Here is a 57,671-nt window from a genome sequence, read left to right on the forward strand (position 1 = left end):
GAGCTGGTTGCGCAAAAAGGCTATGGTCCGGTGTTTGTTGCCGGCGACAGCGATGGTGATTACGATATGCTGCGTGACTTTCCTGACACCGAGATTGGTCTGGTCGTCAATCGTCTGAAAAAAGGCAAAATTGGTGAATTATCGAAGGCCGCAGCCGACGCACTGAAAGACGCGCATCCGCGCTTCCTGCTGCAAGGCCGCCAGGAGTCGACAGGTAACTGGCTTCCAGTGGAAACCACGCTGAAATTCGGTAAAACTGCCGGCGCATTGTTAGGCTGAATCACCTGATCATATTCGCTGAGTGAGCAAAATCCCGGGCACCGGCTGGTCCCCGGGATTTTTATTGAGACATACAGCCAGTCATTATCTTTGGTACGTGGAAAACATCCGAAGGCGTGTAAGTCATCCGGCCTGGCGACCAGCTTTGGTCACTGAAAGTTTTTAGCAAAAATGGTGATATTTTTCCATTGACCAATTTTGTATGACGATGAAATTTTCATTCATTTTCTTAAAAATTGGCATCGCAACGAAATAAACTTTGGTGAATAGCCACAAAATAAGCCCATAGCCGTACAAACTTCAAGGCTGTTGCCGCGTGGTGCATCGCAATAAGTTAGAATAGGCCTTTGAGAAACCTCAGACGGATGTAAGGCATTGAGCTGGCGGTGGTTTGCCGGCAGTTTGATTGCGTTGTCTGTCATCGCCAAACCACGCCATACATGAACGCTCCAGTCCAGATACCTCACCTGCATGCCGAGTCGCCGCAGGGCGCTTTGCCTACCCGTGTCCGGGAAATTCCCTATAACTACACCTCATTTTCTGATCGTGAAATCGTCATCCGTCTGCTCGGTGAGGATGCCTGGCAGTTGCTGGATAAATTGCGCGGGAAGCGGCAGACCGGGCGATCTGCCCGCATGTTGTATGAAGTGTTGGGCGATATCTGGGTGGTACGGCGTAATCCGTATCTGCAAGACGATATGCTGGATAATCCCAAGCGCCGTCAGGATTTAATCGATGCACTGAACCATCGTCTGGGTGAAGTGGAAAAACGCCGTTTGAATACCGCGAACGATGACGATGCGGAGCGCAGCAACAGTGTCGAAACACTGGTGTTGGCGGCGCGCAAAGCCGTCGCCGATTTTTCGCAGGAATTCCGCGATACGTACGATTTACGTAAAAAGGCGAATAAGCTGTTATCGCGCTACACTGCCAAAGACAATATCAAGTTTGATGGTCTGAGCCGTGTATCGCATGTCACCGATGCCACCGACTGGCGCGTCGAATATCCGTTCGTTGTGCTGACGCCGGATACAGAAGAGGAGATGGCTGGTCTGGTGAAAAGCTGTATTGAGCTTGGGCTGACAATTATTCCGCGTGGCGGCGGCACTGGTTATACGGGTGGTGCCATTCCGCTGACGCCTTTATCTGCGGTCATTAACACGGAAAAACTCGAGCACCTTGGTGCGGTTGAAATGACGCGCTTGCCGGGTGTGGATCGTGACTACGCAACGATTTATTCCGGCGCTGGTGTTGTTACCAAGCGTGTGTCGGATGCGGCTGAAAAAGCCGGGTTTGTATTTGCCGTTGACCCCACGTCTGCTGAGGCTTCGTGCGTCGGCGGTAACGTCGCAATGAATGCGGGCGGCAAGAAAGCGGTGTTGTGGGGAACAGCATTAGACAACCTTGCGTCATGGAAAATGGTTGATCCGAATGGCGACTGGCTGGAAGTAACCCGTCTCGAACATAATCTCGGCAAAATTCATGATGTCGAAGTCGCGAAGTTCAGGCTCGAATGGCGACATCCCGGTGAAAAGCAGCCATTCAAAACCGAGCAACTGGAGATCAAAGGCCGCGTCTTCCGCAAAGAAGGACTTGGTAAAGATGTTACCGATAAATTCCTGGCCGGTTTGCCGGGTGTGCAGAAAGAGGGCTGCGATGGTCTGATCACGTCGGCACGCTGGATATTACACAAGATGCCGAAATTTGCGCGCACTGTCTGCCTGGAATTTTTCGGCCAGGCACGTGACGCTATCCCCAGCATCGTTGAGATCAAAGATTATCTCGATGGCGAAACCAGAAAAGGCGGCGCTATCCTGGCCGGGCTTGAACATCTGGACGAACGTTATCTGCGTGCGGTGGGTTACACCACGAAATCGAAACGTGGCGTACTGCCTAAGATGGCCTTGTTTGGCGACATCGTCGGTGATGACGAAAATGCGGTAGCACAGGCGGCATCTGAAGTCGTGCGCATGGCGAATACACGGGTTGGTGAAGGCTTTGTTGCGGTCAGCCCCGAAGCACGTAAAAAATTCTGGCTGGATCGTGCTAAAACAGCAGCGATTTCCAAGCATACGAACGCGTTCAAAATCAATGAAGACGTGGTCATTCCGCTCAATCGTATGGGCGAATATACGGATGGCATTGAGCGTATCAATATCGAGTTGTCGATACAAAACAAACTCGCCTTAGTCGCCGCCCTGCAGGATTTTTTTGCAAAAGGCAATCTGCCTTTAGGTAAAAGTGAAGACGTTGATGGCGACGATATTCCTGCGACTGAATTGCTGGAAGACCGGGTTCATCAGACCGAAGCCTTGTTGGATGCAACGCATGCCCGCTGGACCTATGTGCTGAATAATCTCGACAAACCGCTGATCGATGCAAAAGCCGAATTGATCGCACTGGGTCTCGATAAACTGGCTTTTGTGTTTGATGAGCGTTTGCAGCGTCAGCCTGACGCCACCGTGTTTTCTGTCGTGCAGGACAGAACTGTCCGTATTTCGTGGAAAACGGAAATACGCGCGCAATTGCGCCAGATTTTCAGTGGTGCCGCATTCAAACTCATCCTCGATGAGTGCGTTGCTTTGCATAAAAAAGTATTGCGTAGCCGCGTGTTCGTCGCCTTGCACATGCATGCCGGTGATGGCAATGTGCATACCAATTTACCAGTCAACTCTGATGACTATGAAATGTTGCAGGTCGCGCATCATGCGGTGGCCCGCATCATGGTGCTGGCGCGCTCTCTCAATGGTGTGATTTCTGGTGAACACGGTATAGGTATTACCAAACTGGAATTCCTGACCGAAGATGAGATCAAGGATTTCCGCGCCTACAAATTACGGATTGATCCGGAAGGCCGCTTCAACAAAGGCAAATTGCTGAATCTGCCGGATTTTGCGGCTGACCTGCGAAACGCCTACACACCGTCGTTTGGCCTGATGGGGCATGAATCGCTGATCATGCAGCAAAGCGATATCGGGGCAATTGCGAATAGCGTGAAAGATTGTCTGCGTTGCGGTAAGTGCAAACCGGTTTGTGCCACGCATGTACCACGCGCGAATCTGCTGTATTCACCACGTAACAAAATTCTGGCGACATCCTTGCTGGTCGAGGCTTTTCTATACGAAGAGCAAACTCGTCGCGGCGTCTCGATTAAGCACTGGGAAGAATTTGAAGACGTCGCAGATCATTGCACCGTCTGCCATAAATGCGTGAACCCTTGTCCGGTCGATATCGACTTCGGCGATGTGTCGATGAACATGCGCAATCTGTTGCGGAAGATGGGGAAAAAATCCTTTAATCCAGGTTCTGCCGCAACGATGTTTTTCCTGAACGCCACCGATCCGGCGACGATCAATGCGACGCGTCAGGTCATGATAGGCTGGGGTTATAAAGCACAGCGCTTTGGTCATGATTTGCTGAAAAAGTTCGCTAAAAAACAGACCCGTATGCCGCCAGCGACCGTTGGTAAAGCGCCCATTAAAGAGCAGGTGATTCACTTCATCAATAAAAAGATGCCGGGCAATTTGCCAAAGAAAACCGCACGTGCCCTGCTTGATATTGAAGATGATAAAGTCATCCCGATTATCCGTAATCCCCAGACTACAACCTCGGACACTGAGGCCGTATTTTATTTCCCCGGTTGCGGTTCCGAACGCTTGTTCTCGCAGGTAGGACTGGCGACGCAGGCGATGTTGTGGAATGTTGGCGTGCAGACAGTATTGCCACCGGGTTATCTGTGTTGTGGCTATCCGCAGCGCGGCAGCGGTCAGTTTGATAAAGCGGAAAAGATGATGACGGATAACCGCGTGTTATTCCATCGCATGGCGAATACGCTGAATTATCTGGATATCAAAACCGTCGTTGTGTCTTGTGGCACCTGTTACGACCAGCTGGAAACCTATGAGTTTGAAAAAATCTTCCCGGGTTGCCGCATCATTGATATTCATGAATATCTGATGGAAAAAGGCGTCAGACTTGAGGGTGTCACGGGTACGCGTTATATGTATCACGAACCTTGCCATAATCCGATGAAGTTGCAGGAATCGGTGAAAACAGTAAATTCGCTGATTACGACAGAGGGTAATGTCAAGATTGAAAAGAGTGAACGCTGCTGTGGTGAGTCCGGCTCACTGGCGATCACCCGCCCGGATATTTCAACACAAGTACGTTTCCGCAAAGAAGAGGAAATGCGTAAAGGGGCCGATAAATTACGTGCAGACGATTTTAATGGTGATGTGAAAATTCTCACTTCTTGTCCATCGTGCCTCCAGGGTTTATCCCGCTATAACGAAGATGCCGGCACGACTGCCGATTACATCGTCGTTGAAATGGCGCGCCATTTGTTGGGTGAAAACTGGCTGCCGGAATACGTCGCGAGAGCGAATAATGGCGGCATTGAGAGAGTATTGGTATAAGCGATGAATGTATTAATCGATAGTGATGTTCCTCCATGTGAATTGTGTAAGGTCGATGGCGGTGAGCTCATCGTCAAGACCGACAAGTTACGGGTTGTCTTGGTGGATGATGCGAATTATCCCGGGTTTTGTCGCGTGATCTGGAACTCTCATGCGAAAGAAATGACCGATTTAGCAGTCGAGGATCGTTCCGCTCTCATGCAGGCGGTTTGCAAAACCGAGCAGGCGATTCGCGACGTCATGGCACCACAGAAGATTAATCTGGCAAGTCTGGGGAATATGGTGCCGCATTTGCATTGGCATGTCATTCCGCGTTACACCGACGATCTACATTTTCCCGATTCCGTTTGGGCTTCACAAAAAAAGCCTGCCACTGATGCCGTGGTGCTGAGTGAGCGTCGAGCACTGCTGCCAGCGTTACGTGCAGCGCTTGTTTCCTATTTTTATTAGGCAGAAATGATGAGTAATAGTAAGCCACAACCAACATCGCTGAACGCACGTACGCAATCGAAGGTGCTGGAAATTTCTTTTGACGATGGCAAAGAATATTCTTTGCCGTTCGAGTTATTACGGGTCTATTCACCGTCCGCTGAGGTGCGTGGACATGGCCCCGGACAGGAAACGCTGCAAACCGGCAAGCGCGAGGTGAGTCTGGTGGCGCTGGAACCCATCGGTAATTACGCCGTTAAACCAATATTTTCTGACGAACACAGCTCAGGTATCTTTTCCTGGGATTACTTATACTGGCTGGGCGAGAATCAGGATCAGCTATGGCAGGACTATCTGACGCGCTTGCAGGAAGCCGGTTATCCGGGGGAGAGCGGCAGGGATGCGCCAATGGCGGTCAAGTCCGGCAGTGCCTGCGGCCATCATCATTAAAAAATGCGTCTTCGAGACGCATTTTTTACTTTTACTTACGATAAAAATTTGGCGATTACAGAGACTGGCAGTAAGGTGATTCATCAACTCTGATTCCGTGGAGCGGAATCTCTTTTGCTGCATAACTATCAATACTCCAGGAGCGATAAGCATGAAAAAACGCATACTGAGCATGGTCACTGTCTGCGCGCTGGTCGCTTGCTCAACAAACGAAACAGGCAATAGCACGGGTAAAGCTGTCAACGGAGCACAATCTGGCAAAACCGGCAAAGGCAGTGAATCGGTGTCAGCCGTGTCAGCTTCACGTACGGTCGATGCATACAAGGTGGAAGTCGCGCATCGCATCAGTCATCTGCATCGCCAGCAGGTTTATTCTGAAAATCCGCAGCCTTTACTGCGTTCTGTCGTTGTTGTTCGTTATTCCATCAATGCCGACGGTAATCTGATCAACGCTCAGATTCAGCGCAGCAATAAAGACCGTGATGCTGAGAGAACTGCTCTGGCGAGTCTGAAAAACAGTGCTCCGTTCCCTAAACCACATCCACAATTATTACGCGGCGGACGTCTCGACATGTCTGAAACATGGTTGTTCAACGACGATGGACGTTTTCAGATCCGCAGTATTGCGTTACCGCAGCGTACCGGATGACAATACCCGTAGGAAGCGCAGATATTCTTGTATCACTGCGGCTTTTCTCTCCCAACTTTTCCCCTCATTTTTGATTGCATCGCCAGCCTTTTGCTAAAGCGCAGGCTGGTGAGCCTTTTTCCGCCAATCTGCTGCCCAGCCTGTCGCAGTTCCCCTATAATGCGACTTCGTAAAGGAGTCTTGAGATCATGAGTAATACTACCCATTTCGGTTATACCACTGTTGAAGAAGACCAGAAGGTGCATAAAGTTGCCGAAGTATTTCATTCGGTGGCTGCGAAATACGACATCATGAATGACGTGATGTCTGGCGGTCTGCACCGTATCTGGAAAATGTTCACTATTGCTCAGGCTGGTGTACGTCCGGGTTTCAAAGTGCTGGATATTGCCGGGGGCACTGGTGATCTGACGAAAGAATTTGTTAAGCAAGCCGGGAAGACCGGTGAGGTCTGGCACACGGATATTAACGAATCCATGTTGAGGGTTGGCCGGGATCGCCTCTTGAATAAAGGCCTGATTACCCCCACCTTGCTGTGTGACGCAGAAAAACTGCCATTTCCGGATAATTATTTTGATCGCGTCACGGTGGCTTTCGGTTTGCGTAATATGACACATAAAGATCAGGCTCTGGCTGAGATGCAGCGTGTGTTAAAGCCGGGCGGGAAATTGCTGGTACTGGAATTTTCTAAAGTGCCGGAAATTCTGCAAAAACCATACGATTTGTATTCATTTAATTTTTTGCCGTGGATGGGTAAAAAAATTGCGGGTGATGCGGACAGTTACAGATATCTGGCAGAATCGATACGCATGCACCCTGATCAGGAAACGCTGAAAGGCATGATGGAAACGGCGGGTCTTGAAAAAGTGCAATACTTTAATTTGACGGCAGGTGTGGCCGCATTACACACTGGTATTAAACTTTAAATCGCTGACGAAGCAAAAGGAGTGACATCAATGAAGAAATTTTTACTCGCCATGGTGATGGTTGCCAGCACATTCGCAATGACGATGCATGATGCCGACGCCAAACGTCTTGGCAGTGGTGGTTCTATTGGTCGCCAGTCAAGCAATGTCTCGCGTCAGGCCACGCCGCCATCGAATACCAATAACGCTAATCAGGCCCGTCCAGCGCAGGCACCGGCCGCAGCTCCTGCACCAGCGATCCCACCTAAACCAGCGAGCCCATGGAAAGGCATTGTGGGCGGTCTGATCGGCGGTGCGTTATTAGGCGCAGCTTTGTCGCATTTCGGACTGGGTGGCGCGATGGCCAGCATGTTAGGGTCTTTGCTGACATTTGCGCTGATCGCGTTTGCGATTTTCTTCGTTATCCGTTTGTTCCGCGGTAACAAAGCGAATACGAATACACCGTCGGCATTTGCTCCGCCAGCTTATGCGGGCGTACCTTCCGCTGCGACGCCAGAAATCGGTTCGCGTCTGGAGCCACAGGCTTATCAGGCGAGCGGTACCTCTTCTACCGCCGCACCAGCAGCTAACTGGGGCATTCCTGCCGATTTTGATGTGCCGGCTTTCCTGCGTAACGCGAAAACGTATTTCATACGTTTGCAAGCGGCCTGGGATAAGGCCGATATCAATGATTTGCGCGAGTTCACGACACCGGAAATGTATGCAGAGCTGAAACTGGAAATTCAGGAACGCGGCGCAACTGCAAATGTGACTGATGTTGTATCGATCGATGCTGAATTGCTGGGGATAGAAAACGTCGGCAGCGATCATCTGGCAAGCGTAAAATTCACCGGTATGATCAAAGAAGCTGCGAATGCGCCGGCAGAAGCGTTTAGTGAGGTCTGGAACTTATCCAAACCGATGAATGGTCAGGGTGGTTGGGTACTCGCAGGTATTCAGCAATTATGATGTCAGCAGGATTTCATCTGATTTAATAAGTCCTGATACAGATCGAACGTAACAGACCAAATATGCTGTTAAACTAAAGACCGCCCGCCATTTCGCCGGGCGGTTTTTTTATTAAGAATGACGCGGATTTATCTTTCAGATCGTGTTTTCGTAAGCACCTGATTAATCTACAAAGCTGCGCCAGTCTTTGCTCAACGATATGATTTCAACTGCTCCCTTCATTAATCATTTACTGGCCCGGGAAACATGGGCCAGAAATAAACTTTTGCCACATGCTGGCAAAATTGCCTGTATTGATTTGCATACATTCCAGTTACGTTTGCGAGTCGGAGTTGACGGATACCTTGAATCTGCCGATACCCAGACGTCACCTGATGTGACAATTCGCGTGAAACTGAGTGATTTGCCATTGATGGCGCAAAATCGTGAACGCGCATTTTCTTACGTCAAGATTGAAGGCGATGCCGAATTTGCAAATACGATCTCTCACTTAAGTCAGGAATTAAAATGGGATGCTGAAGCTGATTTAAGTAAAATTTTTGGTGATATTGCTGCTGTCCGTATGGTTGATGGTGCTAAATCTGCGTTGAAGACTGTACAGCAGACGCATAACAAATTGCAGGAAAATCTGGCGGAGTATTTTCTCGAAGAAAACCCAATGCTGGTTCGGCCCGCTGCCGTACAGGGATTGGCTGCAGAAGTGAATAAAACCCGTGATGATGTCGAGCGTCTCATCAAGCGCATCGAGAAACTCGAAAGGACGCGCAGATGATATTGAAGTTTTTACGCCTAATTAAAATTATTCGTGTAACGCTGCGTTACGGAATTGATGAAATCGCTATTTCCGGTCTTAAAGTCCCGCGTACTGCACGCCTGATAGAGACGCTGCTGTTCTGGCGCGATTTATCGGCGCCCCGTGGAGAACGCTTGCGCAAGGCATTGGAGGATCTGGGGCCGATTTTTGTGAAGCTGGGCCAGGTGCTTTCTACGCGGCGAGATCTGATGCCACCTGATATCGCGGATGAACTGGCAAAGTTACAGGATCGTGTGCCGTCGTTTGATCCTGATCTGGCAGTCGCGCAGATTACCAAATCCTTAGGTGCTCATCCGGATGAACTGTTTGCGAGTTTTGATCGCGTTCCGGTCGCATCGGCATCAATCGCCCAGGTGCATTTCGCCACGCTCAAGGATGGTCGTGAAGTTGCAGTGAAAGTGCTGCGTCCGGGCATGAAGGACACGATCGATAAAGATGTTGCGCTGATGCAGGTTGCGGCAGGGTGGCTGGAAGCTTTATGGGCAGACGGCAAGCGTCTCAAGGCAAAAGAAGTGGTCGGTGAGTTTGACAAATATCTGCACGACGAACTCGATCTGATGCGGGAAGCCGCGAACGGCAGCCAGTTACGACGGAATTTCCTGAATTCTGATTTATTGCTGGTGCCGGAAATGTACTGGGATTACTGTTCTCCGTCTGTCATCGTCATGGAACGCATGAAAGGCATACCGATTTCGCAAATCGATAAATTGCAGGCGGCGGGTGTCGATCTGGCAAAATTATCACGTGACGGTGTCACGATTTTCTTTACACAGATTTTCCGTGACGGTTTTTTTCATGCGGATATGCATCCGGGAAATATTCTGGTTTCGACCGATCCCGCCACTTTCGGACGCTATATTGCGCTTGATTTCGGTATTGTCGGTACCTTGAATGACTTTGACAAAGACTATTTGTCACAAAATTTTCTGGCATTTTTCCGGCGTGACTATAAGCGTGTGGCTGAAGCGCACATTGAGTCAGGCTGGGCGCCGAAGGAGACGCGCGTGGATGAGCTGGAAGCTGCCGTACGCGCCTGTTGTGAGCCGATTTTCGATAGACCGCTGAAAGATATTTCCTTTGGTCAGGTGTTGTTGCGTCTGTTTCAGACCTCACGCCGTTTTAACGTCGAGGTTCAGCCTCAACTGGTGTTATTGCAAAAAACTTTGCTCAATATTGAAGGTCTGGGGCGTCAGCTCGATCCTGAGCTCGATTTATGGAAAACCGCAAAGCCCTATCTCGAACGCTGGATGAATGAGCAGGTAGGCTGGCGCGGCTTGATTGACAAATTGAAAGCAGAAGCACCACGTTACAGTCACATTTTCCCGCAATTGCCACGGCTTGCACATCAGGCTCTGAGCCGGGCTGGCGAGCAAAGTCATAGTGATGAAATGCTTGCCGCATTATTGTCTGAGCAGCGCAGTACCAATACTTTGTTGAGAGTTATTATCTACTTTGGTGGCGGCCTGTTTGCCGGTGTTATCGCAGCACAGCTGTTGCTGCATTTTTATTTTTTCGGCTGAGTTATGGCGGATTTTATCAGCAGGGACCCGAATAGTCCGTGTTTTTGGGATGAACGTTTCAGCAAAAATTTCACACCTTGGGACAAGGGTGATGTTCCTCAGGATTTGCGTGATTTTGTGGCGACTGCCGGTTGCAAAATGAGAACGCTGATACCGGGCTGCGGCAACGGCTATGAAGCCGCTTTTCTGGCACAGGCCGGTTGGGATGTGACCGCAATTGATTTCTCTCCGGCTGCGGTAAAGAGCGCACAGAATGCGATAGGCGAGTGGGGCCGCCATGTGACGGAAGCGGATTTCTTTGAATATCAGCCTGCTGCGGCGCTTGATCTGATTTACGAACGTGCATTTTTCTGTGCTCTGCCGCCTGTGCGGCGTCAGGATATTGTGCGGCGCTGGATCGAACTCCTGTCTCCCGGTGCTTTGCTGGCGGGTTATTTTTTCTTTGATGACAGTGCTGATGCGAGTAAGAAAGGTCCGCCGTTTTCCATATCAGATCATGCCTGGCAAGAATTAATGTCACCTCATTTCACGTTACTGACGGATCGGGCAGTGAACGATTCGATTGCCGTATTCGAAGGTCGGGAACGTTGGCAAGTCTGGCAGCGCGATCAGGCCACGAATGGCCGGTAATGCTGTATTACCGATGGTCTTCGGTGTGACTATCCGCATCCGTTTTATTTGCGATATCCATTTATGCGCTATCTGAATTCCCGTTTGAGCCCTGATCAGTTACCCGCAATTCCGTTGCAGACGGATGCGGTAAAAACCTTGTTAAGTGCGATCGAATACAGGGAGGAATTACTGAAGCAGATCGCTGCTGCGAAACACAGAATTTATCTGTGTAGTTTATATGTGCAGAACGATGAAGCCGGCGCCGAGATCATGGAAGCGTTGTATGCTGCCAAAGCCGCTCGCCCTTCGCTGGACATTACAGTATTGGTGGACTGGCACCGGGCGCAACGAGGCCTGATCGGTGAGCGTAGAGAAGCGGAAAAACCAAACGGGAATGCCGCGTGGTACCAGAAACTCAACCTTACCCATGAGGCCGTCGTACCGGTGTATGGTATTCCAGTACAGACCAGTGAGTTGTTCGGCGTATTGCATCTCAAAGGTTTTGTTATTGATGACGTGGTGATTTATAGCGGTGCCAGTATTAATAATGTGTATCTGCATAAGCAGGATAAATACCGGCATGATCGTTATTTGCTGCTTCACAATTCTGTATTAGCGACCACGATGGTCGATTTTATACGCCAGCATTTGCTGCTGGCCTCAGCTGTACATCGTCTCGATAAACCGGAGATTCCTGCAACGCGCGCTATTCGCAACGATATTCGCCGCTTTCGCGAGCACTTGAAAAGTGCGCGTTATCAGTTTGAGGAAAAATTCGTGGAGCAGCGCACCGGAATACTTCCTGCTCTGAGGGTGACGCCATTAGTTGGTATCGGTAAAGATAATCCGTTGAACAAGGTGATATGCCAGCTGCTCGCGGAAAGTAAGACACAGATCATCATTTGTACACCCTATTTCAATTTCCCGCGAGCCGTGACCAGAGAAGTGAATCGTGCGCTTAAACGCGGGGTGAAGGTGGAGATTATCGTTGGCGATAAAGTGGCAAATGATTTTTTTATTCCGCCCGAACAGCCTTTTAAAGTGATTTCGGCTCTTCCTTATCTGTATGAGGTCAATCTGAGGCGTTTCGCCAAAGCGCATCAGTCCGATATTCAGAAAGATCTGCTTCGGCTGCGGTTGTGGAAAGATGGGGATAACACTTATCACCTCAAAGGACTGTGGGTTGATCAGAGTTATGCGCTGATGACCGGAAATAATCTGAATCCGAGAGCATTCCGGCTTGATCTGGAAAATGCGCTTTTAATCCATGATCCGCGACAGGAACTACTGGAACAAAGAAACACGGAGCTGGCTAAAATTATTGAGCATACGACGCTGATCAGCGATTATCGTTTGCTCGATAAGGTCAAGGATTATCCTGCACCGGTCCGGAAATTATTAACGCGGCTGAGTACGATTAGGCTGGACCGCCTCGCTTACCGGGTGTTGTGAGTATCAGGGCTGAGCAGTCGGCGTGGTATGAATGACTTGCATAGGTGGCACCTCATTCGGCAGCCATTTACGGTAGATTCTGGCGAAGCTGCCATCTTTCTTAATTGAGCGTAGTCCCTCTTCCCATAGCTTGACAGTTGAGGCCGGTGTTTTTGCAGAAAACGCCAGATACAACTCCAGAGTATCAAGCACCATGACCGGCTCGACATCCTCAAACGAGTAGCCCACGTCTTTCAGGATAGCGGGAACAACAACACTGCCTTCCACCCATAAATCAAAGCGCTTACCCATTAACATGTTTGCGATAACGAGTGGTGATACTGCCAGTTCGAGATTAAAGAAGCCTTTTTTACGTGCTGTATCTGCAAAAATACTGGAGCGGTAGGTGCCGACTTTCAATTTACGGATCGCATCGCCTTGTCGTTGCAGATTGGCTGCGTTCCCTTTGCGGGTATAGAGTGTAATGTCGGAGATCGCAACCGGCCCGAGCAGATGCATGAGTTTCTCGCGCTCTTCCGAACGTCCTACCGTGAAAAGTAAAACATTAGGCTCTTCGAGTAAGGCTTTGTATCCTCTCGCAAATGGCAATACCTGAATCGGCTGAGTGTTTCCTATTTTTGTCTGTATTGCCCTGACAACCTCTACCGCCATGCCGTCTGCTTTTGTGTCAATACCGAAAGTAACCGGGGGCCAGTTTTCTGTCAGTATCTGTAATTCCTGTGCGCCAGACAAAGAGCAGAAAAATAACAGACATACCGCTACCAGTGAGCGATAGCGAGCAGTGATCTGTGGACAGCGGTAAATGCGGGACAGAATCATCATCAGCCGGAAATTGTTGGCAAACAGCAGTGAACCACGACATTTTTTATATACATGTTACCAATTTAAACTGTTTACACGATCAGAGCCAGAGGATATCCGGAGTTACCGTGAATGAGACAGCCGAATACAATGACACATTTCTACCACGGGTATCAGCCTGTCTTTGTTTCGCAGGCCGGATTCAGCGCAGCGCTCCGTTGATTTCTGATTTTTCGCATACGGAAAATCTGATGTCCGATCAACCGGCGCCATGCCTTATTTTTTACGCACTGATATTCAACATAGTTAATCACGGCGGGACCCCAGCGGGTTTTGGATACATCCTCGCCGATTGAAAGGTTAACACGATCAATTTTTTGTCCGATCGCCCATTGCATTGCTTCTGCAACTAATGTTGTCATGACACTGTATTGTGCGTAATCCAGATCGTAACCTGAATAATACAAATACAGTTCATCACCCATATTGAATGCAAGGCGCATCGCGACTATTTTTCCATTCAATTCCAGACAGAACAGACAGATACGGTCTGCAAACGGGCTTTCCAGCAGGCTTTCCAGCAGGGCTTTGTGTCGTGGATGGGAAAAATAATCCGGATGTTCTATCGTATCTTTTGCCGATGCCCGCGCACCATGCAGGGTATAAAACACCGGCAACAGTTGGCGGATGCTGGTACATCCCTGCGCGACGCGGAAATTAATTTCCAGACCGTCACGTTTGGGAGCGTTATAACAGCGGCGCAGAGACTCTTTGATGTTGCGTTTCAGTCCGGATTTAAAGCTGTTCCAATCCTTACCCAGAGACAATACGAAATTGGGGATGGTGCGATCAGTCAGAGGAAAGAGCGCCTCGTTATTCTGGATAAAGTGATCTGCGGGCGCTTTTGCTCCTATGATCTGAAACTCTGTGAGACCAAAGGTTTCACAACGTGTTAACTCTTCCCATAGTTGCAGAACCTGTTCTGCATATTTCGGCAAGCTGAGCGGCACACGTAACTCTGTCAGATTAGGATCGCCTCCAAATGGACGAACGTAGCGGTACAGGAAAAAGTAATGCAGCCCTACATGGGTGTTCATCAGCGGCATTACCGCAACCAGCTGATCCGCGTCATATACTGCACAGATGGCGAGTTCATTTTTATGAAAAAATGATTCGTGAGCGAATACTTTCCACCATGAACGGTTCCAGTCGTAAGTCTGAAACGGCAGCAGATAGCTTACTTTCGTTTCTAAAGCACGCCACGCGGTCGCAAGTGCTTCGAAATCTTCTTCTTTGGTGATGATGATTTTGTTGAGTTTATGCATTGAAAATAACAGTGGCGCACGCAGGCAATGAGGCGGTGTATTAATGTGACTTTATCCGTCCGTATTTTTAAAGACTGTGTAACAAATTGAAACAGACCACTTATCCCATAAAAGTTATTTTTTTGCAAGAGATCATACTGCGACAACGATGCCGTTAAACAATTTCTTTCAATTGCTTATCGCGTTTGGCTGCAGACCTGCCCCATCACTTTCGGATAAAGCCGCGACCGGCATTTGTCATTGTCCTACCTTGATACAAATCAAAAGCTGACGATAGTAAGCACTCCATACTTCTTGCACAAATTACCTTAAAGGAGAATGGAAATGAAACTGTTAATCGATTTGTTTTCTACTGACTACGGCCTGATGAGCATTGCTGTCGTTATGTTTATTATTGGTATGGGGATATTTTTCATTCGCTATTTCCTGTCGCATATGCGTGAAGAAGAACAGCAAAAAAAATAAGCTGTGCAGCTAACTCATGGCTGGGGTGACCGGATTACTCCGGTTGCCTGAAGGTTGTTTAATCGTTGCGGTAATTATCAAGAATGGAGGCGTATTCACCATTTTTTTGTATTGCTTTCAGACCCTTATTGAACTGATCGCGGTATTCACTCTTGTGAAAGCCAAGCAGACGGGGCGTGGGTTTGAATAAATGGTGTACCGCATAACGGCTTTTTGCTTCCGTTTTACCATGCAGTAATCTGGCGAAATACTGGAATGCCCTTAAGTCCAGTAAGATTACATCTCCGCGGCCAGCATCAAGCATCGGTAATTGGGAAGCCTGATCGCCGACTTCCGAATACGATGGATTATTTTTGATTGCCTGCGCAAATTGCGGACCTAGGACTCTCTGTGCGTTGCTGAACGCGACTATCTTTTTATCCGACAAATCTGACAAAGAATTAATCTGCACATTTTTACTGCTCAGAGTGATTGCGACATTCTCAAAGTCTATAACAGAGTCTGAAAAAAAAATTTTCGGATTATTGACGGGAATTCCGGCAAAGCCGGCATCCGCAGTCCCGGCTTCCACCTCCGTTTCCATGCGTTTATTATTTGAACGGATAAACCTGCACTGTATGCCCTGAGTGGCAAAGGCCTTGGTGACGATTTCCGGTACCAAACCCTGACGAGGATCTTCTTTTACGTAGGGCGGCAAAGCGGAAAAATGAAACAGGAGTTCCAGAGCCTGCACTTCCCAGCTCATCAACGCACCGCTCAGTAACATACATATCCGGAAAAACCTCATATCAGCCCTTATCACTGCGCTGCTTATAATCAGAGAAATCACGCCAATCATGTCATCGTCACAGCTTAATGTTGGCTGATTCAGATCTGAAATGCAACTTTGTAAGAAGATGTGAAAGAAATTTGAACGCGTAATTGATCAGCGTATGGTGGACAGCCGCGGAGGAAAACTTAATTAACTGATAGGTGTGAGGTCGAGCTGTTAATGTCAGACAGACGTTTTTTCCGGATACACGGTCAGAATCTTATGTGCAATCAGATCGATGGCTGGGCGTGGCTTTCCTTGTTTATCAACCCACACTTTCGGCGTCAATGCTCCCGACAGTGAGACACTGTCGCCATCGTTCAGCGCAAGCAAGGCCTGACGTACATTATCATTAAAGGCAATCACATTACAGATGATCGTATCGCCATCATCTGTCGTGGCGCGTACCTTACAGGTGACATAAGCAGAACCTGCCTGACCGCTGCGTTCTTCTGCGCTGCCATACATACGGCCAGCGATTAATCCATCTATCATAGTGTTTTTCTCCTTTATGCAGGTGTGATATCACGGAGGTTTTAGCTTGTTTCGTATTTGCTGTACAGATACTGTCGCTGTTGCGCTTACGCCACCGTTGCCGCGATGTCTTGTACGATCAATTCTACGTCAGACGCTAAGTGTGCGAAACGGATTTGACGCCGGACGCGGGAATCAAGCAAGCATCGTTTTCGCTAAAACATACATATATTCCCATTCTGCTTATACTGCGAGCTACACAAGGGCGTTAATCCGATTTAGCCTCAGCACTGTTTCTATCCTTCACTCCAAATATCGTGACTCTCAACCAGATTGCAGAAGAATACGTCAGACTCGTTCTTGCTGTCGGCCGGCATGACAGCAGCTATGTGGACGCGTATATCGGCCCTCCATCATGGCAAACCGAAGCGCAGCAAGCACCGTTGGTTCCTTTGCCTGATTTATCGGCGCAAGCAGGCGCCATATTGCGGCGGGCGGAAAGTTTGCCTGCACCGCCGCAAGATCAGCATGAGCGACAGCAATTTTTAATGAAGCAGTTACGGGCAGTGAACGCTTTTATCACGCAACTCAATGGTGGTAAATCATCATTCGATACGGAATCACTGGCCTTATACGATGCGGTATCTCCTCCGCTGACCACGGCAGATCTTGACATTACTCTGGCAGAACTCGCGACATTGTTACCCGCAGAAATTCAGGGTGAAGATCTGAATGCCAGATTGTCTGCGTACCACAAACAATTCGAAATTCCCTGCGATAAACTCGATGCCGTTTTTACTGCCGCGATCAACGAAGCGCGTGCGCGCACCCGACGTTACATTCACTTACCTGAGAACGAGAGCTTTCAGGTCGCTTATGTGAAGGATAAAGTCTGGAGCGCTTACAACTGGTACAAGGGCGACAGCCACAGCCTGATCGAAGTCAATACTGATTTCCCGATGTTCATCAGCCGCGCGATTGATCTTGCCAGTCATGAAGCTTACCCGGGGCATCATGTCTTCAACGTCTTGATAGAAAACGAGTTGGTCAGAGAAAAAGGCTGGATCGAGTATGCGATATATCCATTGTATTCACCGATGTCGTTGCTGGCTGAAGGCAGTGCCAATTATGGTATTGAGGTCGCGTTTCCTCACGCGGAACGCATGCAGTTTGAAAAAGAAGTGTTGTTCCCGCTGGCTGGTATTGATCCGGCTAAAGCCGAACGTTACTATCAGATACAGGCCGTATTACAAAAACTGTCTTACGCCGGAAATATGGTGGCGCGACAATACCTGGATAGCCTGATTGACAGGGATACTGCGCTCTTGATGCTGATGAAATACAGTCTGTCGGATGCCGCACGTTCCGAACAGAGACTGCGCTTTATTGAGCATTTACGGTCATATGTCATCAACTACAATCTTGGTCAGGATGTGGTGCAGGCTTACATAGAAAGACATGCAGGAACAAAGGATCAGGATGCGCGCTGGCAGGTATTGACCGATCTTTTGCGTCATCCGAAAAGTGCGTCAATGATGATGCTAAGTTGAGTCGCGCGAAGATTATTAACGACAGTATATTAAAACTGGTGCGTACTGACTGATGTGGATTGTCAGTCAGTATGCATATGAGGTTTGAAGGAGATTTTTTTGAGTGCCGTGTTTATTTCGTATCGCAGGAAAGACAGTGAACAATTTTCTGCACGCTTGCACGAAGCTTTAGATAAAAAGCTGGGACAAGATGAAGTCTTTCTCGACGTGGAAAACATTGATGTCGCCGCCGATTGGAAATTACGTCTGCAAACTGCGATTAGCGCCGCCAGTCTGATTGTCGTTGTGATCGGCCCTGCGTGGATGGAAGAAATACAGAAACGTATCGAGACTGAAGATCAGGTCGTCTGGGAAATAAAAACGGCAATCGCGTTGGGTAAAACTATTGTGCCGCTATTGATCAGCGGTGCTGCTATGCCCGATCCGCAGGTTTTACCGGAAGAAATTTGCCTGCTGAGTAAATATAACGCACTGACATTGGCGTCACCCAAGAGCGAAGATTTTGAAAAAATTCTGACGCAGATTTGCAGTGTCCTGTCGCATATACAGCCGTTGCGCGAAGATAAACCTGCATCAGGTTTGCGTCGTTTTCTTGACCCGTTAATAGATATGCTGGAACGCTATCCGGATCAGCCGCAGATACTGGCGGTGGAAAATGAAGCGGGCGACAGTTACCGGATTCCGGTAGTTACCGTGCTGAATGCGAATGATGGTCGTGACGAAGAACAGATGGAAGTCGAATTAAAAAATGAGTTTTTTAAAGCGAAAATAGGTTCCCGACAGGCATTCGAGGAATATAAAGCCGATGCCATCCATCGCGGGAAATCATTCTATGACACAGAAACTGCCCGTTTGGCAGATGTCATTGGCGGTGAAAAAATTAAATTTATTTTCCAGCCGACATCCTATTTCGAGTATGTCAAAACTAATATGGCGATGGATTTTGACGACGTGGTCGGCGGCACTTTGCGCGACGAAGTGCATCGGGACGGAAAACTGGAAGCGCTCTCTAAAAGCAAACTGGCGAATCATACCGGTATCAGCGGGCTCGTATTTTCTAATGATGGACACATGATTTTTCAACGCCGTAGCTCAAAGGTGCTGACCAATCCTAATCAGCTTTGCCCGGGATTTTCCGGCGCCATGACCGAGGATGATATCCGCCGCAGTTTCAGCGGACGCGATACCAGAGGCGTTATGCAGGATGTCCATGTATTCCGTGAACTGACGGAAGAACTCGGTATTCGGAAACATTCGGTAACCCAGCGATGTTTCATGGGGCTCAGCCGGGAATTGCTGCGTGGTGGCAAGCCTGAATTATTTTATGCAGTGGATATTGATATGTCCGCCAGAGAAATTCTTGAATGCTTTCCGAAAGAACGGGAGGGGGAAACCTTTTTTATGCCGCTGCGCTATGCAACAGCACGTCTCGACGAAGATGAAGCATCTTATTATCGTCAGCGATTTGAAAAAATTATTCAGGAAATGGAAATTAAAGCCGGTGCACGTGCCAGCTTACCGTTATTGACGAATCTGGCTTTCTGGGTGAATCAGCATCAGCCGCCATTGATGCGTCACGCATAAATTTTTATATATAAATGACCGATGTCTGAAATGATGATGATTGATTTAAAAGCGCAGCAGAACTACGGTGCTTTGCCGTATGAAAAAAAAATACTCTCTTTTGATGTCGTATTTTCTGACAAAGAACAAACCATAGAGACCCTTGAAGGTCCGGTGCAGTGTTTTCCGGGTGATGCGATCGTGACAGGAATCAGCGGCGAACGCTGGCCGGTACGTCCGGAAAAATTCCACCAGAAATATCAGCCGCTGGCCCCAACGAATGACGGCGAATCTGGGCGCTATCAAAGTCTGCCGGTGCGCGTGTTGGCAATCCGTTTAAAGACCGATTTAAAATTGCCATTGGCTGGTGGCGCCGGTGTTTTGCAAGGCAAACCCGGAAGCTGGCTGGTACAGTATGAAGATCAGAGTCAGAGCATTATTGCTGACGATATTTTCGCTGCGACTTACGTATTACAGCAACATGCGGTTCCTCTGGTGATCGGAGTTGCAGACGAACTGGATCAGCAGACACTCACGCAATTAACGGCACTCAGTATGCTACTGCCAGCCACGCCACTGCGTATATTACGTGCGACTACGTCTGGCATTCTGGAGCAATACCATTTCACACAGCAGCAGCTCAGCAAAATCGACAGCAGCATTTCATTGGAGTCCGGACGCAGTGCCGACGAGCAGCAGGCCGCGATTTTATTAAAGAATTGCAGTCTGGTTTTACGCTCAAATCAACAGCAGCATCCTGTACAAACGATTCTGAATGATTACAGCAAAGGCTTACCTTATTGGGCAGCAGTGGCTAGCGGGACGGCGCAGTCAGGAGGCAATCAGAATTTACATGCGTTGCCGCAACCTGCACCTGTATTGGGCAAACAGGAATTCCAGCACTTACTGAGTCAGCTCGGGCGTCAAGCGAGTGTCAGCGTTAAGGCCAGACGCCTGACGCGATGGCAGGCATTGCGCCAGACCTTACCTGACATGGCTGAAATCTGGCGTGGCCTGACTCTGACCTCGGTTGAAGAGAAAGTCAGGTTTAAGAAATTAAAGGTTCTCAGCAATCAATTGCAGGAATTAAATTTATTTAATACTGAAGTACTGGCGTTCGAGCAACAGCCATCGTCAGCAGTTGGCAATATTACTCCCGGCAATACGACAACTGAACGTATGCATACGATTGCCGATGCGCTGGCGTCACGATATCAGGATGCCTGGCAGACGCTGGTGTATTCAACGACGAGGCGCATTGCGCAAAACGGGGGATTAATTTATAGCTGGCGTCATTCCCGCTTACAGGTTTTTTTCCAGGAATGCTTGCTGCGTGTCCGTTCGCTGGTCAGTCTGGGCATGATAGCGGCGATTGCATTCGCTGCTTACACCGAACTTTCAGGTGGCTGTAAAGAAAATGATCCTTTCGCATTTACCGGGTGCGCCTCTGCTACCTGGGAACACTATGCCGGAACAATATTTCTCAGTATTTATCTGGCTGCGTTGCTGATCGCATTTTTCCGCTATGGCAGCGCCAAGCGTGCTGAATCCGAACGCAAGCATCAGGATTATCGTTTGCTCGCAGAGTGTCTGCGAGTACAACAGTACTGGAACTATTCCGGTTTACGCGAAAGTGTTGCCGATGCTTTACCGACTATCGACAGTGAAGATAATCACTGGATCAAAAATGCGTTGCGAGCAATCTACCTGCAAGAATCTGATCAGAATAAGACTACGGCACCGGATGCGCTTGAAAGGGTAAAAGAAGAGTTCATCGAAGCTCAGCTTCGTTACCATGAAAATATCCTGCTCAAGCGTCGTGAACTGGCGGCGAATTATCTGTCTTCCCGAGCCAGAATCGGTTTGTCTTGTTTTATCCTGTGTGTAATGCTGATTGCCATTAATACTTTTTTTGAAGCGTTTCTGCACATAGGAATAGATGGTATGGCTCATCATTTCCTTATCATTATTACGCTTGCGTCGCTGAGTTTCTGGGCCGCAAATAAAAAGGTGCTCGATAATTTTGGCCTGGAAAGCGAAATCCGGAGAGCGAAAGCGATGGTTGCGGCATTCAAAAATGTGCAGGTCTTTTTGCGTGCGCAGGCCTCGCTGCAAAATGATGTCAATACAGATCAGATCACGTATGCAGCTATTCTCAGCATAGGCAGGGTATTTATACTTGATCAGGCTAACTGGCATGCGCTGCATCATGAGCGTCCGGTAGAGGCTGCGACGGGAGGCTGATATTCAGCTATGCTTATTTGACGAGGCATTATCTCAACGCTGCCTTCGTTTACACATGCAATGAAAGAGAACAGTATGCAAACATCTGGCGCAGCGATACCCAATCTTTCCGGGGGTACCGGAGTTGTTTATTCTCAAGCACCTGTTGGCAGTATTGTGGCCTTTGCCGGCGATGTGACAAAGAACGTGATTGAATCATCCGGATGGATGCTGTGCGATGGCAGAATGCTGAACGCAGCGCAGTATCCACTTTTGTTTGCGGTGATCGGCTATCGGTACGGCGGTAGCGATGGGCAGTTTAGAATCCCGCGCATGGATACGACGACCCTGTCTGTCATCAGCGATCGCCCTGAAGCTAGCGCCCCAGGGAAACGACCAGCGAATGCGGTGATTTCTCAGTTGATCAGATTTGTCTGATGTTCGTTGAATTATCACCGGTGATGATTTGCTCAGCGTATTTCTTTCGATCAAAAACGCAGCCAGCCAATTGAAGAAATAAAGAAATAAAATCAATCTCCCCATAAATATGCGCCTCACCGGTCATTAATGGCTGCTGAGGCGCATATTCATTAGGGGAGAGCGTGTGGAATAGCCGCAGCGTGCAGAGCCACTTCCCTTGTCTTATTGCTGAATCAGTTTAACTGTAAGAGACTGCGTATCGGTATGTTCATCCGCATTACTGATCAGCGTCAGCAGACGATCGATATTCGGATGTTTACCCTGAAATGCTTTGGCATCAGCGGTGTGCTCAGCATATAACTGCAAACCTTTGGTTGCTGCAGCCGCATTAATCTCACCGAACTCCTGCATCAATGCATGATAAACGCGCACACTGCCTGCGGTGCCGGGCTTGTTTTCCAGACGTGCGACGAGCACATCACCGTCAAATAGTTCCAGTGCGGCGATATGATCAATGGTAGGTAAGGTAGCTAAAATTTCACTGAATTGCATAGGAATCTTTCTGTAAAAATGAGTTTGTGCAAGCGTTGTTTGAACGATGATCTTGCGGAATTGGAGACATGCAACATTCTAAAATGATCTCGCGATCATGTTGAATATGATCCGATTTTGACCAGTAAAAAATGCTGATATTTATAAAATCTCCACCAAACTCCGTCCTCCCGCCGTTCTCTGTACCATGATTTTCGTGTTGATGCGTTCGGTCATTTCCTGTACGTGCGAGATCACGCCGACTTTGCGACCCTGGGCTTGCAGGCTGTCTAAGGCATCCATTGCCACTCTGAGGGTATCTGCGTCGAGGCTGCCGAAGCCTTCGTCGATGAACAGCGATTCGACTTTCACACGATTGCTGGACAGTGATGCGAGGCCAAGCGCCAGCGCGAGTGAGACGAGGAAGGATTCGCCGCCTGACAGCGAATGCACAGAGCGGTTTTCATCGCCCATATCCTGATCAATGACCATTAATCCCAGGCTATCGCTGATGCGTTGCAAGCGATAGCGGCGTGCGAGTTGATTCAGGTGCTGATTGGCATAGGCAAGCAGTACGTCCAGTGTGTATTGCTGCGCATAGTTGCGGAATTTTTTACCGTCCTGCGACCCTATCAGTTCATTCAATTGTCCCCAGATCCGGTAGCGTTGCTGCTGTCGTTGCATCTCCTGCAGTAAGTCGGCTGATTGCCGTCTGCGGGCATTGTCTTGAGCGGTTTCCAGCTGATGCCGGCTCAGTTGTTGTTGTGCTTGCTGCCGGTGTTGATGCAGGCTTTGCAGACGTTGCTGTAAGTCCTTGATGTGCATGGCTTCGCTGTTGTACTCTTCGACATTTTCTTCATCCTGCGGCGTTATGAAATTACCCTGGGGATGATGAGCACTGCCTTTGCTTTCGTTACTGGTGTCGGCCTCACCCTCACGATCCTCAATATCTGGCAGCGCTAAGACGGGTGGGCGTTGTGACTGATGGGCAAGGTATTGCTGGCGGCGTTCCTGTAAAACTGTGGCAGCATGCTGGAGTGCGTTGGAAATGGTTTGCAGTGCACTGCGTTCGGCACTGATCCATTCATTACTTTGTTCTAACAGAGCATGAAGCTGAGTCTCGTTGATTGTGTCGTCGCGCGTATCGTTCTCATGATCACTGTGATCTGCGCTGAGATCATTATTCCCGGCAGTGGCAGTGTGCGCGTTATAGTCTGCCAGCCAGGCAGTCAGTTTTACTTGCGCATTGTCTGCTTCCTGCTGGTGCTGATGATGACGCGCCTGAAGCTGTGCCAGGGCTTCTCTGGCACGACTCAGTTGCTGCTCGCTGGTGCTGGCATTCGTCAACTGTTCCGCCAGTTGCGCTTTTGCTGCTTGTATCGCTTCGGTGAAGCGCGTACTGACGACAGCGACTGTTTCACCGTCAAACAACGCCTGCCGTTGTCGCAGTTTGTCATTGAGTGCGCGTTCGCTGTTACTGAGTGCGAGGGCGGCAGCTTGCTGATCATTGCAGGCTTTTTGCTCCTGAATCCGGCTATTTTCCAGACTGATGGTCAGCGTTGCAATTCCGGCTTCTGCCTGCTGATGAATTTGTTGCTGATGCTGCCACACCAGAACATTTTGCCGGCACTGGCGGTGAAACTCTGAAGGTGACGCACACCAGTCATCACGCCATGATTCCTGAGCTAGGCTGCCGCTGTCACCTCCGCTATTGTTACTGTTCAGACGGTCGTCAATGTCGTCTGTTTCTGCAATGGCAAACGCGGCATCGAGTTCGCTCAGTAAGTCATCAAGACGACTAAGACTAAGGACGATCTGTTCTGCACAGCCTGCACGTTCGGCTGCAATATTCGCTAATGCATGCTGCAGCACACTGTAGGTATCCTTGCTACCGAGATATAACTGCTGCGCCTTATCCCATGCGGCTTGCGCGGCATCTTTTGCCTGTAAGGCTTGATCATAAATGGACTCTTTTTTTTGTATTTCTGCAAATCGCAGATTAACTTCTTGCTGTTGTTGTTCGAGTGCCTCGTGTGTTTGCAGAAACGTTATATGTTTTGTCGCGGTCACTGCAAACATCGCGTGTTGCTGCCATTGCGCCAGCAGGCTCTCCCTTTGCTCATGCAGCGTGCTGAGTTCCTGTTCCAGTTGTATTAACTGCTGACGGTGTTGTGTTGTCAGCGTTTGATAGTGACTGATTTGTTCGCGGGCTGACTGTTCTTGCTGACGGCAATCATGCACCTGCGCTTGCAGTTGCGCGAGCAGCGCATGCAGTTGCGGGTTACTGTCGGCCTGCGCATACGGATGCGCCGTCGCGCCGCATACAGGGCAGGGCGCTTCGTCCTGTAATTGCGCACGCAGACTTTCTACATTGTCGGCACAGGCTGCTTCTGCGCTTCTGAGTGCACGTTCGGCCTGTTGCAAAGCTGCGCTCAATACCGGCAATGTTGCGTTTGCTTGCTCGCCTGCGGTTTGAGCAGCCGTAATCGCTAATCGTGCCTGCTCGGTTTGTGTTTGCAGATTCTGCAAACGTCTATCGCTTTCTTGCAACTGCATCACTAATTGCAGGCCGCTGCGGAGTTGTTCACGCTGATTCTCTGCTGCCTGTTTGTCGCGGCGCAGTGTGGCGATATCCATCAAGGTGTAAGCTTGGGTGGCGAGCTGACGCTGTTGCTCTGCTGCTGCCAAAGCCTGTTCGGCAGCGTGCAGGCTGGCTTCGTGCTGTGTGATTTGCTCTTGTTGCATCGCCTGCTTTGCGTCCAGCGTCAGGATGGTGGCCTGATGGCGTTCATGGTCGGCGCGGGCGACGGCGGCCTGAGATAACAGAGTGTCCCATTTATCCCAATGCCCGGCCAGTGCGCGCAGAGCAGCATGTTGTTGCAGCCACTGCGCTGCGCTGCTCAGACGTTTCTGTAACTGATGCAGTTCATTACGCTTACTCTCCGCTGCCGCGACAGCCTCGGTCCATACGCGATCGGCCTGCGTTTTATTTTGCTGTAAAGTCTGATGCGCAGGCCGTATGACGTCCAGGCTGGCGTCCAGTGCTTTTGCCGTATCGAGCAGGACGGCTGCGGCAGCCTGTTCCTGTTCTTTACTTTGTAATTGCGTCTGTGCCAGCGCGAGCGCTGCCTGCGTTTGTTGTTGTACCTGTTGTGCCTGCTGTAACTGCTGCCGGGCATCTTCTGTTTTTGTCTGGTCCTGCATCAGCTCTCGTTGCAGGCGGTTGAGATCGGAAAACAGAGGTCTTGCGCTTTGCACCTGATCAAGTTGTTGCAGCAGGCGCCGGCGCGGCAGGCTGATGGCATATTCTTGTTCGCGTTCCTGCAAATCGGATAGCGCGGCTTGCTCGCTTTGTGCGAATTTCTCCGCTTCCTGATGCCAGCGCAGATGGAGTTCGAGTCTGGCGCTACGGTCATTTATTTTTTCCAGCATTGCCTGTGCTGCCGCGGTTCTTTGCTCCAGTGCTGCGCGTTCTTCTTCGCTTAAGGGCTGCTGGTCAGCAAGGCGGTTTTGGAAGCGTTCAAGTGCTTCGCGTTCCTCTTTGGCTCTTTGAAATGCCCGCTTTGACAATTCCGAATAAATAGCGCTGCCGGTCAGGGTTTCGAGTAATTCGCCGCGCTCGTTATCGTCGGCTTTCAGGAAGCTGGAAAACTCATTTTGTGCGAGCAGAACAGCGCGCGTGAATTGTTCAAATTTGAGTCCTGTACGTTTGACGATTTCGTCTTTGACTTCGGTTTTCTTCCCACCGATCGCCAGCATTTCCGGCAATTGATGCAGCGTCATCGTGGTTGGTTGCAGGCTGCCATTCGCCTTGTTACGTGAACGGCGCACACTCCAGCGCGCACGGTAATTGATGCCATCGTTGCCGGTGAAATCCACCTCTGCATAACCTTCACCCGTGCCACGACGCAGCAGGTTACCGGTGTCTTGTTGCGAGATCAGTTCTTTGCCATCCGGCAGGGTTTTATTGCCACCGGCTTTTACCAGACGCGGCGTATTTTCATACAAGGCCATGCAGAGCGCATCGAGCAGCGTGCTCTTACCTGCACCAGTCGCACCGCTGATCGCGAATAAGCCAGCAGAACGCAAGGGTTCCTGTTCAAAATCGACGACAAATTCACCCGCCAGCGAGGCCAGATTTTTACCCCGGAGTGCCAGAATTTTCATGCCTGCACCTCCGGCGTTACCAGCAATAATTCGGCAAAGGCCGCGCTGATTTCCGGCGGTGTTCCGGTTTGATTTTCGTCACCGAATTTGCTTTGATACAGACGATCAAAAATCTGATCCGGATGCAGGCGTTCCAGCTCGGCTAGCGCAACATCGGATGTCGCACTTGCTTCTCTTTGCGCAAAGCTGGTGTCGATTTTAGCGAGCCGCACAGGTTTGCCTTCGATCGCCTGCTCTATTGCTGCGCGCAAGCCGGGTTCCGGTGCGTCCAGCCGCACGCGCACTTCCAGAAACGGCATACGTTCGGCGGGTGTATCGTGCGGAATATCCAGTGCAGTCAGTGCCACCAGCACTTGTGCCAGCGGTGCCGGCTTTTCCGGCACGCGCAATAAGGCCACTGCACGCGGCACATACAGCGGCGTAATCGCGCTGACCTGATTGTCTTGCAGATCGACGCGTAATACCTGATGGCGATAATCCACTTCGGCGAAAGACAAGGGCAATGGGCTGCCGCAATAACGCAGGTGTTCCAGCTTGCCGATTTTTTGCGCCAGATGCAGATGTCCGAGCGCCGCGTAAGCGATGTTGGCATCGAACATATTTGCAGACAAAGCTTCTGTGCCGCCGATGACGATGCGGCGTTCGGATTCTTCAGAAATTTCACCACCCACCATATGGCAATGACCCAGCGCGATAATGGCTTGCTGTGGTGCGCGGATGTCGTTAGCGTGTTGCAAGACCTGACGATACAGCAGCGCAATACCTTCCATGTAAGGATCATTGGCCTGTTCTATGCGCGGCACATCACCCGGACGCAGAAACGGAATGGCCATACACCAGGCGGCAATATCACCGTGTGCATTTTTCAGCGGCACCAGCAACGATGCGATGTCGATACTGCCATCGGCCAGTCGCGGCACGAAACCAATGACAGTCACATCGAGATCATCGAGCAAAGGTGCCGGTGCTTCGAGACGACCCGGCGAATCATGGTTTCCCGCAATGATGACTATATGTAAGTGTGGCAGGCGGTTTTTGCTTTGTTGTAGAAAACGGTAAAACTGCTTTTGGGCGGCAGCAGACGGATTGGCGGTATCAAAAATATCGCCGCAGATCAGCAAGGCATCGGCCTGCTCGCTGACCAGCGTATCGCTCAGCCAGTCGAGAAAAGCCTGATGTTCAACACTGCGGTCAAACTGATGTAAGGTCTGGCCGAGATGCCAGTCGGAAGTGTGTATGAAGCGCAAGGGAAGCCTTTGAATGCGGTCGCGGCGTGATGTCATTTTGTCCGGATTGCGGAGTGCCGCTTTCGGGGCACATCAGCGGGAACATCAACGTCCTGCGGTTAAACAGATAGCACCGACTTTACCAGAGCTGCGCGCAAAATGGCTGACCAGATATTAGTGCTCCTGAAAATATGTACCCTATATTTTATGCGCCGTGCAGACATAAAATCCTTGGAGAAGCGCATATAGACTCAGGGTTTCAATAGCGTTTGTATATCCGGGTTTGCCTTCTGTAACTCTTGCAATATCCGATCGGTGTCACTGAATAGTTGCCGGCGTTGTCGTTCGCCGCTCGCATCATGCGGCAACGTTGCCAACAATCGCTCACGCAGATTGCCTTCGCAGATGCCGCTGTATACGCATTGCTCGGTAGCCGCCAGACTGTCAGCCATGCAAGGATAACCGAGCTGGCATGCTGCCAGTGTGAATGCTTGTGCACGTATGCTGAGTGTTGCCTGTTGTTCTTCATCTAGGCTATTGCTGCGCAGGTAGGTTCCGACAAAGCCACGCAGGGATTCCAGCGCTTGCGGGTTACGCGTTTTCAGCGCGGCATTGGCAGCCTGTATGGCGGCAGTGTACTGATCCTGTTGCAGGAATTGTGTTGCCTGTTCTCCCGCTGTTCTGACCGCGCCGCCCGACCAGCGTGTTTGCTGTGTCTGTTGCTGTTGGAGTATTTCATCGGAAGACAGCTGATCGAAATTTTTGCAACGTTCTGTCAGTTGCCGGTAGGCGATTTTTTGTGGAGTGTTATCCGCCAGCGTTTGCATCTGTCGTCGCAGGTGATCGGCAGCGGGGCCGGCGAAATTCGGCATGCAGGTACGCCAGGCGCGATAAGCCAGTTGCTGGCGTGCTGCATCTTGTGCGTCTTTGTTTTTTTCGAAAGTCGCGCGTAAATCCTTGCTCAGCTCAAGCGGATCGGTATAGCCTGTGGCCGCTGTCAGCGGTTCCGCTGAGCGGATCTCGTTCAGACTGTTGCTGTTGCCAAACGGTGTTATTGAACTGCCGGACGTGACCAATCGGATCGTCGCAGGATTGTTGTCGTCAGGCGTTTGCGTGGCGAACACCAGCGTCAGCACGAGACCGGAGAGGAATAAAGAGAATGCCAGCAATTGTTTATGAGACATGAAATGATAACCGGCAACGTATTGATGTTGTGACTGATGTGTAGCGGTTATCCGTAATCAAGACGGATAACCGCTTCGAACTGCATCTGTATTGCAGCCGGTAATTTTAAATACCGTCAGCAATACGGTTCTGCCTGTATTATGGCTTGGCGATGAAAATATTCGTGCTTGGGCATGTACCCGCGACGTTTGCATCAGTGACCAGCGATGTCGATGCAGGGAACTGGCTCAGATTGTTTTTATTCAGATTGACCCAGACTTCAGTCAGATAGCTGACGCCATTGGTTTTTGTACATTTCAGTGACACTGCGGATGAACCGCCGCTGCCGAACGATGTATTCGCTGCTGCCAGCAATTGTGAGCGCGACAAAGTTTTACCAACGTTGTTCGCGATCAGTGTGTTCAGTGCGGTTTGGCCCAGACGATTGCTCAGGCTGCTCGCGTCGCCCCAGTAGTTATCTGCTGTTTTAGTGCTGCAGCTACCGTGTTTGTACCATTCATGTTTATCGAGGCAGGATTGTACGCCCGGCATATAAGTGCTCAGCACCGACAAGGTAGAGCTGCTGACACCGTAGGAATCCATGCTGCACCATGCGCTGCTGGCATCCAGATCGATATCTCTTTGTGGGACATTGCAATATTGCGGATGGTTGTCATCGTAAGCATTTGGCCACAGACCATGCAAAGATAAATGCGTAGCAGCGTATGTACCTTTCAGATTCTGACATTCTGGTTTGCTGCTGTGAGTCACGCAAAAACCTGGCTGCCATGACGCGGCAAGTAAAACGAAGTCATACGATTGCGCCTGAGCTGCAACGCTGACCAGCATGGAAACGCATAAAGCGACTGACGCCTTGATTAATTTTGACAACATATAATTTCCCTGAGGTTAATGTTTATTTGTTTTTAAAGCGAAATACACTGACGTATCAGTGAGGTGAGGGCGCATCGCTGAGACATGAACGCGCCGAGTTTGTTGCCAGTGCGGCAACAGCGAAAAGTTACCGTCAGGATATGACGAGAATATGACAAATTTGTAAATTAAATATGGCAACTGTAAATTTGATAAAGCAGTTGCTACTGTCTAGACTGGTCGCTCGCTGAACGTAGTCTTCGCAGGAATCGGGCAAATACCCTCTCTGTTGGCGGGATTTTTTCGCTAGAGAATAAAAAATGCAAAAAAAAAAGCAGCCTTCGCAGGCTGCCGAATGGATGGTTAATCCGAGGGGAGACGTTCACATGTCTGGTGAACACTATATCGGTTCAGTGTTACGTGGATATGACAGTAGAAGACATCATTGCCGGTATGTAGACGGTGGCGAACATCCCAGATCGCCACAGATCGCCGCCGCGAGGCCGGAAACTGATGATTTTCTCTACATAAATAGTGATTATTCACTGTATATTCTCGTCTCCTATGTCTTTATAATGCCCGCTCCAAATTCGCGGGTTTTTTTATTGGTTTCCTGACACACGCAACTTCATGAATACACTTATCTGGTTCGTTATCCTGTATTGGGTTATCTCGGTCGGCATAGGCCTGTATGCGGCGCGCTACGTGAATAACTCCAAGGACTTTGCTGTTGCCGGGCGTTCTTTACCGATGTACGTAGTGACTGCCACCGTATTTGCGACCTGGTTCGGCTCTGAAGCGGTGTTGGGTATTTCGTCTACTTTCGTCAAAGAAGGTTTAAAAGGCGTGGTGGCTGACCCGTTTGGTTCCTCTTTGTGTCTGGTGCTGGTTGGTTTGTTTTTTGCGAAACCGCTGTACCGCATGAATCTGCTGACGATAGGCGACTATTACCGGAATAAATTTGGTCGTACGGTCGAAATTCTGGTCACTTTGTGTATCGTGATTTCGTATCTGGGCTGGGTTGCGGCGCAGATCAAGGCGCTGGGGCTGGTGTTCAATGTAGTCTCCGGTGGTTACATCGGTATGGATACCGGCATGATCATTGGTGCAGCCAGCGTGCTGGTATACACGCTGATGGGTGGCATGTGGTCGGTGGCGATTACCGATTTTCTGCAAATGATCATTATCGTGGTCGGCATGGTCTATATAGGCTGGGAAGTGTCCGGCATGGTGGGTGGCGCCGGTGTCGTGATTGAGCACGCGGCGGCGACAGGAAAATTTGAATTCTGGCCGTCACCGACCGCAAGGGAAATGCTGTGGTTCTTTGCCGCCTGGATCACGATGATGCTGGGGTCGATACCGCAGCAAGACGTTTTTCAGCGCGTTGCCTCATCGAAAAATGAAAAAATTGCCGGAAATGCGTCGATACTCGGCGGTGTTTTGTATTTTTGCTTTGCGTTTATTCCCATGTTCCTCGCGTATTCCGCCACGCTGATTGATCCCGGCATGGTAGAGAGTCTGATCGATAAGGATTCGCAGCTGATCTTGCCGACGCTGATCATGAATAAAGTGCCGATGCTGGCGCAGGTGATGTTTTTCGGCGCGTTGCTGTCGGCGATTAAGAGCTGCGCCAGTGCGACCCTGCTGGCACCGTCGGTCACGTTCTCAGAAAATATTCTGAAACCATTTTTTCCGAAGCAGTCAGATAAACAGTTCCTGTTGATGATGCGGGTCGTGGTACTGGTATTTACTGCAATCGTGACCATCTTTGCCATGAATACCGAGTCGAGCATCTACAAGATGGTGGAAAATGCTTACAAAGTGACGCTGGTGGCTGCATTTGTGCCGCTGGCGTTCGGCTTGTACTGGAAACGTGCAACGGCGCAGGGCGGGCTGGTGTCGATTATTTTCGGCATTACTTGCTGGATTGCGCTGGAGCTGACGGCGCCGGAAGGTTTCTGGCCACCGCAACTGGTCGGGGTGTTGATGAGTATGGCTGGAATGATCGTCGGTTCGCTGTTGCCGCAATACAAGGCAAACGCCACGTCGCTCTGATTTTTCCATTCTGAGGCAGGTCAGTCTGCCCGCCTCAGGAACGCCGCTTGTCAGCGATGCAGGTCAGCGTTTCCCGGTACTGAGCGCGCAGCTTGTTGATGCAATGCGCAAATTTCAGTTGAAAACCTTTATAATTCAGGGTTTTATCAGTTTTTTTAGGGCGAGAGTATGCCGATTTACGCTTATCGTTGTGAAGAGTGTGGTTTTGCCAAAGACGTATTGCAAAAAATTTCCGATGCACCGCTGACAGATTGTCCTTCTTGTGGCAAAGCATCATTTAAGAAACAAGTCACTGCCGCTGGCTTTCAGCTGAAAGGTTCGGGCTGGTATGTCACGGATTTCCGAGGTGGTTCCGGTGGTTCTGCAGGGACCTCCGCACCGGCAGTGGCAACAGATGCTGGCAGCGCCGCAGGAAGCACCACAGCTGCTACAGAAACATCAGCAGTACCGGCTGCGGCCAGCGACAAGACATCGACCTGATCGTTGTCAACGATGCAGAATGAAACACTACTTAGACTGAGCTTGACTGAACACTATGCGTAAATATTTCATTACCGGTTTGCTGATTCTGGTTCCTCTGGGTATCACCTTCTGGGTGTTGCACGCCATTATCACAACCATGGATCAGTCTTTGCTGCTGCTGCCGGAGCAATGGCGGCCTGAAGTGGTGTTCGGTACCAAGGTGCCCGGTCTGGGTGCCTTACTGACAGTGTTGATTGTTTTTGTGACAGGCTTGCTGACACGAAATTTCATCGGCAATTATGTTGTGCGTATCTGGGAAGGTTTGCTGAACCGGATTCCGATTGTGAATTCGATTTACTCCAGCGTTAAACAAGTGTCCGATACCTTGTTTTCCTCATCCGGTAATGCTTTCCGTAAAGCCGTATTGATTGAATATCCGCGCCGTGATTGCTGGACCATCGGTTTTCTGACCGGTGTGCCGGGCGGTGATGTGGTCAATCATCTGCAAGGCGATTTTGTCAGCGTTTATGTACCGACGACACCGAACCCGACCTCAGGTTTTTTCCTGATGGTGCCGAAGGCGGATGCGATAGAGCTGGATATGAGTGTCGATGCGGCTCTCAAATATATTGTTTCCATGGGCGTGGTGGCTCCCGAGCATCTCCCCACCGAGAAGAAATAAAGATCTTGCAGCCACAAGTTGCCGCTTGATCGACTCATTTTAAATTTTGAATACAGACAGGTAAGAAATTATGTCCATGCGTACCCATTACTGCGGCCTCACTACTGAGGAATTACTCGGCCAAACCGTCAGCCTGTGCGGCTGGGTTCATCGTCGTCGTGATCACGGCGGTGTGATTTTTATTGATCTGCGCGACCGTGAAGGTCTGGTGCAGGTGGTCTGCGATCCTGATCGTGCCGATGTTTTCGCTGCTGCAGAATCCGTGCGTAATGAATTCTGTCTGCGTATCACCGGTGTTGTACGCAGCCGTCCTGAGGGAACCGGTAACGCCAATCTGAAATCCGGCAAGATCGAAGTGCTGGCACACAACGTTGAAGTGCTGAATCCTTCCGTCACGCCACCGTTCCAGCTGGATGATGACAATCTGTCCGAAACCACACGCCTGACTCATCGCGTGCTGGATCTGCGTCGTCCGCAAATGCAAAACAATCTGCGTCTGCGTTACAAAGTCGCGATGGAAGTGCGTAAGTTCCTTGATGCCAACGGCTTCATCGATATCGAAACACCGATGCTGACCAAATCCACACCGGAAGGCGCGCGTGATTATCTGGTGCCGTCTCGTGTGAATGCGGGTAACTTCTTTGCGTTGCCGCAATCGCCGCAGTTGTTCAAACAATTGCTGATGGTGGCTAACTTTGACCGCTACTACCAGATCACCAAATGCTTCCGTGATGAAGATCTGCGCGCTGACCGTCAGCCAGAATTTACTCAGATCGATTGTGAAACATCGTTCATGAATGAGCAGGAAATTCGCGACATGTTTGAAGGCATGATTCGTCTGGTCTTCAAAAATACACTGGATATCGACCTGCCGAATCCATTCCCGGTGATGGACTTTGCCGAAGCGATGGGTCTGTATGGTTCCGACAAACCAGATATGCGCGTCAAGCTGCAATTCACTGAATTGACAGATGTGATGAAGGATGTGGATTTCAAAGTGTTCTCTGGCGCCGCCAATATGAAAAACGGCCGTGTGGTTGGTTTGCTGGTGCCGGGTGGTGCGAACATGCCACGTTCCGAGATCGATGCGTACACGCAATTTGTTGCGATTTATGGCGCTAAAGGTCTGGCTTACATCAAGGTCAATGAACTGGCAAAAGGCCGTGACGGTTTGCAATCGCCTATCGTCAAAAATATTCATGATGCAGCACTGACAGAAATCCTGACTCGCACTGGCGCTAAAGACGGCGATCTGATTTTCTTCGGTGCAGACAAAGCGAAAATCGTCAACGATGCGATCGGTGCTTTGCGCATCAAGATCGGCCATAGTGAATTCGGTAAAGCCAACGGCTTGTTTGAAGATGTCTGGAAACCATTGTGGGTGATCGATTTCCCGATGTTTGAGTACGATGAAGATAATGATCGCTGGACTGCGACACATCATCCGTTCACTGCACCAAAAGATGGTCATGAAGATCTGATGGAAAGTGATCCGGGCAAATGTATCGCTAAGGCTTACGATATGGTGCTCAATGGCTGGGAGCTTGGTGGCGGTTCCGTCCGTATTCACCGTGCCGATGTTCAAAGTAAAGTATTCCGCGCATTGAAGATCAATGATGAGGAAGCTCAGTTGAAATTCGGTTTCCTGCTGGATGCCTTGCAATACGGTGCGCCGCCGCATGGTGGTCTGGCTTTCGGTCTGGACCGTATTGTGACGATGATGACGGGCGCAGAATCAATCCGCGACGTAATCGCTTTCCCGAAAACACAGCGTGCGCAATGTCTGCTGACGCAAGCACCTTCAGAAGTCGACGAAAAGCAATTACGCGAATTGCACATCCGTTTGCGTGCGACAGAGCCAGCAATCAAAGCCTGAGTGATTGCAGATTAAAAAAAGCGCGGATTCCGCGCTTTTTTTTCGCCATCTTTTTTGAAAAATTGAACTATGCTCAATTCCACGACACAGATTCGCCTCGCCACTCCGGCAGATGCTCCCCGTCTGGCGGTGCTGGCAGCGCAGGTATGGACGCATACCTATGCGAAGCAGGGCATTAATGACGAGATTGCGAGTTATGTCCTGGCAAACCTGACGCCCGCTTATTTTCTGCAATGTATGCAGCAGGCCTCGCAGCAGTTACTGGTGGCAGAACAGCAGCAATATTTGCTCGCGCTGGCATTGGTGGATACGGATAGTCCATGCCCGACATATGACGACAGCCAGGTTGAATTAAAGACTTTATATGTGCAGGCACATTTTGCAGGCAATGGTCTTGGTACCGCATTATTGCAACGTGCCGGACAACTGGCTGCAGCACAAGGCAGTCGCTTGTGGTTGAGTGTCAATGCGGAAAATAGCAAAGCGATGCAGTTTTATTTGAAACATCAATACCAGCAGTGTGGCGAGATCTATTTTGACTTAGGGCAGACCCGGCATAAAAACTGGATCATGTTACAAACACAAAGTGCAGCTTAAGAACGAGTGCAGAGAAGTGATGCAATTGAGACATCGCTCTGAAACATAAATTGTTACGAATTTTACATATCGGGTTTGACTCAGCAGCGGGCAATCTCGTGTAAATTCGGCAGTTTCATTTTTTATAAAACAGGTTTTGTCGTGATCAAATATCGTCTGTCTGCATCCCGTTGTGGTGTCATTGCTATGCTGGGTTTTTCCGTACTCGGACTGAGTGCCTGCGGTGAAAAAAAGACCGAACTCGGACAAGGTTCTTCGGAAGTCACAGGTGCTGCGGGGCCGGCTGGAGCGAAGGGGGCGAGTAAGTCTCTGGTGAAATGTGACGCTCCCGTTGCTACCCTGGCGCTGGTAGAAAATCCGACTGGTTACACTTTACAAAGCTCTTATAATTTGCCAGCCTCACCAGTGCCACTGATTCGTTTACTGGCGCAGCAGAGCGGATGTTTCCGCGTTGTTGACAGGGCATCTGGCCTGAAAGCGGTGATACAAGAGCAGGATTTGCAGGCGCAGGGCATTATCCGCAAAAACACCACGGTGCAAAAAGGCAAAGGCTATGAAGCGCAATACACCATGACGCCCAGCCTGACTTTTTCCGAAAGCAAGGCAGGCGGCGTGCTTGGAGCGATTATGGGTATGATTCCTTTTCTGAAAAATTTTACCGGGTATGCAGAAAAGGTCAGTTTTAAAGAAGCACAGGTCGCATTGCTGGTGACTGATAACGAAACAACCGAGCAAATAGCGGCGGCAACCGGCGCTGCGAAAACGACCGATCTCGGCATGGGGGGGCTCAGTTTCGGAGGTGGTATTGGCGGACTGGGAGCCGGATGGAGTAATACCAATGAAGCGAAAGTGATCGTAGCTGCCTTTCTTGATGCACATAATAAACTGGTACCGCAGATCAGAATGTTGCAGAGTAAAGAGTTACCGCCGGCGGTGCCGCTGAAGAATTGATCATGTATTTTCTGTCGGTCAAAAAAATTTATTCAGGGTTCGCATCGCGAACCCTTTTTTCTTCACAGATGTGAGTTGTCCTTCCGCAGATGTACGCCAACGTCACAAAATAAATAGACGATCAATCGCTAGCCTTCACAGTTCCGACTTTATTGACACCACGTCAATATAACAATGTGAACTCTTGTTTCATCACATAGATGGATAAGAAATTGCTGCTATAAAGAAACAGTAGTAACGAGAGATGTTAGTGTCTGATCAGAAAAATAACTTATTTCAGGGAGAAAAAATGAAGCATGTATTTAAGAATACATTGCCGGTCGCAATCTTGGCGAGTGTTGCGATGACGTCAGTCGCTTCAGCTTCGGAACATGGTACTGAGGCGGAAGCGCAGGAGATGGTGAAAAAGGCTGTGGCGCTGGTGAAGTCTGCGGGGACGGAGAAAGCTTATAAAGCATTCACCGAGCATCCTGATGCGACGTTTAATTATAAAGATCTGTACGTTTTTGTGTATGACTTTGAGGGAAATTGCCTGGCACAGGGGGCGAATGCCAAAATGGTTGGCAAAAATCTGTTGTCGATGAAAGATGTTGATGGCAATGCCTTTATCAAAGGGATGATCGATACCGTCAAGGCGTCTTCAAAAGGCTGGTACGGTCCGTACAAATTTAATAATCCGGCGACGAAATCGTATGATCTGAAACGTTCTTATTGTGAACGCGGTGCCGGCGATACGATTGTGTGCGTTGGTACCTACGTCAGCAAATAATTTGCCTCTGAAATCGCCCGTCGTCGATCAGGATTGCATACGCGATTTCAGATGTGGGCTGAGTAAAACGCTGTTCCGTGAATAATCATTCCGGAACAGCGTTTTACTTTGAACGATAGAAAAAATCCTGAGCTAAAGGCGCTAAAATGGTGTGATTGACGAAATCGGTATGCCTGAGCATACGCACCCATGAGCATCATGTCCCAGTATAAAATTCCTGAATCTGTGCTGGTGGTGATTTACACCCCGGCACTCGATGTACTCTTGATTGAACGCGCTGATAAACCCGGTTTCTGGCAATCCGTCACCGGCTCGAAAGATACGCCGGACGAAGCCCTGCTTACCACCGCTATACGCGAAGTGGCAGAAGAAACCGGCATCGATGCCACGCAGTTTGTGCTAAGCGACTGGCAATTATCGAACGTCTATGAAATTTATCCTGTCTGGCGCCATCGTTACGCTCCCGGCGTCACCCATAACACGGAACACGTGTTTGGCTTATGTGTCAGCCCGGACGTCACGGTGCGACTGGCACCGCGTGAGCACTTGCAATATCAGTGGCTACCGTGGAAAGCAGCTGCAGACCGCTGTTTTTCTGCATCGAATGCAGAAGCAATACTGTTGCTGCCGGAACTGACCCGGAACTGAAATGATGAAGCTACGCATTGCGACCTACAACATACACAAAGGTGTCAGCGCTTTTGGCAGGCATGAGCGCATACACAGCATTAAAGAAGCGATTGCCGCGCTGGATGCGGATATGGTATTCCTGCAGGAAGTGCAGGGACAGCATGATATGCATGCCAGGCGGCATATCAGCTGGCCGCAGGAGGGGCAGCATGAATTTCTGGCCGGTGCCTCGCATCATGTCGCGTATGGTATGAATGCGGTTTATGAGCACGGACATCACGGTAATGCCTTGCTCAGTCGTTTTCCGATTACCACACATGTGAATCACGATGTCTCTGATCATGCGTATGAACAACGCGGCATTCTGCATGCCGTGGTGCGTGCAGGGCAGGTGGATATTCATTGTTTTGTGATCCATCTGGGATTATTTGCGGCCAGCCGCAGGCGTCAGATTCAGGCGCTGATTGACACCATACAGCGTGATACACCAGTGGATGCGCCGCTGATTATTGCCGGTGATTTTAATGACTGGAATCAGCGTCTGAGTGGCGCATTGTATGAACAGCTGGGCGTGGTTGAAGCTTTTGATGTGGACGGTCAGCATGGCGCTGAGAAATTTCAGCGCAAGGGTTTCGCTCATTTATTTTCGCAGTCAGGCGCTGCTCATGCCCGCACATTTCCTGCGGGTTTTCCTTGGCTGTGTCTGGATCGCGTCTATTTGCGTGGCTTTCAGATCGCTGCAGCCAATGTGATGACCGGCGATCCCTGGCGCAAATTATCCGATCACGTTCCTATCGTGGCGCATCTTGAATTGCGTCATCTTCGCTGATGTGCTGAGGCATGAAAAAGCTTCATTACATCGATGGTAATGACGTACGGCTCCTGCATTCCGGCGGAGAGTATTTTTCTGTCTTGCTGGCGGCGATAGCGCAGGCGCAACACGAGATCTGTCTCGAAACCTATATTTTTGCCAGTGATGATACGGCAACGCAGGTACGTGATGCCCTGATCGCAGCAGCGCAGCGCGGTGTTGTGGTACGCGTGGTGATCGACTGGCTGGGCAGCGGGCGCGATCAGGCCTTGCGACTGACGGCGTTGCTGGTGGCGGCCGGTGTTGAGTGCCGTTGCTTTAATCCGTGGTTCCGGCGCGGCTGGGCGCGCACTCACAGAAAAATCTGTGTGATCGACAGGCAACGTGCGTTTCTCGGTGGCTTCAATATTATCGGTGACGATATTTCCGACGATGGCTGGGCAGATATTCTGCCATTTCCGCGCTGGGATTTTGCTGTTGCGATCAGTGGGCCGCTGGTCACGCATATTCATCTGGAAGCCGATGCGCAGTGGCGCCGCGCCGGCCGGCTTGGTCTGCTGTCACGTATCGGTCTGATCCGTGATCTCCGTAGCGATGCAAAAGTCTCACGCAGCCAGCTTCGACACCTTAGCCGCGCGGCGCTGGTGGTTCGCGATAATCTGCGTAATCGCGCGACCATACAGAAAGCTTATTTGCATGCGCTGGGCAATGCGCGCCGGAGCGCGGTACTGGTGACGCCCTATTTTGCCCCGGGCAGAAAATTCCGGCGTGCCCTGATTTCAGCAGCGTCACGCGGGGTGAACGTGACGCTGCTGATCGGGGTCAATCAGTTTCTTTTGCAGGATGCAGTCGCACATTCGTATTACCCGAAATTACTGGTAGAAGGCGTGCGCATCGTTGAATACAGAAAAACGCAATTGCATGCGAAAGTAGCGGTGATTGACGACGACTGGGCAACCGTCGGTTCCAGTAACTTCGACGGACTGAGCCTGTTTGTCAATCACGAGGCGAATGTTGTGATTCGTGACAAGCATTTTAATCATCGTCTGAGGGCTGAACTGCAGCAAGGCATCAACGACGGTGTTGAAGTATTGCTGGAGGATTATGTCAATCGAGCCTGGTACCGGCGCGCCTGGTATGGCACTGTGTATCTGGTGTATCGCGGTCTGATGCGCATCGTCACGCTGGGTAGCTACGGATGAGGCTGCACGGCGTTGATTTCACTTCTGCACCGTCGAAACGCAAGGCGATCACCATCGCCAGCGGCGCGCTGCGATCCGGTGTTTTATGTCTCGACCACTTGCAATCCATATCCGATTTTGCCGCGTTTGATGCATGGTTAAAACATGACGGGCCGTGGCTGGCAGGCTTTGATCTGCCATTTTCTTTACCACGCGAATTGTTGACACATCTGCACTGGCCGCAGGAATGGTCAGCCCTGATGCATCATTTGACGACCATCACACGTGCAGAGATGCGGCTGCAATTCAAAGCTTTTTGCGACGCTCGTCCGGTCGGTGCTAAGTTCGCGCACCGGGCAACCGATATTCCGGCAGGCTCGTCGCCGTCGATGAAATGGGTTAATCCGCCGGTCGCGTATATGTTGCACGCGGGTGCGCCGCGCTTGCTGGCCGCCGGGGTCAGCATTCCCGGCATGGTTGCCGGTGATCCGCAACGCATTGCGCTGGAAGCTTATCCGGGCATGGTTGCACGCAGTATCACCAGCGCTTCGTATAAGAGTGACGATAAGGCGAAGCAAACGCCGGAACGTCGCCTTGCGCGTGAGCGTATCGTGGCTGCGCTGGAGCAGGGAGCTACCCCGTGGCAGATTCGGCTGGATGCCGGACAGTTCCGCGATGTGCTGATCGACGATGGCAGCGCCGATCAGCTGGACGCCGTGCTCTGTCTGATGCTGGCTGCATGGGCGTGGCAACGGCGTGAGCAGAATTATGGTTTGCCGGTATTTGATGCACTCGAAGGCTGGATCGTCGGCGCCTGAATCTGGTCTGGCAGAGGTCTGATTTGCGCCCAACTTCTGCCGACCTTGTATGACTATCCGGCGTCAGCATCGCTAAGTTGGTAATTCAGCGGTTTTTGACGCTAAATATACTCCCCCCTAGTATGTTTTAAAGCCCTTTATTCTCAAGGAGATGAAGGCGTTTTTAATAAAAACAGGGGGGAGTATCCTTAATTTTCCTCAGCGACACCCGTATCGGTGGTGGCGCGTATGCCACTGCTGATGAATTTCAGTAAATACGGTGCGGCATTCAGATTCAGCTTGTCGGTGCGCGGTGAGGTCACCAGACGTGGCAGACTGGTATCGACCACATGGTGTAACAGCGCTCCGAGCGTGAATTGATAACTCCAGCAAATGCTGTCGGCGCTGGCGTCAGGCAGCGCGTCTCGCAGTGCAGCGATAAATTCTTTCGCCATCGGTTCGTAAAAATCCTGATAAATACGTTCGCTGGCTTCGTGCTGGTCGATGGCACCGCGCATGACCATGCGGCAGAAATACTTGCCTTCTGGATGTTGATTCAGTTGCAGGGTCGGCAAAATGAAGGCGGCAATGACGGCATCAAGCATGTTGTCGTTCCTGGCTTGTTGGCGCGCGTGACGTAATTTGTCTAGGCGCTCGGCCAGATAGCTGCTGTGGTATTCAAAGATCGCGTGGTACAGCTCATTTTTTGCACCGAAGTAATATCCGACCAGTGCGACGGGAACGGCGGCTTCATGTGCGATGTCGCGAATCGACACACCTTCATAGCTCTGCGCTGCAAAGCATTTTTCGGCTGCGATCAGAATGGCACGCTTTTTGCCGTTTAAATCATCAACTGAGCTCATCACAGATCCCGAGGTGCAAACGTCTATGCCAACAGTAAGGTGTCGTGAATTGTACGGTCGTGCTAAAGCTTGTCTATGCGCGCTGCAACATAAGTCAGCGAATCCGTTGGTGTTCCGGTGAGGACTGTATAAAGCCCTTGTATTTGCGGTCGGGCTGCAATACATTGCTTCAAAATAGAATGAACGTACGGATCTGGCAGCAGCGACTCTGCAGTCGCCGGTCACACATCGCACAGCTGTGCCAGCCGTGAGCCCAGAGTGAGAGACATGAACGTCAAAACCGACAAAAGTGACAAAAGCGAAGCGACCCGCATCGATAAATGGCTATGGGCCGCGCGGTTCTTTAAAACCCGCAGCCTGGCAACGCATGCCGTTGAACTGGGGCGTGTTTTGCAGAACGAGCAGCGCATCAAACCCGCACACAGCGTAAAAACCGGCGATCTGCTCGAAGTACAACACGGTGAACAAACCTGGCAGGTCAGAGTGCTGCGCGTAGCGGATGTGCGCGGACCGGCCGCCGTTGCTCAGACTTTATACGAGGAAACGGCAGAGAGTCTGGCAAAGCGCAGTCAGGCGGCAGAAGACAGAAAATACTTCCGTGAACCAGCCGCGCAGTTGCAGGGGCGACCGACCAAACGGGACCGGCGACAGATCGATTTTACCCGTGGCTGATTTGAGGGAAGGCTCTATTGCAGAGTAGAGCAGCAGCGTTGACAGCGATGCTGTTGCGAGCGACATCTCAGAGAGGAATGTGGTTAATAATGCCCAAAAAATAGGCAGGCGGAACATCTGTAAAACAAATAGATACTCTCCTCTAAAGACGGAATCTGGTTTGACTTTTAATGCGCTCTGCTTAATAGTACGAGCGTTCGATTAATTCACTGGTTTACATGTTTTATGTAAGCAGGAAGCATTTCAATAAAAACAATGTAATATGAATATGACATCGAAATTCATGCGTAAGGGAGAACTGACTCGCGCCGCCATTCTGGATGTTGCACTCGACGCCGCCAGTCGTGACGGCATCGAAGGTCTGACGATAGGTTTGCTGGCCGATAAGATGAACATGAGCAAGTCCGGTGTTTTTGCGCATTTCGGTTCGCGCGAGGATTTGCAGATCGAAGTGCTGAAGCTGTATCACCATCACTTTGAACAGGAAGTGTTCTACCCGAGCATGAAAGAAGAGCGTGGTTTGCCGCGTTTGCAGTCGATGTTTGCATTGTGGATTAAACGTGTGACGGTTGAAATTGCCTCTGGTTGTATTTATATCAGTGGTGCAGCCGAATACGATGATCGTCAGGGACCTATCCGTGATGAACTGGTCGGCATGGTGAAAGCCTGGCAGGGCGCATTGCACCGCGCTGCAAGTCAGGCGATCCAGCTTGGTCATCTGAATGCCAATGTGGATGCCGATCAGATCGTGTATGAAATGTATGGACTGATACTCGCTCTGCATCATGATGCGCGGTTTTTGCGCAAACCTGGAAGTGTGGACCGTGCTCAGGCCGGATTTGAACGAATGATCGAATATTACGCGCCAGCGGCTTCAAAAGACTGAGGTCACTGTCGTCAGCTTGTGTTTTTGTTGTAAGCCAAATTTTGTTTCTCAATCTAATGTACTAACTTTGCCGTCAGGAGAAAATTATGGGTCAATATATCGCTCCATTGCGTGATATGCAGTTCGTGTTGCACGAATTATTGAATGTTGAATCTGAACTCAAGCAACTGCCTAAGCATGCTGAAGTGGATGCCGACATCATCAATCAGATTCTGGAAGAAGGCGGCAAATTCAGTTCTGAAGTCATTTTCCCGCTGAACCATTCCGGTGACCGCGAAGGTTGCCACCACGATAAAACAACTCACACTGTTACGACACCAAAAGGCTTTAAAGAAGCCTACAAACAGTACGTAGAAGCGGGTTGGCCAGCATTGTCCTGCGATCCGGAATTCGGTGGTCAGGGTTTGCCAGTCGTCATCAATAACTCTTTCTATGAAATGCTGAACTCGGCGAATCAGGCATGGACTATGTATCCTGGCTTGTCGCATGGCGCTTACGAATGTATTCACGAACACGGCACACCTGAGCAAAAAGCGCTGTATCTGCCTAAGCTGGTTTCCGGTGAGTGGACTGGTACGATGTGCCTGACCGAGCCACACTGCGGTACGGATCTGGGTTTGCTGCGTTCTAAGGCAGAACCGCAAGCAGATGGTTCTTACAAAATAACGGGCGCGAAAATCTTTATTTCTGCCGGTGAGCACGATGTTGCTGAAAATATCGTTCATCTGGTACTGGCACGTTTGCCGGATGCACCAGAAGGCTCCAAAGGTATTTCCCTGTTTGTTGTGCCTAAGTTCCTGCCGAATGCCGATGGCACACTGGGTGCGCGCAATCCGATTTTCTGCGGCGCGATCGAAGAAAAAATGGGTATCCACGCTAACTCCACTTGCCAGATGAATCTGGACGGTGCGACCGGCTGGCTGATTGGTGGCCCGCACAAGGGTCTGAATGCGATGTTCGTGTTCATGAATGCTGCTCGTCTCGGCGTCGGTATGCAAGGTCTGGGTCTGACTGAAGTCGCGTATCAAAACGCGCTGGTCTATGCGAAAGACCGTATCCAGATGCGCAGCCTGTCCGGCGTGAAAGCACCGGACAAAGCCGCTGACCCGATTATCGTTCACGCTGACGTGCGTCGTATGTTGCTCACAGCGAAAGCCTATGCTGAGGCTGGTCGTGCATTCAGTTCCTACGTTGCGCTGCAACTGGATAAAGAGCTGAATCACCCTGACGAACAAGTGCGTAAAGACTGTGCAGATGAAGTTGCGTTGCTGACACCGGTCATCAAAGCCTTCATGACCGATAACGCATGGACTGCGACCTCCGAATGTCTGCAAGTCTATGGCGGTCACGGTTTCATCGCTGAATGGGGCATGGAGCAATACGTACGTGATGCCCGTATCAACATGATTTACGAAGGTACAAACACTGTTCAGTCACTCGATTTACTGGGTCGCAAAATCCTGATGGACAATGGCGCGAAACTGCGTAAATTCGGCGCGAAAGTGCAGGCATTCGTGGAAGCGAACGGTACCGACGAGGCACTGGCAGAGTTCATCACTCCGCTGGCTGAAATCGGCGACAAAGTGACGAAGCTGACGATGGAAATCGGCATGAAAGCCTTCCAGAATCCGGATGAAGTCGGCGCTGCTGCCGTACCTTACCTGCGTGTGGTTGGCCATCTGGTGTACAGCTATTTCTTCGCACAAATGGCAAAAATCGCTCTGGCAAAACAAGATTCCGGCGATACCTTCTACAAAGCGAAACTGGCAACAGCACGTTTCTACTTTGCCCGTCTGTATCCTGAAACAGCGATGCTGATCCGTCAGGCACGTTCCGGCTCCGCTAATCTGTTGTCTCTCGAAGCAGATCTGTTCTGATGCGGTAAGACTCTCCCGTTAAACGGAGAGTCTTACCGTTAGCGGATGAATGTCATCAGATTGAAGCTCTTCGGTAGCAGAATATCCACCGAAGTTGCTTCATCTGTCACTCGTTCCAACCTCTCTCCGAGGTCCGCATCTGAAAAATTTGCTTTTCGTTGTTTTACGAAATTAACCGAGGTTAAAAATGACCAATTTCATCGTTAAAAAAGTCGCCGTTCTCGGCGCCGGCGTTATGGGTGCGCAAATTGCAGCACATTGCGTCAATGCAAAAGTACCTGTCGTTCTGTTTGATCTGCCTGCTAAAGAAGGTCCGAAAAACGGCATCGTTCTGCGTGCGATCGACAACCTGAAAAAGCTCAATCCTGCTCCTTTGGGCAACAAAGATGATGCCGCTCTGATCGAAGTCGCTAATTACGAAGACAACCTCGACGTACTCGCTGGTTGCGATCTGATTATTGAAGCGATCGCTGAGCGTATGGACTGGAAACATGACCTGTATAAAAAGGTCGCACCACACATTGCACCAAACGCGATTTTCGCTTCCAACACATCCGGTTTGTCCATCACGGCCTTGTCCGAAGGCTTCGATGCAGAACTGAAAGCGCGCTTCTGCGGCGTGCATTTCTTCAACCCACCACGCTATATGCACCTGGTGGAACTGATTCCTACCGTGGCTACCCGTGCAGAAATCATTGATCAGCTCGAAGGCTTCCTGACAACGACGCTGGGTAAAGGCGTGGTACGTGCGAAAGACACACCAAACTTCATCGCGAACCGCGTCGGTATTTTCGGTATGCTGGCAACGATTTATGAAGCAGAAAAATTTGGTCTGACCGTTGACGTTGTTGATGATCTGACAGGTAAAAAACTCGGCCGTGCATCGTCCGGTACTTTCCGTACTGCTGACGTGGTTGGTCTCGATACCATGGGTCATGTGATCAAGACCATGCAGGATAACCTCGCAGACGATCCGTTCTTCGCAGTCTACAAAACACCGGAAGTATTGGCGAAGCTGGTCGCTGCTGGTGCTCTCGGTGCCAAAACCGGTGCTGGTTTCTACAAAAAAGTAGGCAAAGACATTCAGCGTCTGGATTTTGCGACGACACAATATGTCACTGGTGGCGCGAAAGCGGACGACGTTGTTGCCCGCATGCTGAAAGAAAAAGATCCGGTCAAGAAAATGAAGACCCTGCGTGAATCGACCAATGTACAGGCACAGTTCCTGTGGGCGATTTTCCGCGATGCTTTCCACTATATCGCTGTGCATGGCGCAACGATTGCCGACAATGCACGCGATATCGACTTCGCAATGCGCTGGGGTTTCGGCTGGCAGGTAGGTCCGTTCGAAACTTGGCAGGCATCCGGCTGGCAGGAAGTGGCAGGCTGGGTCAAGGAAGATATCGACGCTGGTAAAGCATTGTGTAATGCACCGTTGCCAGCGTGGGTATTCGATGGCCGCACAGGCGTCCACACAGCCGAAGGCTCATGGTCGCCAGCAAGCAGCACTTATGTACCGCGTTCCAAACTGGCGGTGTATGACCGTCAGGCGTTCCGTGCTCCTGTGCTCGGCACCGGCGCAGCGACTGGTGCAACTGCTGGCACAACATTCTTCGAAGATGACTCCGTCCGTATCTGGCATCAGAACGATGACGTGCTGATTCTGTCGATGAAAACGAAGATGCACGTAATTGGCCCGGGCGTCATCGAAGGCATGGAAAAAGCGATTGCTGAAGCCGAGAAAAACTTCAAAGGTCTGGTGATCTGGAGCGCGGATGCAGCTGACGGCGGTGCGTTCTCTGCGGGTGCTGACCTGCAAGCGATGCTGCCGTTGTTCATGTCCGGTGGTGTAAAAGCGATCGAGCCTGCGATTTCCCGTCTGCAAAATGCGCATCAGGCATTGAAATACGCGAACATTCCTGTCGTGGCAGCCGTTTCCGGCCTGGCACTGGGTGGTGGTTGCGAATTGATGATGCACGCAGCAAAACGCGTGGCGTCGATCGAATCCTATATTGGTCTGGTGGAAGTCGGTGTTGGTCTGGTTCCTGGTGGCGGTGGCTTGAAAGAAGCCGCAGTACGTGCTGCGGCGGATGCGAAAGGCACAGACTTACTGCAATTCCTGAAAAACTACTTCACCAATGCAGCGACAGCAGCGGTATCCAAATCTGCGCTGGAAGCGAAGAAAATGGGTTACCTGTCTGACAGCGATGTCATCGTGTTCAACCCTTATGAATTGCTGCATGTGGCGAAGGTGGAAGCGCGCGCGATGTTTGACGCAGGCTATCGTGCACCGATGAGAAAGCTGGTGCCGGTCACTGGCCGTCATGGCATTGCAACGATAGGCGCACAACTCATCAATATGCGTGATGGTGGCTTTATCTCCGCACATGACTTCAAACTCGGCAGAATGATTGCAGAAGTGGTATGTGGTGGTGATATCGATAATGGCAGTCTGGTCAGCGAACAATGGTTGCTCGACATGGAACGTAAAGCGTTTATGGAATTGCTGAATCATCCTAAAACGCAAGAGCGCATTATGGGCATGATGCAAACCGGCAAACCAGTACGCAACTAATCGGAGTACTCAAAATGACTAAACAACTTCAAGACGCATATATCGTCTCTGCTACACGTACGCCGATCGGCAAATCCGGTCGCGGTATGTTCCGTAACACCCGCCCTGACGATCTGTTGGTGCGTGTACTGCAATCAGCAGTGGCACAGGTACCTAACTTCGATCCGAAACTGATCGAAGACGTGATCGTTGGCTGCTCATTTCCGGAAGGCGCTCAGGGTCTGAATCTGGCGCGTATGGGCGTGCTGCTGGCAGGTTTGCCTAACACGATCGGCGGCGTGACGATCAATCGTTACTGCGCGTCCGGTATTACAGCCGTGGCAATGGCGGCTGATCGTATCCGCGTCGGTCAGGCTGACGTGATGATTGCTGCCGGTGTTGAATCGATGTCCATGGTTCCTATGATGGGTAATAATCCATCCATGAATATGGCGATTCTGAAAGACGAAAATGCCGGTATTGCTTACGGTATGGGACTGACAGCAGAAAAAGTTGCTGCGCAATGGAAAGTATCGCGCGAAGCGCAAGATGCCTTTGCTTTGCAATCGCATCAACGTGCAATCGCTGCGCAAAATGCGGGCTATTTCGATGCAGAAACCACCTCCGTGGATATTATCGACCGTGTGCCGAATCTGGCGACCGGCGAAATCGAACTGAAAACCCGCACCGTCACACGCGACGAAGGTGCACGTCCTGATACGTCAATGGAAGGTCTGGCAAAACTGAAAGCTGTGTTCGCCGCCAAAGGCAGTGTTACCGCCGGTAACAGTTCCCAGACTTCTGACGGTGCAGGCGCATTGTTGATCGTCAGTGAAAAAATTCTTAAACAGTTCAATCTGACACCGTTGGCACGTTTCGCCTCTTTCGCAGTCCGCGGCGTACCACCGGAAATCATGGGTATCGGTCCTAAAGAAGCGATTCCAGCGGCATGTAAAGCCGCTGGCATCACACAAGATCAGATCGACTGGTTTGAACTGAATGAAGCGTTTGCTGCACAATCGCTGGCAGTGGTGCAAGACCTCGGTCTCGATCCAGCCAAAGTGAATCCTATGGGCGGTGCGATCGCCTTGGGTCACCCGTTGGGCGCAACTGGCGCGATCCGTTCGGCAACTACCATCCATGCATTGCATCGTAACAACCTGAAATACGGTATGGTGACGATGTGTGTTGGTACCGGTATGGGGGCTGCAGGTATTTTCGAACGTATGTAAGCGTTAAGCCCGGTCGAAATCAAAGCGCGCAGAATACTTGTTCTGCGCGTTTTTTTTAAAGCGATGTTCCGTCGTTGCACTGAACTGAAATGACGGCTCTGACAGCGGGATATAAATGATTGCTGCGACCGGCATTAGGCGGATCTCGAAAAACTTCATACTCATTGACAGCAGGCTTTACAATGACTGGTCATAACACCCCAAAACAATAATCGATTTGAAGAGACAAAATAATGGATATCCTGACGCATAAAGAAAATGGCATTCTGACGATTAACTTCAATCGCCCTGAAAAGAAAAATGCGATTACCGCGGCAATGTATCAGGCGATGGCCGATGCATTGCGTGACGCCGAGAGCGACAATGCTGTGCGAGCAATTCTGATTACCGGCAAACCAGAAATTTTTACTGCCGGTAACGATCTTGAAGATTTCATGAAAAATGCCTCTTCTCTCGCTTCTTCAGAAGCAGTACCTCCTGTTTATCAGTTTATGCAGGCACTGAATGAATCTTCGAAGCCGGTAATTGCAGCTGTTTCTGGCGCCGCAGTCGGCATCGGTACAACCTTGCTGATGCATTGTGATCTGATTTATCTCGCCGATAATGCGAAGTTGTCCATGCCATTCACGCAATTAGGTTTATGCCCGGAATTCGCTTCCAGTATGATTTTCCAGAAAATCGTCGGCTATCAGCGCGCTGCTGAAAAATTGATGTTGGGCGAACCGTTTAGCGCGCAAGAAGCGCTGGAGATGGGATTTGTCAACAAAGTGGTGCCACTGGAAGAGTTGTTACCGTATGCGCAGCAAGTCGCTGCAAAAATTGTGGCCTTACCTGCGGCGTCGATACGTGTTACTAAACGTCTGATGAAAGCAAACCAGCCTGCCGAAGTGAGTGCAAAAATGCTGGAAGAGAATAAGCATTTTGCTGCGATGTTACATGGCCCTGAAGCCAGGGAAGCATTTATGGCATTTTTTCAGAAACGCAAACCAGATTTCAGTCAGTTCAACTGATAGCAGAATCAATTGTTTATCTGGCGTCGTAAAGTGCCACAGAAGCTGAGATTTTTGTCGAAGTAGTTGAATTTGTTTAATCAAGCGGCGGCTTTATTGCTGCCGTTTTGTTTTACCAGCAGACGTTGACCGGTCATCGAATTAGTTTTACACCAGGTCACAAATGATAAATCTGCGCAAAACGCTCGTTCTGACAACTCTTTTTGCTGTGAGCGCCCTGGCTAGACTTAATATTAAATTGCACTAGAGATGCAAGGAAAGGTGGTATACCGCAATGAAATTTGTAATGTGCTTGTTGGGTAGTTTGCTGTTTTGTCTCCCATCGCACGCCCAAGTAGGTCAGGGGCATGAGCTTGCACCGGATGTACTCGAAAGATGCTTCCAATTGCAGAACACTACCGTTACGAATGAGCCTGTCGGAACGATTGTGCGGACACGTTCACTAAACCTGAGTGCCCAGAAGCCACGCGATGACATTTATGAAGTGCGGATGATCTCTAGTCTTTCGAATGGACAGTTGATATTTTTGGGCGTGCCACACGTTACATCGCCGGATCGCAGTCTTTTCAACTTAATCGAAAGCACCTTCGATAAAGAGAAACCCAGCGAGTCATACATAGAGGTCAATGACGTGTCCTACTTGCGCAAGTTGCCGGAAGAAAAGGAGTCCGTCATCGCAACTCGCGGAGAGCCGAGCTACCTCGGATTTATAGCGAGGGAGCGTAGCGTTACCGTACTTCCTTTAGAACCTCGCGATACTGAACTGTATTTAAATCTACGCAAGTACTTTTCCGCGGATCAGATCATACTCACATTGGTTCTACGCGAGGCTCAGCTCGTAAGAGATCGACACAAGGCCTCAGGCGAGAGACTCGAGTATGCGACGTTCGAAAAGCTTAGGATGTGGAATCAAATCGCCAGGGAATTGGATGATGTTGTCTCAATTAAAAACATTCTCGACCTGACTGTCGCAGTTAGAAAGATTTGGCCTGACTTCGATTGGCGTCAAACGCCAGCGACTTGGTTTAATCCCTTGCTATCATCGGAAGACACTGGCGGTCGATTTACGAACGAAATCATAAGACGTGAGAAAGCATTCAGAGATTTTCACTATGCACAACTACTTTTGTCGAAAGTAGCTGAAGGGGAGACAGTGATAGCACTTGCTGGCCGCAACCATGCATATTCAATCGCTTCGGGATATAAATGTCTACTTACTTCTGAGAAGTAGTTGTGTTTTCAAGGGGGGCAAGTGGTGTCGTCTCGTCAGTCAATAGAAATTCGAACCTTGGACAATGTCATCTTCGTCGTCACCTTGAGAGCGCCACAACATGCTGCCAGACGTTGTGTCCATTCCTATGCGATTCACGCACATTCCATTTGCAAAGCGAGTCTCGGAATTGGACGAGGCGACGAACGCAGTTTGAATCTATATTAAGCAACTACTGATACGCACTGGGTAACAAATTATTATTCGGTGATACAGAACTAATCGTAAGTTGGCTTTTTTTATAGCAATTAATCTCAACTTTTGTGCCAATTTACGGATCAAAAAACCTGTTCATCTCAATGAGCAGGTTTTTTGTTTTGTGCTTACATTTTGTCGGTAAAGAACTGTATGCCAGTGCGCTTGACCAGTTCTTCGTAGGTAATCGGTTTTCCCGCTTTTGTGTTGTCGATGTTCTCAACCCAGTACGCCCATCTTTTATTTTCTGACGGGTCGTAGACTAGTTTGAACAGATATTTGGGTACCCAGACTTTATTCTCACCTATCGTTGCAGGCTTCGTTTCAAATACCGGGCCGGTCAGAACGTAGATATCACCACGGGCGCGCATTGCATATTTACGTGTCGCATTTTCTATCGATGCCCAGGTTTTTCTATTGTTTTCCGGCGCTTGCGGAACCATATTCGCGAGAGAAAAACTCTGTGCCATGGCTTCCGGTGTTGCCATATTTCCAGCTGGCGCCATGTGGCCACGATCATAGCCGGAGTTCTTGTAATCGCTTAGTTCAGCGCGTTCGGCGCGCGGCAGACGGGCATCGGCGAAGAAGCGATTTGTTCGCTCATTTCCTTTTGCCTCAGTGATGGTCTGCCGGTTGATTTTTTCTGCGACATAAACGGGTGTATGGCTTTTGGCAGAATGCAGGATCGCGAACGATGAATAGCACAATGCACGTGTATTGAGTTCGGCTTCACGTGGAATAACCGGAATCTGACCTTTAGCAAAAAACTGGCGACATTCTGAAAATGGCGGGGCGGCAAAACTGGCAGACGACGATAGCACTAACGCTAACGCGAAAATAAACTTTTTGAACATGAATTTTATGCGCGAAAATCAAAAGAAAAACAGGTACTGAAAACCGCAACTCATACAACCACGCGGCCATCAGCAAAGCGGGAGAGTGAAGCGAAGAAGAAAGTGCAGCAGCACATTTCCGACACGAATTTTAACGGCAACAAATCTCAGTTGTGTTTATTTATTTGCTTCCGTGCAGTAGAGTTGCACTACCGAACATTGGTTTGCTCACTATTTAATCAGGTGCTGCTATTCGTAAGGTGTGTGCTGGCGAGGCGTATGCCACTAACACCCCGATCATTTTTCAGGGAAGTTTCATCGATGAAGATCAGAGTCAAATTGCCAAAACCACGCAATCCTTTGGCTGTATTAGTGAAACAGCGTAAAGGCGGGGCGCATGGCGCATCTCAACCGGCGCGGGCAGAGCGGCGAAAGTACAAACAACGCCTGCATGGCGTGTTATCCGGTCGGTCCGGTGGGGATGACACCGACTGATTTTTTTTGGGGGAGCCGATGTTTACGTTTATTTTTTTTTAGACAGTAACGGCGCGTTGCGGGCTGAATGCACCAATAATCCAATCAGGCTCACCGTCGCAAACGCTGCACCGGTGTAAAAGGTGAAAGTAGAACCCAGCTTATCCCACAAAAGGCCCGCGACCACGCTGGCAAGTAATAATGCGATGCCACTGACCAGATTGAAAAAGCCAAATGCCGTGCCGCGTAAATCAGATGGGGCGCTGGAGGCAACCATACTCGCCAGCAGGCCTTGCGTCATTCCCATATGTATGCCCCAGAGCGTGATGCCAGCTAACAATCCGCTCCAGCCCTGGCTGTATCCGAGTATCAGGTCAGAGGCAATCAGTATGACTAATCCGCCAGCAAGCATATGGCGATGAGAGATGTGGTCTGACAATTTACCAAATGGATAAGCTGTCGCCGCATAGACGAGGTTCATGGCGACCATCACAAGTGGTACCAGTGCGACAGGAACGGATAATTGTTGTGCCCGTAAGATCAGAAATGCTTCGCTGAATCGGGCGAGCGTAAACAAACATCCGAGAGAAACCACCCACCAGTACTCCCGCCCCATCCGTTTCAGATTGTGCTTGCTGAGCGGATTGCCAAGACTGGTTTGTGGTCTGGTATCCGGCTCTTGCACGCCGACAAACAGCAGCAACATTGCACCCATCCCCGGTATCACTGCAAGCCAGAAAATATGGCGGTAATCGTTTGCCCATAACAGCATCAGCGCCGTAGCCAGCAGCGGCCCTGCGACGGCACCTATCGTATCGAGTGACTGTCGTAAGCCAAAGGCTTGGCCACGGATTTCTGCCGGCGTAATATCCGTAATGAGTGCATCGCGCGGAGCGCCACGGATACCTTTGCCGGCGCGGTCGAGAAGGCGGGCGGTTAACAGCAGCCCCATCCCCTGCGAAAGTGCGAACAGAGGCTTAGAGAAGGCACTGATCCCATAGCCAAACACCGCCAGCATTTTGCGTTTTCCGAGACGATCACTGAGTGCACCCGAAAATACTTTAACCAGCAAGGTCGTTGATTCGGCGATACCGTCAATCACGCCTACCACAAACACACTGATCCCCAGGGTTCCGACCATAAACATCGGCAGCAGGCTATGTATCATTTCCGAAGAAATATCCATCAGCATGCTGACGAAACCGAGTATCCAGATACTTCTGGGAATTTTGGGACGTGTCATAAGTGTTAAGCGAAAATCATCTGCGCCTATGGCGATAAATGCAGGAATTTAATTTATCTGAAACTGATCTGGTCAGTACTGATCATTTTCCCGCATTACGTGCTGTTTGTCGCAGAGTTTCCAGCGTGGCACCCGGGGTGATCAGATTGCCGTCGTAACGCAGTTCGATCAGAGCCGGTAACTGGTGATCGTGCGTATGCTGTAGCGCGCGTTCCAGCGCCGGCCCGAATTCAGCTGTCGTCAGGACGGTTTCTCCGCTCGCACCATAAGCGCGGGCCAGTGCGGCAAAATCAGGATTGTGTAATTCAGTGCCGGACACCCGCCCCGGAAATTCACGTTCCTGATGCATGCGTATAGTGCCGTACATGCCATTGTTAAACACGATGATGACGATACCGGCGCGGTATTGCACGGCAGTCGCGAGTTCCTGACCATTCATCATGTATTCCCCATCACCCGCAAATGTGATCACGCAACGTTCCGGTGCGATGAGTTTGGCCGCGATGCCGGATGGCACGCTGTAACCCATCGCGCCCGACGTTGGTGCCAGCTGGGTGCGCAGCCCGGCATAACGGAAGTAGCGATGAGCCCAGGTTGCGTAATTACCTGCGCCATTGGTGATGATGCTGTCAGCCGGTGCCAGACGCATGATGTCCTGCACCACTTGCCACAGATTGAGCGGCGCATTTTCTTTGGCAAAAATGGCGGGTTCTTGCTGCCAGGCGTGCAGTTCTGCTTTGGCTTCCGCCACGCGGTGCTGCCAGCGGACGGCGTTTTTTATCTTGCCCTGTTTGCTCAGTTCCGACAGTGCATGCGTGAATTCCTTCATGCCGCTGTTGATCATCAGCGGCGCCTGATACACGCGCCCCAGTTCCAGCGCATCGCTGTGTACATGTACCAGAGTTTGTTTTGGTACTGGTGCTTCGAGCAGGGTATAGCCACCAGTCGTCATTTCACCCAGACGAGGGCCGATCGCGATCACGAGATCGGCTTGTTGTATGCGTTGTGCCAGTTGTGGGTTGATGCCGATGCCGACATCACCGATGTAGTTAGGATGCGCATTGTCGATTAAATCCTGAAAACGGAAAGCACAGGCTACCGGCAAATGATTCAGTTCCGCGAATTCCCGCAGTTGCGTGCAGGCGGTCTGATCCCAGCCGCTGCCACCCAGAATCAGCACGGGACGCTCAGCCGCCTCCAGCATGCTGCGCAGCTGGCTCAGTTGTGTTGGCGAAGGGTAAGCCTGTACCGGCGCGTAATGCCGGGTATCCGCTACTGATGCCGTTTGTGCCAGCATATCTTCCGGCAGTGCCAGTACTACCGGGCCGGGGCGGCCGCTGGTGGCAACCTGGAAGGCGCGCGCGATGTATTCGGGTACACGGTCGGCGCGATCTATCTGTGCGACCCATTTCGCCATAGGACCGAACATACGGCGGTAATCGATTTCCTGAAACGCTTCGCGCTCAACAAAATCATTGCCAACCTGACCGACGAACAGGATCATCGGCGTCGAATCCTGATACGCGGTATGCACGCCTATCGAGGCATTGGTGGCACCCGGCCCGCGCGTCACAAAACAGATACCGGGCTTGCTTGTCATCTTGCCATAAGCATCGGCCATAAATGCCGCGCCGCCTTCCTGGCGGTTAATGATGAAGTCTATCGGGCTGTCATGCAGCGCATTGAGTACTGGCAGGTAACTTTCGCCGGGAACACCAAAAATAGTATCGACACCGTGGATTTGCAACGCATCGACAATTAACTGACCACCGCTACGAGATTTCAACATGACAGTAATAGCTAAAAAAGGAAAAACCATACGCTAACAGAAAGCTTGCCGAATTTGCAGCGCTATTGACGCGTCACAACGAATTGCGAACGATTTGTGGATGAGTAGAGTAGAATAGCGCCCGAAGCAGGCCAGACAATCGCTGGTCGCCATAGCAATATGGTGACGGGAGGAAGGTCCGGACTCCACAGAGCAGGGTGACGGCTAACGGCCGTACGTTGAAAGCCGCAAGGTATAAGACGAGGAATAGGGCCACAGAGACGAGCGTATTCAGTTACGGTGAAACGCGGTAACCTCCACCCGGAGCAATTTCAAATAGGCACGCGTTGAGGTGGCTCGCGGAGCGTGCGGGTAGAAAGCTTGAGCGGCGGAGCAATCCGTCGCCTAGAGGAATGATTGTCATAGCGCGATACAGCAATGTAAAGCGCCGTAACAGAATCCGGCCTACCGGCCTGCTTTACTTAATTCTACACAGGGCCATACAGCGTGGAGATCTTCATTTCTGAGGATCTGATCTGGCAGGGTTTCAACTCAGTTCAGAACATACGTCTTCAAACCGGTATCCGATTGCACATCTGTTTGTTGTAAATCGGATCAATTCAAAAAACTGGTGTTAAACTCACTTGCGGCAATACAATTCTGTATATATTCCGCCGCTATGCTGACTCGTCATAGCTGATATTTCTGTCTGCTCATTGCAAACACCAGTTCTGAATACCGATTAACGATAAATCATTCCAGACTCATGGAAAACAGAGGCAAAAAAAAAGAACGAATTATTCCCCTGAAGATATTTGCCGTCTGCACTTGTCTGATTCTTGCGGTCGTTGTTTTGCAGAGTTGGTGGACTGTTAAAGAGGATAAAAATCTGACTTTATCCGATGCCGAGCAGGATAGCTATTTCACCGTCCGTATTCTTGAAGAACATGCCAATCGTGCATTCAGTGAAGTGGTTCAGTTCACAGACTCGATCAGCGAACAGATCGCAAATTATCCTTCTGACAAAGGCTTGCGGGAAAAAGCGTTTTATGAGGTTCTGTCGAATCAACGCCATCATTCTCAGTTAGTGACTACCGTTTCACTGTTTGATGTGAAGGGACATCATCTCACTTCTGAATTTCTTGATCAGCGGCTGGCGCAGCTACCCTCATCATCTCAGATCTCGCCGCAGTTGCATGTGGTTTCGCTGATCAATAATCCCACTGATACGCAGTTGCGAGTGGGCGCAGTCGTCAAGCTTACAGGTTCTGATCAGTGGGTCTTGCCGGTGGCAAAAAATGTGATCGCACCCAATGGTGAGCGGGTTTGCATCATTGAAGTGCAAATGCGACTTAATTATTTACAAGAATTTTATGAGTTAGTCGCACGCGGCAGCGTGGCATCGGTGTCACTTCATGACGCCAGCGGAAACGTTCTGATCGGAGCACCGGCTGATAACTATATTCTGAACCGCAGCCTGAATCAGCAAGCTCTGTTGTCGGCGATCGCCGGTCAATCCCGGGAAGGATCACTCTATGGCGGTGCCATTCAGGATGGGAATGCAGAATTTCTTTATACCTACCGGAAAGTCGATGGATTTCCGCTGACGCTGTTATATGCACGTAGTGTTGAGAATATCCTGTCTGACTGGAAGAACAGGGTCAGACACAAAATGCTGTACACATCTGTGACACTGATTCTTATCCTCGCCCTGACATGGCTTTTGTTGAGACAGGTGCAACAGTTGAATCATACCCGCCTCAGAATTGAGGCAAGTGAAGAGAGATACCGGTTGCTGTTCAGCGGTTCGGAAGATGCGATTCTGCTGATGAGTCAGGATCATATCTATGTCGATTGTAATCCCGCGGCGGTCCGCCTGTTTGGCGTCAGCGGCAGCGC

49 protein-coding genes and 1 other RNA gene (2 of these 50 only partly in view) are annotated in these 57,671 nt (G+C 50.2%); 37 read left to right on the forward strand and 13 right to left on the reverse strand.

Translation table 11 applies throughout. The annotated features are described in order from the left end of the window. From ACOTSW_RS02120 to pssA, 11 genes are all read left to right on the forward strand, one after another. Positions 1–279 carry the end of an HAD family hydrolase gene (locus tag ACOTSW_RS02120; RefSeq protein ID WP_423680744.1) on the forward strand. 1,020 nt of this gene lie to the left of the window's left edge, so only the last 279 of its 1,299 coding nucleotides appear in the window; its start codon lies off the left edge, out of view; the stop codon is at positions 277–279. A gap of 440 nt (positions 280–719) precedes the next feature. Then, a complete protein-coding gene (locus ACOTSW_RS02125; RefSeq protein WP_423680745.1) occupies positions 720–4,694 on the forward strand; it encodes a DUF3683 domain-containing protein in 3,975 nt (1,324 codons plus the stop codon). A 3-nt stretch (positions 4,695–4,697) separates the two neighbouring features. Next, positions 4,698–5,144, forward strand: a complete 447-nt coding sequence (locus tag ACOTSW_RS02130) for an HIT family protein (RefSeq protein WP_423680746.1) — start codon at positions 4,698–4,700, stop codon at positions 5,142–5,144. 6 nt (positions 5,145–5,150) lie between these two features. Further along, complete coding sequence (locus tag ACOTSW_RS02135; protein WP_423680748.1) at positions 5,151–5,573, forward strand: gamma-butyrobetaine hydroxylase-like domain-containing protein; 423 nt, start codon at positions 5,151–5,153, stop codon at positions 5,571–5,573. Positions 5,574–5,724: 151 nt separating this feature from the next. Then, positions 5,725–6,222 (forward strand): energy transducer TonB family protein, encoded by a 498-nt coding sequence (locus ACOTSW_RS02140; protein ID WP_423680749.1) that lies wholly within the window; start codon positions 5,725–5,727, stop codon positions 6,220–6,222. A gap of 188 nt (positions 6,223–6,410) precedes the next feature. After that, positions 6,411–7,145, forward strand: a complete 735-nt coding sequence (ubiE, locus tag ACOTSW_RS02145; protein ID WP_423680751.1) for a bifunctional demethylmenaquinone methyltransferase/2-methoxy-6-polyprenyl-1,4-benzoquinol methylase UbiE — start codon at positions 6,411–6,413, stop codon at positions 7,143–7,145. Positions 7,146–7,175: 30 nt separating this feature from the next. After that, positions 7,176–8,093, forward strand: coding sequence for a Tim44 domain-containing protein (locus ACOTSW_RS02150; protein ID WP_423680752.1), 918 nt, complete (start codon positions 7,176–7,178; stop codon positions 8,091–8,093). A 199-nt stretch (positions 8,094–8,292) separates the two neighbouring features. Then, positions 8,293–8,865: a ubiquinone biosynthesis accessory factor UbiJ gene (locus ACOTSW_RS02155; protein ID WP_423680753.1), complete on the forward strand. Its 573-nt coding sequence runs from the start codon at positions 8,293–8,295 to the stop codon at positions 8,863–8,865. Then, positions 8,862–10,427 carry a ubiquinone biosynthesis regulatory protein kinase UbiB gene (gene ubiB / locus ACOTSW_RS02160; protein WP_423680754.1) on the forward strand — a complete coding sequence of 522 codons (1,566 nt, stop codon included), beginning with the start codon at positions 8,862–8,864 and terminating at the stop codon, positions 10,425–10,427. The genes ACOTSW_RS02155 and ubiB overlap by 4 nt, the downstream gene beginning before the upstream one ends. Positions 10,428–10,430: 3 nt before the next feature. Beyond that, the gene (locus ACOTSW_RS02165) at positions 10,431–11,057 is read left to right on the forward strand and encodes a methyltransferase (RefSeq protein WP_423680755.1); all 627 of its coding nucleotides are present in this window, start codon (positions 10,431–10,433) and stop codon (positions 11,055–11,057) included. A 63-nt stretch (positions 11,058–11,120) separates the two neighbouring features. After that, complete coding sequence (gene pssA / locus ACOTSW_RS02170) at positions 11,121–12,491, forward strand: CDP-diacylglycerol--serine O-phosphatidyltransferase (RefSeq protein WP_423680756.1); 1,371 nt, start codon at positions 11,121–11,123, stop codon at positions 12,489–12,491. 3 nt (positions 12,492–12,494) lie between these two features. Here the strand turns inward: pssA and ACOTSW_RS02175 are convergent, their stop codons facing one another. Next, positions 12,495–13,313 carry a substrate-binding periplasmic protein gene (locus tag ACOTSW_RS02175; protein WP_423680757.1) on the reverse strand — a complete coding sequence of 273 codons (819 nt, stop codon included), beginning with the start codon at positions 13,311–13,313 and terminating at the stop codon, positions 12,495–12,497. Between the two features lie 152 nt (positions 13,314–13,465). After that, positions 13,466–14,617 (reverse strand): GNAT family N-acetyltransferase, encoded by a 1,152-nt coding sequence (locus ACOTSW_RS02180; protein ID WP_423680758.1) that lies wholly within the window; start codon positions 14,615–14,617, stop codon positions 13,466–13,468. 324 nt (positions 14,618–14,941) lie between these two features. Between ACOTSW_RS02180 and ACOTSW_RS02185 the strand changes: the two genes are divergently transcribed. After that, complete coding sequence (locus tag ACOTSW_RS02185; RefSeq protein ID WP_423680759.1) at positions 14,942–15,082, forward strand: DUF3149 domain-containing protein; 141 nt, start codon at positions 14,942–14,944, stop codon at positions 15,080–15,082. A gap of 58 nt (positions 15,083–15,140) precedes the next feature. Here ACOTSW_RS02185 and ACOTSW_RS02190 read toward each other — a convergent pair whose 3' ends face one another. Both ACOTSW_RS02190 and ACOTSW_RS02195 read right to left on the reverse strand, forming a co-directional pair. After that, positions 15,141–15,848 (reverse strand): substrate-binding periplasmic protein, encoded by a 708-nt coding sequence (locus ACOTSW_RS02190; protein ID WP_423680761.1) that lies wholly within the window; start codon positions 15,846–15,848, stop codon positions 15,141–15,143. A gap of 228 nt (positions 15,849–16,076) precedes the next feature. Beyond that, positions 16,077–16,388, reverse strand: a complete 312-nt coding sequence (locus tag ACOTSW_RS02195; RefSeq protein WP_423680762.1) for a single-stranded DNA-binding protein — start codon at positions 16,386–16,388, stop codon at positions 16,077–16,079. Positions 16,389–16,684: 296 nt separating this feature from the next. On the opposite strand from ACOTSW_RS02195, the gene ACOTSW_RS02200 reads away from it, so the two are divergent. The 4 genes from ACOTSW_RS02200 (at position 16,685) to ACOTSW_RS02215 (ending at position 22,141) form a co-directional block, all read left to right on the forward strand. Next, complete coding sequence (locus ACOTSW_RS02200; protein ID WP_423680763.1) at positions 16,685–17,917, forward strand: hypothetical protein; 1,233 nt, start codon at positions 16,685–16,687, stop codon at positions 17,915–17,917. Between the two features lie 108 nt (positions 17,918–18,025). Further along, on the forward strand, positions 18,026–19,501 hold the full coding sequence (locus ACOTSW_RS02205) for a toll/interleukin-1 receptor domain-containing protein (RefSeq protein ID WP_423682232.1): 1,476 nt from the start codon (positions 18,026–18,028) through the stop codon (positions 19,499–19,501). Between the two features lie 21 nt (positions 19,502–19,522). Next, on the forward strand, positions 19,523–21,724 hold the full coding sequence (locus ACOTSW_RS02210; protein ID WP_423680764.1) for a PGDYG domain-containing protein: 2,202 nt from the start codon (positions 19,523–19,525) through the stop codon (positions 21,722–21,724). A gap of 75 nt (positions 21,725–21,799) precedes the next feature. Further along, on the forward strand, positions 21,800–22,141 hold the full coding sequence (locus ACOTSW_RS02215) for a phage tail protein (RefSeq protein WP_423680765.1): 342 nt from the start codon (positions 21,800–21,802) through the stop codon (positions 22,139–22,141). A 204-nt stretch (positions 22,142–22,345) separates the two neighbouring features. On the opposite strand, the gene ACOTSW_RS02220 is transcribed toward ACOTSW_RS02215, so the two are convergent. The 5 genes from ACOTSW_RS02220 to ACOTSW_RS02240 all read right to left on the reverse strand — a co-directional run bounded on the left by ACOTSW_RS02220 (position 22,346) and on the right by ACOTSW_RS02240 (position 30,105). Next, positions 22,346–22,675: a DUF2322 family protein gene (locus tag ACOTSW_RS02220; RefSeq protein ID WP_423680766.1), complete on the reverse strand. Its 330-nt coding sequence runs from the start codon at positions 22,673–22,675 to the stop codon at positions 22,346–22,348. A 141-nt stretch (positions 22,676–22,816) separates the two neighbouring features. Next, positions 22,817–26,821 carry an AAA family ATPase gene (locus ACOTSW_RS02225; protein WP_423680768.1) on the reverse strand — a complete coding sequence of 1,335 codons (4,005 nt, stop codon included), beginning with the start codon at positions 26,819–26,821 and terminating at the stop codon, positions 22,817–22,819. Beyond that, the gene (locus ACOTSW_RS02230) at positions 26,818–28,068 is read right to left on the reverse strand and encodes an exonuclease SbcCD subunit D C-terminal domain-containing protein (RefSeq protein WP_423682233.1); all 1,251 of its coding nucleotides are present in this window, start codon (positions 28,066–28,068) and stop codon (positions 26,818–26,820) included. The genes ACOTSW_RS02225 and ACOTSW_RS02230 overlap by 4 nt, the downstream gene beginning before the upstream one ends. A 230-nt stretch (positions 28,069–28,298) precedes the next feature. Continuing rightward, the gene (locus ACOTSW_RS02235; protein ID WP_423680769.1) at positions 28,299–29,231 is read right to left on the reverse strand and encodes a hypothetical protein; all 933 of its coding nucleotides are present in this window, start codon (positions 29,229–29,231) and stop codon (positions 28,299–28,301) included. Between the two features lie 139 nt (positions 29,232–29,370). After that, on the reverse strand, positions 29,371–30,105 hold the full coding sequence (locus ACOTSW_RS02240; RefSeq protein ID WP_423680770.1) for a ribonuclease T2 family protein: 735 nt from the start codon (positions 30,103–30,105) through the stop codon (positions 29,371–29,373). Positions 30,106–30,714: 609 nt separating this feature from the next. Here ACOTSW_RS02240 and ACOTSW_RS02245 point away from each other — a divergent pair. The 11 genes from ACOTSW_RS02245 to ACOTSW_RS02295 all read left to right on the forward strand — a co-directional run bounded on the left by ACOTSW_RS02245 (position 30,715) and on the right by ACOTSW_RS02295 (position 40,916). After that, positions 30,715–32,139 (forward strand): sodium:solute symporter family protein, encoded by a 1,425-nt coding sequence (locus tag ACOTSW_RS02245; RefSeq protein WP_423680772.1) that lies wholly within the window; start codon positions 30,715–30,717, stop codon positions 32,137–32,139. 168 nt (positions 32,140–32,307) lie between these two features. Beyond that, positions 32,308–32,619: an FmdB family zinc ribbon protein gene (locus ACOTSW_RS02250; RefSeq protein ID WP_423680773.1), complete on the forward strand. Its 312-nt coding sequence runs from the start codon at positions 32,308–32,310 to the stop codon at positions 32,617–32,619. Positions 32,620–32,674: 55 nt separating this feature from the next. Continuing rightward, positions 32,675–33,283, forward strand: coding sequence for a DUF502 domain-containing protein (locus ACOTSW_RS02255; RefSeq protein WP_186896366.1), 609 nt, complete (start codon positions 32,675–32,677; stop codon positions 33,281–33,283). Between the two features lie 70 nt (positions 33,284–33,353). Continuing rightward, the gene (aspS, locus tag ACOTSW_RS02260; RefSeq protein ID WP_423680774.1) at positions 33,354–35,159 is read left to right on the forward strand and encodes an aspartate--tRNA ligase; all 1,806 of its coding nucleotides are present in this window, start codon (positions 33,354–33,356) and stop codon (positions 35,157–35,159) included. 69 nt (positions 35,160–35,228) lie between these two features. Continuing rightward, positions 35,229–35,756 (forward strand): GNAT family N-acetyltransferase, encoded by a 528-nt coding sequence (locus ACOTSW_RS02265; protein ID WP_423680775.1) that lies wholly within the window; start codon positions 35,229–35,231, stop codon positions 35,754–35,756. 186 nt (positions 35,757–35,942) lie between these two features. Continuing rightward, the gene (locus ACOTSW_RS02270; RefSeq protein WP_423682234.1) at positions 35,943–36,707 is read left to right on the forward strand and encodes a CsgG/HfaB family protein; all 765 of its coding nucleotides are present in this window, start codon (positions 35,943–35,945) and stop codon (positions 36,705–36,707) included. 289 nt (positions 36,708–36,996) lie between these two features. Continuing rightward, positions 36,997–37,476, forward strand: a complete 480-nt coding sequence (locus ACOTSW_RS02275) for a cache domain-containing protein (protein WP_423680776.1) — start codon at positions 36,997–36,999, stop codon at positions 37,474–37,476. Between the two features lie 198 nt (positions 37,477–37,674). After that, complete coding sequence (gene nudB, locus ACOTSW_RS02280) at positions 37,675–38,124, forward strand: dihydroneopterin triphosphate diphosphatase (RefSeq protein ID WP_423680777.1); 450 nt, start codon at positions 37,675–37,677, stop codon at positions 38,122–38,124. Positions 38,125–38,128: 4 nt separating this feature from the next. Then, on the forward strand, positions 38,129–38,935 hold the full coding sequence (locus tag ACOTSW_RS02285) for an endonuclease/exonuclease/phosphatase family protein (protein WP_423682235.1): 807 nt from the start codon (positions 38,129–38,131) through the stop codon (positions 38,933–38,935). A gap of 11 nt (positions 38,936–38,946) precedes the next feature. After that, complete coding sequence (gene clsB / locus ACOTSW_RS02290; protein WP_423680778.1) at positions 38,947–40,119, forward strand: cardiolipin synthase ClsB; 1,173 nt, start codon at positions 38,947–38,949, stop codon at positions 40,117–40,119. Continuing rightward, complete coding sequence (locus ACOTSW_RS02295) at positions 40,116–40,916, forward strand: DUF429 domain-containing protein (protein WP_423680779.1); 801 nt, start codon at positions 40,116–40,118, stop codon at positions 40,914–40,916. Before clsB ends, ACOTSW_RS02295 begins: the two co-directional genes overlap by 4 nt. A gap of 188 nt (positions 40,917–41,104) precedes the next feature. Here ACOTSW_RS02295 and ACOTSW_RS02300 read toward each other — a convergent pair whose 3' ends face one another. Then, positions 41,105–41,758, reverse strand: coding sequence for a TetR/AcrR family transcriptional regulator (locus ACOTSW_RS02300; RefSeq protein ID WP_423680780.1), 654 nt, complete (start codon positions 41,756–41,758; stop codon positions 41,105–41,107). A 267-nt stretch (positions 41,759–42,025) separates the two neighbouring features. On the opposite strand from ACOTSW_RS02300, the gene ACOTSW_RS02305 reads away from it, so the two are divergent. The 7 genes from ACOTSW_RS02305 to ACOTSW_RS02335 all read left to right on the forward strand — a co-directional run bounded on the left by ACOTSW_RS02305 (position 42,026) and on the right by ACOTSW_RS02335 (position 51,220). After that, positions 42,026–42,430 carry an RNA-binding S4 domain-containing protein gene (locus tag ACOTSW_RS02305; RefSeq protein ID WP_423680781.1) on the forward strand — a complete coding sequence of 135 codons (405 nt, stop codon included), beginning with the start codon at positions 42,026–42,028 and terminating at the stop codon, positions 42,428–42,430. Positions 42,431–42,713: 283 nt separating this feature from the next. Further along, complete coding sequence (locus ACOTSW_RS02310) at positions 42,714–43,316, forward strand: TetR/AcrR family transcriptional regulator (protein WP_423682236.1); 603 nt, start codon at positions 42,714–42,716, stop codon at positions 43,314–43,316. 86 nt (positions 43,317–43,402) lie between these two features. Next, positions 43,403–45,193: an acyl-CoA dehydrogenase C-terminal domain-containing protein gene (locus ACOTSW_RS02315; protein WP_423680782.1), complete on the forward strand. Its 1,791-nt coding sequence runs from the start codon at positions 43,403–43,405 to the stop codon at positions 45,191–45,193. A gap of 187 nt (positions 45,194–45,380) precedes the next feature. Beyond that, the gene (locus ACOTSW_RS02320; protein WP_423680784.1) at positions 45,381–47,768 is read left to right on the forward strand and encodes a 3-hydroxyacyl-CoA dehydrogenase/enoyl-CoA hydratase family protein; all 2,388 of its coding nucleotides are present in this window, start codon (positions 45,381–45,383) and stop codon (positions 47,766–47,768) included. A gap of 14 nt (positions 47,769–47,782) precedes the next feature. Continuing rightward, positions 47,783–48,979 carry an acetyl-CoA C-acyltransferase gene (locus ACOTSW_RS02325; protein WP_423680785.1) on the forward strand — a complete coding sequence of 399 codons (1,197 nt, stop codon included), beginning with the start codon at positions 47,783–47,785 and terminating at the stop codon, positions 48,977–48,979. A 233-nt stretch (positions 48,980–49,212) separates the two neighbouring features. Then, the gene (locus tag ACOTSW_RS02330; RefSeq protein ID WP_423680786.1) at positions 49,213–49,989 is read left to right on the forward strand and encodes an enoyl-CoA hydratase; all 777 of its coding nucleotides are present in this window, start codon (positions 49,213–49,215) and stop codon (positions 49,987–49,989) included. A 274-nt stretch (positions 49,990–50,263) separates the two neighbouring features. After that, positions 50,264–51,220 carry a hypothetical protein gene (locus ACOTSW_RS02335; RefSeq protein WP_423680787.1) on the forward strand — a complete coding sequence of 319 codons (957 nt, stop codon included), beginning with the start codon at positions 50,264–50,266 and terminating at the stop codon, positions 51,218–51,220. A gap of 362 nt (positions 51,221–51,582) precedes the next feature. Here ACOTSW_RS02335 and ACOTSW_RS02340 read toward each other — a convergent pair whose 3' ends face one another. Then, on the reverse strand, positions 51,583–52,308 hold the full coding sequence (locus ACOTSW_RS02340) for a DNA/RNA non-specific endonuclease (RefSeq protein ID WP_423680788.1): 726 nt from the start codon (positions 52,306–52,308) through the stop codon (positions 51,583–51,585). 300 nt (positions 52,309–52,608) lie between these two features. On the opposite strand from ACOTSW_RS02340, the gene ACOTSW_RS02345 reads away from it, so the two are divergent. Beyond that, a complete protein-coding gene (locus ACOTSW_RS02345; protein WP_186884767.1) occupies positions 52,609–52,782 on the forward strand; it encodes a hypothetical protein in 174 nt (57 codons plus the stop codon). A 28-nt stretch (positions 52,783–52,810) separates the two neighbouring features. On the opposite strand, the gene ACOTSW_RS02350 is transcribed toward ACOTSW_RS02345, so the two are convergent. Beyond that, a complete protein-coding gene (locus ACOTSW_RS02350; protein WP_423680789.1) occupies positions 52,811–54,004 on the reverse strand; it encodes an MFS transporter in 1,194 nt (397 codons plus the stop codon). 82 nt (positions 54,005–54,086) lie between these two features. Beyond that, the gene (locus ACOTSW_RS02355; RefSeq protein ID WP_423680790.1) at positions 54,087–55,793 is read right to left on the reverse strand and encodes a thiamine pyrophosphate-binding protein; all 1,707 of its coding nucleotides are present in this window, start codon (positions 55,791–55,793) and stop codon (positions 54,087–54,089) included. Positions 55,794–55,916: 123 nt separating this feature from the next. Between ACOTSW_RS02355 and rnpB the strand changes: the two genes are divergently transcribed. Then, an RNA gene (gene rnpB / locus ACOTSW_RS02360) (RNase P RNA component class A) lies at positions 55,917–56,256 on the forward strand. A gap of 282 nt (positions 56,257–56,538) precedes the next feature. Continuing rightward, on the forward strand, positions 56,539–57,671 hold the start of the coding sequence (locus tag ACOTSW_RS02365) for an EAL domain-containing protein (protein ID WP_423680791.1). 2,062 nt of this gene lie beyond the right edge of the window; the window shows 1,133 of its 3,195 coding nt (coding positions 1–1,133); it begins with the start codon at positions 56,539–56,541; its stop codon lies off the right edge, out of view.

The organism is Undibacterium sp. WLHG33 (assembly GCF_049544815.1).
Taxonomy (GTDB): domain Bacteria; phylum Pseudomonadota; class Gammaproteobacteria; order Burkholderiales; family Burkholderiaceae_D; genus Undibacterium.

Bases quoted from the DNA above. Each gene is read 5' to 3' on its own strand.
- ACOTSW_RS02320 (WP_423680784.1), top strand. From the start codon at position 45,381: ATGACCAATTTCATCGTTAAAAAAGTCGCCGTTCTCGGCGCCGGCGTT.
- ACOTSW_RS02345 (WP_186884767.1), top strand. From the start codon at position 52,609: ATGAAGATCAGAGTCAAATTGCCAAAACCACGCAATCCTTTGGCTGTA.
- ACOTSW_RS02335 (WP_423680787.1), top strand. From the start codon at position 50,264: ATGAAATTTGTAATGTGCTTGTTGGGTAGTTTGCTGTTTTGTCTCCCA.
- ACOTSW_RS02240 (WP_423680770.1), bottom strand. From the start codon at position 30,105: ATGTTGTCAAAATTAATCAAGGCGTCAGTCGCTTTATGCGTTTCCATG.
- ACOTSW_RS02150 (WP_423680752.1), top strand. From the start codon at position 7,176: ATGAAGAAATTTTTACTCGCCATGGTGATGGTTGCCAGCACATTCGCA.
- ACOTSW_RS02215 (WP_423680765.1), top strand. From the start codon at position 21,800: ATGCAAACATCTGGCGCAGCGATACCCAATCTTTCCGGGGGTACCGGA.
- pssA (WP_423680756.1), top strand. From the start codon at position 11,121: ATGCGCTATCTGAATTCCCGTTTGAGCCCTGATCAGTTACCCGCAATT.
- ACOTSW_RS02350 (WP_423680789.1), bottom strand. From the start codon at position 54,004: ATGACACGTCCCAAAATTCCCAGAAGTATCTGGATACTCGGTTTCGTC.
- ACOTSW_RS02155 (WP_423680753.1), top strand. From the start codon at position 8,293: ATGATTTCAACTGCTCCCTTCATTAATCATTTACTGGCCCGGGAAACA.
- ACOTSW_RS02225 (WP_423680768.1), bottom strand. From the start codon at position 26,821: ATGAAAATTCTGGCACTCCGGGGTAAAAATCTGGCCTCGCTGGCGGGT.
- ACOTSW_RS02220 (WP_423680766.1), bottom strand. From the start codon at position 22,675: ATGCAATTCAGTGAAATTTTAGCTACCTTACCTACCATTGATCATATC.
- ACOTSW_RS02315 (WP_423680782.1), top strand. From the start codon at position 43,403: ATGGGTCAATATATCGCTCCATTGCGTGATATGCAGTTCGTGTTGCAC.
- ACOTSW_RS02305 (WP_423680781.1), top strand. From the start codon at position 42,026: ATGAACGTCAAAACCGACAAAAGTGACAAAAGCGAAGCGACCCGCATC.
- ACOTSW_RS02265 (WP_423680775.1), top strand. From the start codon at position 35,229: ATGCTCAATTCCACGACACAGATTCGCCTCGCCACTCCGGCAGATGCT.
- ACOTSW_RS02140 (WP_423680749.1), top strand. From the start codon at position 5,725: ATGAAAAAACGCATACTGAGCATGGTCACTGTCTGCGCGCTGGTCGCT.
- ACOTSW_RS02125 (WP_423680745.1), top strand. From the start codon at position 720: ATGAACGCTCCAGTCCAGATACCTCACCTGCATGCCGAGTCGCCGCAG.
- ACOTSW_RS02355 (WP_423680790.1), bottom strand. From the start codon at position 55,793: ATGTTGAAATCTCGTAGCGGTGGTCAGTTAATTGTCGATGCGTTGCAA.
- ACOTSW_RS02310 (WP_423682236.1), top strand. From the start codon at position 42,714: ATGCGTAAGGGAGAACTGACTCGCGCCGCCATTCTGGATGTTGCACTC.
- ACOTSW_RS02130 (WP_423680746.1), top strand. From the start codon at position 4,698: ATGAATGTATTAATCGATAGTGATGTTCCTCCATGTGAATTGTGTAAG.
- ACOTSW_RS02295 (WP_423680779.1), top strand. From the start codon at position 40,116: ATGAGGCTGCACGGCGTTGATTTCACTTCTGCACCGTCGAAACGCAAG.
- ACOTSW_RS02210 (WP_423680764.1), top strand. From the start codon at position 19,523: ATGTCTGAAATGATGATGATTGATTTAAAAGCGCAGCAGAACTACGGT.
- ACOTSW_RS02180 (WP_423680758.1), bottom strand. From the start codon at position 14,617: ATGCATAAACTCAACAAAATCATCATCACCAAAGAAGAAGATTTCGAA.
- ACOTSW_RS02250 (WP_423680773.1), top strand. From the start codon at position 32,308: ATGCCGATTTACGCTTATCGTTGTGAAGAGTGTGGTTTTGCCAAAGAC.
- clsB (WP_423680778.1), top strand. From the start codon at position 38,947: ATGAAAAAGCTTCATTACATCGATGGTAATGACGTACGGCTCCTGCAT.
- ubiB (WP_423680754.1), top strand. From the start codon at position 8,862: ATGATATTGAAGTTTTTACGCCTAATTAAAATTATTCGTGTAACGCTG.
- ACOTSW_RS02135 (WP_423680748.1), top strand. From the start codon at position 5,151: ATGATGAGTAATAGTAAGCCACAACCAACATCGCTGAACGCACGTACG.
- ACOTSW_RS02175 (WP_423680757.1), bottom strand. From the start codon at position 13,313: ATGATGATTCTGTCCCGCATTTACCGCTGTCCACAGATCACTGCTCGC.
- ACOTSW_RS02300 (WP_423680780.1), bottom strand. From the start codon at position 41,758: ATGAGCTCAGTTGATGATTTAAACGGCAAAAAGCGTGCCATTCTGATC.
- ACOTSW_RS02255 (WP_186896366.1), top strand. From the start codon at position 32,675: ATGCGTAAATATTTCATTACCGGTTTGCTGATTCTGGTTCCTCTGGGT.
- aspS (WP_423680774.1), top strand. From the start codon at position 33,354: ATGTCCATGCGTACCCATTACTGCGGCCTCACTACTGAGGAATTACTC.
- ACOTSW_RS02190 (WP_423680761.1), bottom strand. From the start codon at position 15,848: ATGTTACTGAGCGGTGCGTTGATGAGCTGGGAAGTGCAGGCTCTGGAA.
- ACOTSW_RS02275 (WP_423680776.1), top strand. From the start codon at position 36,997: ATGAAGCATGTATTTAAGAATACATTGCCGGTCGCAATCTTGGCGAGT.
- nudB (WP_423680777.1), top strand. From the start codon at position 37,675: ATGTCCCAGTATAAAATTCCTGAATCTGTGCTGGTGGTGATTTACACC.
- ACOTSW_RS02245 (WP_423680772.1), top strand. From the start codon at position 30,715: ATGAATACACTTATCTGGTTCGTTATCCTGTATTGGGTTATCTCGGTC.
- ACOTSW_RS02330 (WP_423680786.1), top strand. From the start codon at position 49,213: ATGGATATCCTGACGCATAAAGAAAATGGCATTCTGACGATTAACTTC.
- ACOTSW_RS02195 (WP_423680762.1), bottom strand. From the start codon at position 16,388: ATGATAGATGGATTAATCGCTGGCCGTATGTATGGCAGCGCAGAAGAA.
- ACOTSW_RS02270 (WP_423682234.1), top strand. From the start codon at position 35,943: ATGCTGGGTTTTTCCGTACTCGGACTGAGTGCCTGCGGTGAAAAAAAG.
- ACOTSW_RS02325 (WP_423680785.1), top strand. From the start codon at position 47,783: ATGACTAAACAACTTCAAGACGCATATATCGTCTCTGCTACACGTACG.
- ACOTSW_RS02185 (WP_423680759.1), top strand. From the start codon at position 14,942: ATGAAACTGTTAATCGATTTGTTTTCTACTGACTACGGCCTGATGAGC.
- ACOTSW_RS02235 (WP_423680769.1), bottom strand. From the start codon at position 29,231: ATGTCTCATAAACAATTGCTGGCATTCTCTTTATTCCTCTCCGGTCTC.
- ACOTSW_RS02165 (WP_423680755.1), top strand. From the start codon at position 10,431: ATGGCGGATTTTATCAGCAGGGACCCGAATAGTCCGTGTTTTTGGGAT.
- ACOTSW_RS02285 (WP_423682235.1), top strand. From the start codon at position 38,129: ATGAAGCTACGCATTGCGACCTACAACATACACAAAGGTGTCAGCGCT.
- ubiE (WP_423680751.1), top strand. From the start codon at position 6,411: ATGAGTAATACTACCCATTTCGGTTATACCACTGTTGAAGAAGACCAG.
- ACOTSW_RS02340 (WP_423680788.1), bottom strand. From the start codon at position 52,308: ATGTTCAAAAAGTTTATTTTCGCGTTAGCGTTAGTGCTATCGTCGTCT.